Here is a 57,671-nt window from a genome sequence, read left to right on the forward strand (position 1 = left end):
GCGTGGGTACAATCTCATCGAATGCCAAACAAAATAAACAAGTGTTTATGGAGGATAACGGTAAGGTCTTTGGCGTAAATTATGCTCCTGACAAAGCCCCGGCAAGCGTGCAGAAGAAGGCTACTCAGGTCATATCCAATCTTACCAACGGAAAGATCAAGAAGGGGGAGAAGTTAGATCGTGTGTTTGTGGTCGATGGCAAACCAAACGTGTACAAATACAAGTATACATCGAAAACGATGACTGTAACCTTTGCAATTGAGGATGAAACGCTGGAACTGCTCCACACGGGTGCATTTGATAGTAGCGGTAAGAGCGTAGCTAGTTACGATGAATTCCAAAAGAAAGAAAAATCTAAAGATGAAAAGATCAAGAAACTGACATTGGATACGCTAACCAAGAATGCAACAAGAGATGCGAAAAAGATGCTAAATCTCGATCTGAAAGGGTATAAGGGAACAAGAGGCACAAATGCGTGGGATAATAACATACTGACGTTCACCAAAAAAGGTGCTCCTACAGTTACTGCCACAGTAGATTCAAACGGTTCATTTACTGAGTTTACCGTTGAGAAGTATGGTCTGCAACTCAGCTATGGCGGACTCGTGATCGTAGGGGCGCCAAATGAGGACCCAAAAATATTAATCAACTAATTCTCGATGAGTAAATAGAATATCCTAACAAGAAGCGGCTCTCCTAGTTCAGTCTATGGGGAGTCGCCTCTTTTTATATCATAGTCAATCACATTAATCCTTTGAATATTTAATTGTCGGGTATCAGTATCTTTTGCAGAAGCATCTCGTCCCTAATGGGGATACCTTGATCTGAAACGAGAGGGATGCTTGGTTTCACAGCTCTTGCTTTGGCTACTGCATCGGGATACACACGGATGATCTGGTACCCCCTTTTTTGATAAAAAAGAAGAGCGTGGAGGTTATCATTTGTGGTGATCACCTGAATGTTTCTCTGATTTGCTTGTCGTGCAGTGTCCTCTACTCTTCTCAAGAGAGCTGAACCGATTCCCTTATTTTCGTCCAGACTGTCCAACGAGATCACTTCGCATCCTGATTCATGCATAACGTATGTAATATACCCTCTAATTTCTCCATGTTCATTCAGTACTGCGTAACCTTCCAGCTTATCAACGGAATAGACGCCAGTTGAGATGACCATCTCCGGACTTCCCCAGTGCTCACTCCAAAAATCATTTCGTTGTGCAATCGGAATGAGCCGGCTCTCAATGATTTTCATATGCAACTCTCCTTTGATTCTAATGAAACTTGCTTCCTAATATAGATCACCATTTGTCGAAAAAGAATAGACTTGTTTACTAAAGGGCTAGTTCTTTAATATTATTTTTTTCCATTAGATTACTAAATTGTTCGTTTACTACCTACCTTTTCGGTGGTATACTCTCCTATATTCAAGAAGATATTAACGCTAATTTGCAACAAGTTTTTCAACAAAATATGTCGAATTGGGGCTCATTTCGGATGATTATAGCAAAAGCAAAGGAAGAAACAATCATCCTCATTCCTTCGCTGGAACCAGATGGTAGACTTTTATCCTATGTACGTCAGTTGCGAGAATACGGTTTTACGAAGTTGGTCATTGTAGATGATGGTTCTGGAGAAACATACCATCATTTTTTTGAAGAATTAGAAGATACTGGATGTATATTGTTGCGACACGCCGTGAATCAGGGAAAAGGTGAGGCGCTAAAGACAGGATTTCGTTACATAGCACAGCATTATGGAAAGGATCATTACGTCGTTACTGCGGATTCTGATGGTCAACATGCCGCTGAAGATGTGTATCGTATTGCACAGGAAGCCAAACGTCGTCCAAGTGAATTATTGCTCGGTGTGAGGGATTTCAGTGAGGGCGGTATTCCGCCGAAGTCTTTGTTTGGCAATCGCATGACATCATTTATTTTTGCCATGTTATATGGAAAGAAATTGTCCGATACTCAGACAGGACTGCGAGCCTTCAGCACAGAGTTATTGTCGTTTATGCTGGCCGTTCGCGGCAAGCGTTTTGAATACGAGCTACAGATGTTGATCTCCTGTATCCAATCGGGTATTGGCATACACACGGTACCTATTCAAGTCATCTATGAAAATGGCAATGCAGGCACGCATTTCAAAGCTTTTCAGGATAGTGCCCGAGTTATGGGAGTACTATTCTCGAATTTCTTTCGTTTTATCTCATCATCGGTTGCAAGCTCTGTAGTTGATTTGGGCATTGCCTGGTTTTTGATTGATTTTCTGCGCCCTATGATGGGGGATCAACATTATTTGAGAATTTTGCTCGCTACTGTGATTGCCCGAGTCATCTCTATCGTCGTTAATTATGCACTGAACAGAAATTTTGTGTTTCAAAAGGAAGACAGCCGGGGCAGCCTGTGGCGTTATTTAACGCTATGCGGTCTGATTATTTTACTGTCGAGTACAGGTGTCTATATATTCCATACCCTATTCATGGTGAACGAGAAGGCGGCGAAGTTTGTATGTGATGTCTTGTTGTTCTTGCTCAGCTTTCAGTTGCAGCGCAGATGGGTATTTGCAGCAAGGAGGAAGCGGTCGTAGTGCAAAACGAGAAAAGGCAAAATATATTTTTTATCATCACCATGATCCTCATGACGATCTATCTGATCTGGCGTACGTTCTTTACGCTGCCATGGGGAGAAGGTGTGTTGAATGTCATTTTTGGCATGCTGCTGATCATAGCTGAGACGGTCACTGTACTGACGACCTTTGAGTTATTCTTTCAAAAGATGCAGAAAAAACGGGCACAGCTTGATTTACCTGTAATCCCGGATGAATATTATCCGCATGTCGATGTGTTTATTGCTACACATAATGAACCGGTTGACCTTTTATATAAAACGGTGAATGCTTGTACGTTTATGGATTACCCGGACAAATCGAAGGTGCATATCTATCTATGTGATGATGGCGCAAGACCTGAAGTGGAGGAACTGGCTAATCAGTTCGGGATCGGGTATCTGGGATTCCCCGGTAACAAGGATGCCAAATCGGGTAACCTGAACAATGCACTTAGCAAGACGAATTCTCCACTAATCGCCACCTTTGATGCAGATATGATTCCGCAGCATACATTTCTAATGAAAACCGTTCCTTACTTCCTTCTCTCTACCTTTATTGAAGAAAATGGACAATGGCGGCTTCGCCGTGAGGATGAGATCGACCCAAGCTTCAAGCTGGGGCTGGTACAGACCCCGCAAAGCTTCTACAACCCGGATCTATTCCAGTTCAATCTCTATGCGGAGCAAGGTATTCCGAATGAACAGGACTTCTTTTCCCGCGAGGTGAACATTCTACGCAATGCGTCCAATGCAGTCGCGTATACGGGGAGTAACACAGTAATTTCCCGGCAAGGTATGGTGGATATCGGCGGATTCCCGCTGAACACCATCACGGAGGATTTTGAGACGAGCATCCGCTTGCAGCAGGAAGGGTATATCACGTATGCCACGCAGGAGGTTCAGGCTGCAGGGCAGACGACAACTACAATTCCGAGCATGATCAAACAGCGGATTCGCTGGGCAAGGGGGATTATCCAGAGTTTACAAAATACACGTGCACCGTTCTCCAGAAAATTACCCTTCTGGACCAGGGTGACCTATGTGAGCAGTTTTTTGTATTGGTGGTCTTTTTTCAACAGACTTATCTTTATCATGTCACCGATTTTGTTTGCTTTGTTTGACTTTCAGATCGTAAATACAACCTTCTGGCAGATTCTGATCTTCTGGTTGCCTTCGTATTTCTTCTACAGCCTGTCCATGAGGTATCTGTCCAGTAATATACGGAATCAGCGCTGGAGTCAGGTCATTGATACGATCTTCATGCCATATCTGATCTGGCCCGTCGTTCTGGAAACGGTGGGAATTCGTGAGCGTAAGTTCAAAGTGACTAACAAAAGTCGTTCTACGGGACGTGAGTGGATTGCTTCAATGAAATATGCGCTGCCTCATATTTTCCTACTCATCCTATCGATCGCCGCAATTATAAGGTACGTGAATGGCAAGTATGGTATCGCTCTGTTCTTCAGCAGCATTATCATCTTCTGGCTGGTTTACAATATGATTGCCTTGTTCTATGCCCTCTTCTTCATGATTGGGCGCCGGGCATACCGGGAGAATGAACGAATTCGTGCGCAGGAAGATGTCATCATCCGTTATCCGGACAACACCCTGAGTTACGAGGCCAAAACCGTGGATCTTTCGGAGAATGGCATTGCGTTTTACGTTCCGGTTCCGATTTATTTGCCAGAGCAGAAGACCATCTCTTTAGTGGTGAAATCGAGTCGATATGAAGCGAAACTTGATGCTGTTATCGTTTATGTCAAAGCAGATGGCGAAGGCTGGCGTTATTCAGCGACAGTTCAGCCGCTTAGTGAGACGGACAATCGTCAGTATATGCAGCTCATCTATGACCGGAAGCACTCGCTGCCAGAGCAGATGAATCTATGGGATACCGCGTACGATGACATGCTGCGTAATGTGAAAAAACGGATTGTTCAGCCCAAATCAGATCAGCGAAAGATGCCTAGGCTATCCCTTCATCTTCCCGTGACGTTCACGAATCATGCCAGCTGTACGCTGCTCAGCTTCAATTATCGTTTTTTCTCCGCGACTGATCTGCAAGGTAACATTGCAGAGGGGGCAGAGGTCACCTTTTATACCGAAAGCCATATTGAAGTGGTCTTGAAGCATACGGGAAAAACAACAGCGAACAGACGTGAAGTGCTTCTCTCCGTAGAGAATATCGATGAGATCTTAGGGCGTGGTTTGATCGATCAATTACTGAGTGATTTGGTCCATCCACAAGCTAAGCTGTTCACCAAAGAAGGTTAGGAGAGATCGACATGCTGTTTTTGCTTCAACTTGTGATGGGCATTTTACTCATCCTATCGATGGCTGGTTATATGCAGTTTGTTCGTAGAGTTCTGGCCATCCGGTGGGAGTTCATTCCGATATTTGTGTTCTCGGCAATCGCCTGTATCATCTATTTTGCTGGACTCGCAGGGCAACTCTTTATCGGCAGCATGGTTGTGCTAGTTGCAGGCTTACTGCTATTAAGAGGAAGAGTGGTACAAGCCCTGTACCAGAGCAAACGTGGTCCATGGTTCTTTCCATTCTCGCTATTTCAATGGAGCTTTCTGGGTGGAGTTTTCGTATTTCTGCTGATTCTGTTCCAGACGGAGCTAACACACTACGATAATTTCTCACATTGGGCCATTGTCGTCAAAGAAATGCTTAGTACCAATGCATTCCCAACACCGAATTCCGATCTGATTGAGTTTAAAAATTATCCACTCGGCACATCGTCGTTCATCTATTATATCTGCCGTTTTATGGGACATGCCCAATCGACAATGCTGCTGGCGCAGGGACTGCTGATCTTTTCCTGCTTTTATGCCATGTTCGGCATCGTGTCTGAGAAAAAGCGGTTCCTGCTGTATGCGTTTCTTGGGTTTGGCTTATCCACCTTGTCGTTCTTCAACTTGACGATTCGCATCACTAACCTGCTGGTAGACTTCCTGCTTCCAATCTACGCGTTAGCGATGGTGGCAGCGATATATCAGTATCGACACGACCTTAAACGAGCGTGTATCATTATTCTCCCGCTGGCTGGTCTGCTAACGATAATCAAAAGCACGGGCATTATATTTGCAGCCATCGGGCTAATCTTTCTCGTATACAACTGGCTTACGAATAAACAACGTGCCAGCTGGAAGATCGGACTCGCTGTGGTCGGTACGATTACAGGCGCACTGCTTCCCTATTTTAGCTGGAGCTGGCGTATGGCAACGGTATTTCACGGTGTCGACAACAAGTTCGAGGGAGCTGCGGCGGCACTGAAGGCGGGTAAAACTGCAGAGCAGAAGTGGCAGATCCTGGAGCTGTTCCTGAAATCAAGCATAGATATTACAACTAGACCAGTGCTAGGAATTGTGATTTTCCAGATAGCCGCTATTGCAGCTTCCATTGTCGCTTATGTGGTGCTGAAGAAGAAGTGGAACCTCTGGAAAGTGCTAATTGCACTTAATGTAGTTGTCCTACTGTACTATGTTGGTATTCTGGCTCTCTATCTGTACTCCATGCCGGTGGATGAGGCGATAAAGCTGGCAGGGTTTGAGCGTTATGCATCGAGTATCGTTGTGCTGTTTGCTGGTGGATTGGTGCTCTGTGCAGCCGTTGACATTGAACGTACGTTCCATTATCGCATTGGAGAAGTTCCTGATTACCAGGCTTTCAAAACGGTGCAGACCAAAAGGCACTATCAACAGGGGATCATCGCCTGTGTAGCGCTCGCAGTGACAATCCTATTATCCGAGTATAATGGCATGATGTCTATAACTAGCAGTTACAACAAGACGCTTCCCTACGAAGTCTATTCCGTTACAGGCGATCGGTGGTATACGGGTGGTCAGGAGGACACGAATAAGTATCTGTTCTATGGGTCTGACCGAGATCAACAGGTCACAAGCTATTATATGCAATATATAGGCAGGTATTTTCTGTATGCTCCCCATGTAGATGCCATCGTGCTGTTTTATGAAGATAATATGGACAATCTGCTCAGTAACTATGATTATCTTGTGGTGATCGAGACAGATTCCAATGCTGAGTGGCTATTGAAAAAACACTACGGTATTGATGTGCAAAAAGGGATCTACAAAATTACCCATTCCGGGGATCGGATTGTACTTACTTTGACATGATCTCTCAATCGACAAAAGATTGTTTCTATGATAGGCTTAAAGCATCCCATGGGCATTCTACTCTTCCGAGTAGAGTGCCTTACTGTATATTATGGGGAACTAACATTAAATGTATCTGAATGCGATGCAATGTGGAGGTGGTGATGCTATGTTTCTCTCTTTAGCCCCCGCAGGGGAAAGTTGGATGGTCAGGATATACAAAAAATCATTGAATGCAGAGGAGCGAACATAGCATGACTACTCAATTACAAGCGGAAACCCGCATTAGATTAAATACTTCCAAACTTCGTAACTTACGCCAATCTGGCCGCCTGCCAGGTATTGTTTTTGGCAAAAACACGGAGAATGAGATGATTCATATACCGAAGATTCCATTTCAAAAATGGCTGAAACAAGGAACTTCTGGCTTTATTGAACTGCAGTTTGAAGGGAAGCCTTCACTTACCGTGTTGCTAGAGGATCTGCAACGTGATCCGGTGACACATGATTTGATTCACGTCGATTTTCAACAGGTACAGAGCGGCGAAGTGCTGCGCACTAAAATTCCTGTCAAGTTCAACGGAACACCTGTAGGTACTAAAACCGGTGGTGTTGTTCAAGTTCAGTTAGCTGCTATTGAAGTGGAGGCTCTACCTCGTCATTTGCCAACTGTGGTAGAGTTTGATATCAGTGACATGGAGATTGGAGAAACCTTGCATGTCGAGGATGCCAAGTTTGCACCGGAAGTAACGGTTATTTCCGAAGGTAATGAGTCACTTATGTCCGTTATCAAACCTTAAGTATTTTCACCAATATTTAACAAGCTGCATGGACTATATGTCCATGCAGCCTATTTGGGTAGGGTGTAGAAATAAATATTCCTCATCCATAGAAGGTGAGGCGGGAAATGAGATACAATACTATATATGAAATTCCCGAACAAAGGTGATGAATGTATGAAGGAACTGCACAGTCCTGTCAATCGAAAGACCTATAACATATCTATGTGCTTAATGATTATTTTAATGGCAGCTGGATTAGTTGTCTCTACCGCAGAGCTTCAAACGGTCACTATGGGTTATCTAATCCATTTATTATGTGTTGTAATTATATCGGCCTGTTTACTAGTTTATCCCCGCTATGAAACGTTTGTGTTTCGACTCAGCATCATCTTGCTCGGCTTTGTTTATTTCTACACGCTTGCTTTGATCTATCCTCAGACGTGGACTACTTACATTATGATCTGTCTACTTCCTGCACTCGCCATTCTGTTCTATGATTTCAAATTATTTTATATCTCAATCAGTCTGAATGTGATTCTACTGGTCATCGTGACGACCTACATGCATAAGCAAGAGACGGAGTACACCTATATACATGCAGATATGACAGGTAATCTAATTAATATTATTGCTAGTCAGCTACTGTTGTTCCTTATTTTTTATCTGACCTTTGATCGTATACGCAAGCAGGAATTATATATGGAACAGGTGCAGCAATCCGAACGTCTCAAAATGGTATCACACCTAACGGCAGCCGTTGCTCATGAAATTCGTAATCCAGTCACGGTGGTACGGGGGTTTCTACAGTTGTATCAAGAAAATTCTAACTTTAACACTTCCGATAGATCGAAGTTTGCGCTAATGATTGATGAGCTGAACACGGTGGAACAGGTAACCTCTCAGTTTTTATCCATGGCCAAGCCAAGTAGAGAGATGGTAGTTGAAAAAGTAGATGTTAACGAAGTGCTTGAAGGAGTTGCTAGTCTGCTCGGCTCTTACGCGATGCTATCCAATAAACATATAGATATCCAGGTTAGAGAAGGATGCATCATTCTTATCAATCCCGTTGAATTCAAGCAAGTCATCATTAATCTGATCAAAAACGCTCTTGAAGCCTCAGATACAGGAGAGACGGTTCATGTAACGGCTAGGGTTGTGAGAGATACGGTTGAAATCAAAATTGTCGATCAAGGCTGCGGAATGGCGGAAGAGGAAATAAAAGCTCTGGGTACACCGTTTTATTCGCTCAAAACGAATGGTACGGGACTGGGCCTGATGATCTGTTTCAATATTGTGGAGAAGGTTGGCGGAACGATTAAATATCAGAGTAAGAAGGGAGAGGGAACAACGGTAATCCTTGCGTTTCCGGTTGCAGATCGCAACTAAGGGGACGGCGTGTGGGAGATTCCCTTCTCACTGGCAACGATTGAAGCCATGTTTAGGTTGAGCGACGGAGAATTGGTATAAGGTCGTGGAGTTCGGAGGAAAGGTCGATGTATTTGGCAACAAGGGGAAGATTGTTACAGCTAACCTTCTTTTAATTGAGATCGTTGAAGAGCATGACAGAGGAATAGAAGCAGAACGAGAATATATCAGGATACGAAAAATAATCTAGAGGAAGGCTGCCGAGAGGCAGCCTATTTCTGTTCTTCTGTGCTTGCGGTGAAAATTACTCACTCGATCTCCATCTCCTTCACGGTTTCTCCCTCTACCAGTTCAGGCGTATAGTAGGTTTGATTGGGAAGGTCTTTCTTCCCCTGCAGCTTACGAATGACCCAATCGGCAGCATCACGCCCCATCTGCTCTTGGGGATGAGTGAGTGTAGTGAGTTTGATGTTTGCATTTTTGGCGATGTATGAATTATCCTGACCAATTATCGACAGCTCATTCGGGATCGAAATACCAAGCTGGCGGCAAGCATGCACGACCTCCAATCCAACCTCGTCGTTGTAACAGACGATTGCGGTGAGCGCATCCCGATTTTCCTGAAGGTAAGCTGTCACGTTTGAGGACAGATCGGCTTTTGATGCGGTGTCAAACGAGAGCACATGCTCGGGATGAAACCTCAGTTTTGCCTCCCCCAGTGCCTTGATGTATCCCTTCATTCGGTACTTTCCTTGCAGGTCATCCATTTTGGCAATAATGCCTATCTGGGTATGGCCCTTGGAGATTAATTCCTTAGTGGCGAGATAACTGGACTGCACGTCATCCAGACAGAAGAAAGGCACCTCTAACTCTTCATAAAATGCATTGATCATCACAAACGGTACGTCCTGTTCCTTAAACGACAGGTAGTATGCAATATTCGGGTTATACAAGTTGCTTTTAGTTGGCTCCACAATCAAACCATCCACACCATACGACAGCATCATTTCAAGTGCTTTTTTCTCTTGGGCCACATCGTTGTTCGTACTGGCAAGCAGTAGGGAGTAGTTGTCCTCATTCAGACGACTTTCGATACCGCGAATAATGGAAGGGAAAATATAGTCCGAGATATAGGTGGTAATGACGCCGATTGTTTTCTTGGAGCTACTGCCACCCGCTCGCAAGCGATATTGCTGGCTGACATAGGTCCCCGACCCTTTTTCGCTGCGTAAAAATCCTTCGTTAGATAACTCCAAAATAGCCTTGCGTACCGTCTGACGGCTTACGTTGTAGCTGTCCTGCAATGCAGATTCCGTTGGAATCTGCTCGCCAATGCTGTACGCCCCCGACAGAATATGGCTCTTTATATCATCAATAATTACTTGGTATTTAGGTTTCATATGGTCCACTTCTTTCGTTGTAACATCAATATAGTATCATTATCGCTCAAGTTGTACGTACATATTCTAGCATGGTTTGCTTCACTTGCAAGTAAAACCGTACAATTTTTGGAGTTATGCGTACAAGTTAGATCGATTTTATCAAATTGAACCTTACAATTTTAGTAGACAATTGGATGAAAGTACGTTGTTGGAGTGAGATTTTTAGCAAATAAAGCTCTTTGTGAGTATAACTTTGATATCTCATTGACAAATGTACGTACAAAAAATATACTAAGGCTGTCAGAATAGGAAAGCGCATTCTTAGAATGCTGAAATAGATTATAGCCATTAACGGAAGTGGAACTGTACATGATTGAGTGTGCACCGGAATCGATGCCATTCCTCGGACGAAGATGGCAATGAGAGAGGGGAAATGCGGAAGTGACAAGTCATGTGGGTGTGAAAGAAGCCATTGCCAAGGGCACAACTTCACTTGGGATTGAGCTTGGATCAACGCGCATTAAAGCAGTTCTGATTGATGAGCATTTTGAGACGATTGCCTCCGGTAGTTATGAGTGGGAGAACCTGCTGAAAGATGGCTATTGGACGTACAATCAGGAGGATATTATCACGGGTTTGCAGACGGCGTACCGAGAATTGAAGCAGGATGTGCAGCAGACGTACGGTGTTGGGCTGACGACGGTTGGTTCAATCGGTTTCTCGGCGATGATGCATGGATATATCGCGCTGGATCAGACAGGAGAGATGCTCGTACCGTTCCGTACTTGGCGTAACTCAACGACAGGTGCGGCTGCACGTGAGCTGACCGAGCTGTTGCAATTCAATATCCCTGAGCGCTGGAGCATTGCCCACCTGTATCAAGCGATTCTGAACGGAGAACAACATGTACCTCAGATTGATTACCTGACCACGCTCGCTGGTTACATCCATTGGCTGCTAACGGGCAATAAGGCGATCGGGATCGGCGATGCATCGGGCATGTTCCCGATTGACGAGGCCACGCATAATTACCATCCGGCGATGATTGAGCAGTTTAATGAGCACATTGCTAGTAAAGGTTACCCTTGGAAGGTCGAAGATTTGCTACCGAAGGTTTATCTCGCAGGAGAACAGGCAGGGGCATTGACGGAAGCCGGGGCGAAGCTGCTTGATCCATCAGGAGAGCTGGCATCGGGCATTCCGCTGTGTGCACCGGAAGGTGATGCAGGAACCGGTATGGTCGCCACAAACAGTGTTCGTAAACGGACAGGTAATATTTCGGTGGGTACGTCGGTGTTTGCCATGATCGTATTGGAGAAGGAATTGTCTCGAGTATATCCCGAGATTGATATGGTGACGACACCAGATGGCAGTCCAGTCGGCATGGTGCATGCCAACAACTGCTCCAGTGATCTGAATGCATGGATCGGATTATTCCGCGAGTTCGCTCAAGCGATGGGCATGGAGGCTGATTCGGGCAAGCTGTTCAGTGTGTTGTTTAACAAGGCGCTTGAGGCTGACCCGGATGGTGGCGGATTGCTCAGCTACGGATATTACTCCGGAGAAAATATTACAGGGTTAGAACATGGACGTCCGTTGTTCGTCCGTTCACCGGAAAGCAAGTTTACCTTGGCGAATTTCATGCGTACGCATCTGTTCAGTGCCTTCGGCGCGCTCAAAATCGGTATGGACATTCTGACCGAGAAGGAGCAAGTTGCGATCGACAGCATCTTGGCACATGGAGGTCTGTTTAAGACACCAGTAGTGGGTCAGCGAATTGTGGCCGCGGCCATGAATGTTCCAGTATCCGTGATGTCTACCGCTGGTGAAGGCGGAGCATGGGGAATGGCTTTGCTGGCTTCATACCTGATCAATCAGGGTGAGCAAGAAACGCTGGACGTTTTCCTGGAGCAGAAGGTGTTCAAGGATGTTGAAGGAATGGAAGTGGCACCGGAAGCCGCGGATGTGAAAGGGTTTGAAGCTTTTATCGAACGCTACCGGAACGGACTTGCCATTGAGCACGCTGCTGTAGAGCATCTGGTTGAGAACGGAGGGAACTAAACATGTTGGAGCAACTGAAACAAGAGGTATTTGAGGCCAATCTGGAGCTGCCGAAGCACGGACTGGTGAAGTTCACTTGGGGCAATGTCAGTGCAATTGATCGGGAGAGCGGTCTGTTCGTCATTAAACCAAGCGGAGTCGATTATGAAAAAATGAAAGCCAGCGACATGGTTGTCGTCGATCTCGACGGTAACGTGGTTGAAGGGGAGATGAGACCTTCGTCGGATACCGCAACCCATGCCGTTTTATATAAACACTTCAAGGAAATTGGCGGTATCGTACACACGCACTCTACCTGGGCAACCATCTGGGCACAAGCAGGTCTGGACGTCCCTGTCATGGGGACAACACACGCCGATACGTTCTACGGTGCCGTGCCTTGTGCACGCTTCCTGAACCAGGATGAGATTGACCGTGGATACGAAGCGGAGACAGGCCGCGTGATTATTGAAACGTTTGAACAACGCGGACTGGATGTGATGGCGATTCCAGCAGTGTTGCTGCATGGTCATGCGCCGTTTACCTGGGGTAAGGACGCCAAGTCAGCCGTGGTCAACAGTGTAGTGCTAGAAGAAGTGTGCAAAATGAACCTGTATGCACGTCAGCTGAACAACTTTGCTAAAGAGCTACCACAAGGCATTCTGGATAAACACTACTTGCGCAAACACGGCAAAGATGCGTATTACGGCCAGAAGTAATCTGGATATTTAGGTGTTGGGACGCTGCAATCGCAGCGTCCCGGTGTAACCACTCTGCCCAACCCAAAGTTGAACAACCTTTTTTACACCACTAACGGAGCAGACAGAAAAAAGCTGTAGAAGCGAAGCGTTCACCTTTATCACCGGATTTCCCCTTATACATAAGGGGTTCAAAGAAATCTGGGGATAACAGTGATCGAAAGATTATTCTGTCTGCGCAGTGCCTAGGTGTAAAACCTACCTATTCAACTATAAAACCAACGAAATGAGGATGATTACATGTCAGTAACAGCAGCGAAAGAGTTTTGGTTTGTTGTCGGTTCACAGCATTTGTACGGAGAGGAAGCGCTCGGTGAGGTAAAAGCAAACGCACAGAAAATTACGGATGCCCTCAACGCTAGTGGCGTACTCCCTTACCCGCTCGTATTGCAAGACTTGGCTGTAAGCGCAGATAAAATCACCAGCATCATGAAAGAAGTGAACTACCGTGACGAAGTTGCAGGTGTGATCACGTGGATGCATACCTTCTCTCCAGCGAAAATGTGGATCCGCGGTACGAAGTTGCTGCAAAAGCCACTTCTTCACCTCGCAACGCAATATAACGAGAGCATTCCATGGGCAACCATCGACATGGACTTCATGAACCTGAACCAAGCAGCGCATGGTGACCGTGAATATGGTTTCATTAATGCTCGTTTGAGAAAGCAAAATAAGATCGTTGTCGGCTACTGGGAACGCCCGGAAGTGCAGCAGCAGGTTGCGGACTGGATGGACGTAGCGGTTGCATACAACGAGAGCTTTAACATCAAAGTTGCTCGTTTCGGCGATAACATGCGTAACGTAGGGGTAACGGAAGGTGATAAAGTAGAGGCTCAAATCCAGTTTGGCTGGACGGTAGACTACTACGGAATCGGTGATCTCGTAGAATACGTGAATGCGGTAACGGAACAAGAAATCGATGAGTTGATCTCGCAATATGCGGATCTGTACGAATTCGATTATGGCACAAACAGCAAAGAAGCATGGGAAGCCAGCGTACGTGTACAAGCAAGCTATGAAATTGCCATCAAACGTTTCCTGGATAACGGTGGTTACACGGCTTTCACAACGAACTTTGAAGACTTGCATGGCATGAAGCAGCTTCCGGGTCTGGCGGTACAACGCCTGATGGCTCAAGGTTACGGTTTTGCCGGTGAAGGGGACTGGAAAACAGCCGCGCTGGACCGTTTGTTGAAAATTATGGCTCATAACGAAAACACAGGCTTCATGGAAGATTACACGTATGAAATGGCATCCGGGCAAGAAGCGATCCTGCAATCGCACATGCTTGAGGTTGATCCGACCCTAGCCAGCACCAAACCAAGAATTATCGTTTCTCCACTGGGTATTGGTGATCGTGAAGACCCAGCTCGTCTTGTATTCGACGGTAAAGCGGGAGAGGGTGTTGTAGTATCTATGGCGGACTTCGGTACACACTACAAACTGTTGATCAATGAAGTATCTGCCTTCGAACCAACTGTACCAGCACCAAATCTGCCAGTTGCACGTGTACTGTGGACGGTAAAACCGAACTTCCAGGACGGAGTTAAAGCTTGGATCGAAAACGGCGGTGGACACCACACCGTAGTATCCCTGAACCTGACCACAGATCAGATCATCACTTATGCCAAGCTGGTGAACCTGGAGTACGTTGTGATTAAATAGGGTAAGCAAACATGGAATTATCATTCAATCATGTACTTCAACTTACAGCTAGTGAATTCAGGTTGTAATCCATGGATGTCTGAAGTATGATCAAATTATAAGATCAGGATTGCAAGTTATAACCAATTTCGTGCAAGCGCCTGCTCGCCGTATACAAGTGTATATCCAGAGACCGAGAGATAATCTCGGTCCTTTGTTTTATTTTTCGACACATCATTTTACGCTCAGGGAGGTTATTTCAATGAAACATACATATGACAGTCTAATCGCTCAGCTAGAGGCATTGGGCATAGATCGCCACGGCACATTGCTGATGCATTCTTCCATGAAGAGTATGGGGGAAGTGGAAGGTGGAGCTGATACCGTGCTGGATGCACTGAGTGATTATATGAAAGATGGATTGCTCGTTCTACCTACGCATACATGGGATACGATTAATAAAAGCAACCCATTGTTCCACGTGGAAACGTCCCCTTGCTGTGTGGGAATATTACCTGAACTTTTCCGTAAACGTGATAATGTAATCCGCTCCTGGCATCCTACACACTCTGTAGCAGCGTTAGGTAAAGACGCACGGGCGTTGACGCAGGACGATCATCTTTTCGATACGCCATGTGCAAGAGGTTCTGCATGGGGGAAGCTGCTTGACCGCAAAGCAACCATTTTGCTCGTAGGCGTCGATCTGAAACGGAATACGTTTATTCATGGCATTGAGGAATGGGTAGATATTCCAGGCCGGATGACCGATGATCATGAGATGCTGTATACCGTTTTGCCAGATGGAACTAAAATCTCGGTGCCTTCCCGCAGACATTGCGGATTATCGTGGTCGGAGCACTTCTGGAAGGTCGATGATGTACTGGTTCAAGAAGGGGCGATGCACAAAGGAAGCTTCGGGGATGCTGTTGCAAGTGTATGTGATGCGGCGAGAACAACCGAGGTGCTTACGGAGATGTTGAAAGAGAATCCAGATCTGTTTTCGGACAATGAGCCATTGGCAGATGGGAAGTAAGGGGAATTGAAGGAAGATGGATGGCGATAGAAATGTGCCTAACTCCATCAGTATATCGTATATTGTATGTCACCGTTATTTAAGCAGATGTATTGGATTAGATTACTTAATGTAGCAGAGACCTTGATGTCTATCCGAATGTGGGAATATTTGGTGAGGGGAACTGCTCAAGAAGCTTTTTGTTTTTTTAACTTAATCAATTTCATTACTCATTAAATTATAGTTTTGTAACTAGATTTAGACAAATTGGATCGTTTTGATCTATATCTAGCCTTGATTGAAGCTGCTGAAGGTATTATGAAATTGATTCAACTAGATTTCAAAAAAAGTCTATCCACAGTGATAGACTTTTTTTGGGTTTTACAGCAACAAAGTGGAATCTCCCGATGTTTATAGTATATACGCTAATGAGGAGATAAAAGATGAAAAAAGTAACCCTATATTCTTTGCTAGTTATATTGTCACTTGCGATCATAACTGCTTGTGTTAACAAAAAGGATTCTGAAATTCAGTTTAAAAATACCTCATCTAAGACAGAGCATACTGAAAATCAGGCGGAGAGTGCTTCAAGTATAAAGACGGGAGTATTTGTCAATTTAAACGCTATAGAAAATCCATTGTTTAATAAGGATATAAAAGATTTATTGGAGAGAACCTTAGATTCATTAGCCAATAAAAATCAAAAAGAATTTAGAAGCGTTTTTGCAGATGAGGAGTCTGCCAATGCGTACATGTACTTATATGGAAAAGATTATGCATTTGAAGAAATCGGGACTGTTGAAGAAGATCACGAAGGTAGAATTGTTATAGAAATTAGAGGCAGAGTTGTGTCTGATAACGTGGTAGCAACACCCAATTCGTTCTACTATTTTGTAAAGGGCAAACAAAATAAGTGGAGTTTAGGAGCTATTGACTAGGGCTGAATACAGCCCGTTCTGTGTTAGACTACTGGGCGCTCAGTTGAAGCTGGGCGTTTTTTGGCGTAAGTATTCAAAAGTTTTCACGATAGTATGTATGATGTGAGGGTGGGTAGATCAACCTTCATCTGGAGTCTTTCTTGCATTTTCAATAGAGATCAAAATTTCCCTGTTAATCTTGGTTAAAGATTTGATTTGTTCTGCATCTTGACCACCAATTAAAGTTATATGTTCATCCAAGGCTCTTCTGTACGCAGAGTCTTCTTCGAATTTAAAAAGTTCATCCGCAAGAACCTGCAAGCCAGTCATAATTTTCTCGAGCGTTTCCAAAGAAATATTGCGATCTCCTCGTTCTACTCCGCCAATATAACTATAATGAAGACCGGCTGCTTCAGCCAGTTGCTCCTGAGTCCAGCCTTTGGCCTTTCTTAATTCACGAATTCGATTACCAACAGCCTCTGGTAAGCTCATTTGATCACCTCCACTTAAGGTTAGAAGAGGATCTGGAATCGTAACAGACTAATGAATGCAAAATGAATTTAATAAATTTAGTACTTATTAGTACAATTTATATTGCTCTTCTTTTTACTTATCTATACAATACTTGTAGAATGACTACTAAAGGAGGCTTCCTGTTGCGATCATCTATCCTAAAATCCCTCAAACCAGACATTATTGTTGAAATGCTGGATATGGCTGTAGCTTTTGAAAATTGGAACAAGGTGCTGGAGACAGCGGATGTCTTGCACCAGTGTGCGCAGTGTATATATGAAGAACGGGTGGAGCATCAGGAGGAAGGTGGGTCTAAACTTCATATCCGTACGGAACGCACATTGGTTTATTACATGGGCTACAGTCAGATGATGCAAGGTATTGCATATCAGAAGATGGGGCAAGTCGATCAGGCGCGAGCTTGTATCCGTCAGTATGAAGCGCTGGGGTGTATGGAAGGACTGGATGAAGCAGAGCTGCAAGTTGTGCAGGATTTCAAACGGAAAGCCGAAATCCAACGGTATGCACTTGAGATTGAAGCAGGGCAGGTTGAGCTGCTGGAGGGGTATGCGAACCTGTTGCTGGAGTATCCGGAGGAACGATTGTCAGGGCTAAAGGTGATCACAGAGGCGGCGGTGCGGCATGGGTGGCGGGTTGATTTTGTCATACAGATGCTTGAGGAGAAGCTTGTTGGGTCGGTTGAAAATGATAATTCCTCAAACAACGAAAATTTGTACCACTATTGTTATCAAAGGGCTTTATATGAACAGTGGATGGGAAGGCCGCAGGAGGGTGTGGAGTTTATTTTGAAGGCGATGTGTGTAGCGGACAGACTGGGAATGGAGCGACATATGATCAGATGCACAGCAGTATTGGAGTCGTTGCGAGAAAAGGCGACGGAGGGGCAGATTGAGCGGTATCGAATATTTTTGGAGAGGATAAAGTAGGAAGCGGTCATTAGATTTACTGAAAATGGTAAGATTTGCTTGGATGTGGGTAAATGCATATAGGACTATAGCACCGATGAGTGTTGTGTCAGATATCGGGTTATGGGTCAAATCAGGATGTTAGCCGGATAGTCTCATACATCGGACTTCTGCTAACATAGGATAATCCTATTTCAGATGAGCGGAGAAAGCGTATGAGTACAATTAAAGTGACCCCTGAACAGCTACACCACGTATCGAAACAGGTGGATCAGGCAAGACAACAATTGGAGGTTATCCAACAAGATCTCACAAGACATATCATGTTCCTTCAGACCATGTGGTTGGGGGTGACGCAGGAGAACTTTTATAGACAATTCACACTGGCACGTCCTGTACTGCAGAAAGCACTGGAGAGCATGACGTATACCTCTCAGGACTTAAATGATATTGCTACCCGATTTGAGAATGCAGATGCGGAGACAGGCAGTATAGGTGGTGTTCTCGGTGTTGCTGTAGGCGCAGCAACGATGATGAAGAGCTCGGGGACAGATGGGGGTTCGGAAGATAAAGGCTATCGGATGGCCCAAGTCAATATCTATGGTAGGTATGTATGGTTACCCGTGAACGAGAATGGTGTTACGGATCAGGCAGCCTTGCAGGCTTACAAGAAAGATCATGGACATGTGGATTTTAATCGGATGCAAGCTGAAGCTGTGAAGCCCGAAGAGCCCGAAGAAGATATATATGCTTTGCAGATTAAAGCTTTTGAAAATCGAACCCATCCCTTCACAGGAGAGCCTGTATCGGATAGGTATGCTAAGATGATGATTACTTCCCTGAAGTATAGTCAGCTTCTTATGGCGTTTCAAATGGTTCGCGGAAGTATACCGGGTCGCAAAGGGCCGTTTCACTTCTCTGCTTCTGATCCAGCTGTGGCAAAGATTAAAGAGAATTTAAAGAAGGTTAATTCAAAATCGGAAAGAACAAATTCAAATGTAGGTGAAGAAGGACCTAAACCTAAATCTGAAATAACTAACACTGGACAATATTCCGGAGGATTAGTTAAAGTTCCAAAAGCGGATATAGCAGCTGATAATCTAGCTGACAGGCTAGGTGGTGAGTCGAGAGTTAAGTTTAAAAATGATCCGAAGGGTAGGGAATTTGATACAGTTAGTGATGAATATATAGCTCAAACTAAACCTCCTCTAAATAGCTTAGATAAGCAGTTCAGGAAACAGGCAAAAGCAACCATAGAGGCAGCTATTGAAACAGGGAAGAAGGCTTATTTTCATTTCGAAGGCAAACCTGACGATAGGGTATTGCGACAGTTAGATGAATATGCTAACAGATATAAAGTAGAAATAGTAATTGATACGAAACCTTTATAATCAGGAAGGATGAATCTTTATGTATGAATACCATGGATGGGCAACCATTAGGGAAAGCGCCTCGTTTGAAGAAGATGAGGATCAGCAAGATATAGCGATTCAGCAGTTGCGGGAATACATTGAGGAGTTGGATTGGTCTCCTGGTGTTTTAGATCTGAGAGCTGTTAACGGTGACTTTCAGCTTTGGGTCGCTGGGCTTGATAACCATAAGCCTGAAACCAAATATAATCCAATTGAAGTGTTCAGAAAGGCAGGCGAAATAGCCCCCGGTTCCTACGGCCTTCTTTACGTAAGGGATAGTGATGATATGGCTTCTTCCAATCAATTTAAAGTATACACGTTAGTACGCGGTGAGATTATGGAGCAAGCAGATCCGTTTCTTTCTCCTTTTGTACCTAAATTAGAGGATGAATTTTGAGTGTTGCTCTCTCTCCTGAGCATGTATGCCTAATTTTATAAAGATAGAGCTGTCATAAGGGATTTTAGGAGGAGAAGGGCAGAGATATGAAGCATTCACTAGATAAAGCAATTGAGCGTTTGTCTGCTATTTCGTTTCAGATTAACAGCTCCTCTCTCCAAAACTCACATCACACATTAATCTGTGAGTATCTAAGACGTGTGAATGTATTCCTGGGCAATTTGAACGTATCTCCAGATCGTTATCCCTTATTTAGTTTTGCCAAGATGCTGGGAAGAAAAATAGATCCTGATGTGTATCGCTCTTGTCCCCAGTTGAATACAATTAATAATCCCTATATGAAGGCCATTTGTTATAGCTATCTAGAGGTCTGCGACCTAATCGATCAAGGAGTAGATGATGCGATTCAATACGCTGATTTGTATGATCCAATGTTGAAGTTCTACGAACGAGGTGGGAGTTTTACTATACGAAAGGGTGAACTGGTCGTAGGTGATGCAGCATATCCACTCATGTATTGGAGAACTCTGGTGATCCCCGTACAAGATATTAGCGATATTTCCTTGGAACTCATAGATCGTGATGGACTGGAGGAGTAATCATGTCGGTGGGGTTGTACAGATACAGCGGTGATATATATGACCGGGACTCAGAGCTAACACTTAGTGAGAACATCTCCACTCAGGAGTTTTATGATGAGCACTGGGAGAGAGCTATTCATAAGCTAGGTATTTCTATTGTGCGAGATAGCTCAGAGATTGTTTTCCATCAACTTGAGGATGCCTTGGATGAATTGGATCGATTAAGAGAGTGGGCTATCCAGGAGTTGGATGGGACCAATTTGGAGTATATGCAAGGCAGAGTTGAGCAATTACAGCGGATTTTGCCGAATGCTTTTGTAAGTAAAGGAGATGTCTTGTACATATTCTAGCTAAAGATATGACGCTTCCCCGATCGAGGAGGTGTAGAACGGTTTGGATAGGCGTTTGAGAAGCTTATACAAAATGGCTAAGCCTCGTCAGTTTAACCTAATAAGATTGTTTGTAATACCTAAATATAAAAGAATACCTGCGGATATCAAAGTGACTGCAAGGAACAATCCACCAAAAACAATAATTTTATCAAACCTATTCCACTTTTTAACCATTGTCATCACTTCTTTTCTTCAATTTTCAGGAATATATAGGAGTAAATTATAACACATGTCATGCTGTTGTTCTTAATTATATGGTTAAGTTTAAAAGAACATCACTTGGATTCGGTAAACAGGATGGAAGGTAAGGTGGTGTGACCATGAATCGGCTCAAGACAGGTTTGGCAAATGCCGAGTATATGTCTAAACAGGCTCCAATTGATATAAGTGATGAGGGCCTGAAAGCATGGTCACATCAATAAACGTCCTACAATATATTCAATACATCTGGTTATTAGGAAAAAAGGTTACTACTGTGGAAATAGTAGAATACAAAGATGCTTACAAACTTAATATGAAACAAAAAACATACCCAATCCGCTCTCACTCGAGAGACGGATTTTTTTGCGTCCTTCAACTAAAATATTCTTGTCAAAACGTAATCATTACGATAAGATAATATTTGTCGATTAAATAGTAACTATTACGATTAAACTCAAGACTGATAATAATAACAATATGAATAGAGAGGGGCATGACCTTGTTTACGAAAAAGAAGCCTTTGCTGGCGCTAATCTCCTTGGTTCTGAGTGCGGCTGTGTTACTCACTGCTTGCGGAGCATCCACATCTAGTCCGGCGGTGCAAGGCGATACCAATACCCAAGAAAATAAAAACGTCCATTTCCTATACAACTTCTCTACCAGTTCTCTTGATCCCCATGTGGATTCAAGCTATGTGCCGCTGCGTGCAGGCATTACGGAAACATTGGTGCGTCTGGATGAGGATAATCTGACGGTTGCACCGTGGCTTGCGGAGAGTTGGGAGAGTAAAGATGGGCAGCACTGGACGATTAATCTGCGCGATAAGGTAACATTCCATAACGGCAAACCGATGACAGGGGATGCGGTTAAAGCATCGCTGGAGCGGGCATTGAAAGAGAACGTAGCCATCCAGAATACGCTGAAGATTGATACGATCAAGGCTGAGGGTAACAAGCTGGAGATCACAACGACCCAACCGTTCCCGGAGTTTGCCTCGGAACTGGTTAACCCGAATACGGCGATTATTGACGTCAGTCAGCCGGACATCGTGAACAAACCTGTCGGTACAGGACCGTTCAAGCTGACATCTTTTACACCAGGCAGTAAGTTGGAGCTGGAACGATACGATACATACTGGGACGGGGCTTCGCCACTGGATACGGTGACGTTTTCGTTTAATGAAGATGCTAACGCACGTTCACTTGCTCTGAAGTCAGGCCAAGTCGATATCGTATATCGCCCGGAAGTGGAGAGCTTAGAATCCCTTAAAGCTATCGACGGGTTGAAAGTCGAGTCCACCTCCACCTTCCGCGTACATCAGTTGACGATGAATATGCAGCGGGAGAGTATTCAAGACGTGAATGTCCGCCGTGCGCTGGATGCGCTGATTGACCGCAAAGGCATTGTCGATACGATCCTGCTTGGATACGGTGAGCCAGCCATTGGCCCGTTCTTGCCATCGCTTCCTTTTGCGCCTAAATACACACATACCACAACAGACACCGGCCCCGATGCAGCTGTAAAATATCTTAGCGAAGCTGGCTACATCCAGCAAAACGGCGTGATGACCAAGGACGGTGAGCCACTCAAGCTGACATTGCTCACCTATTCGTCACGTGCTGATCTGCCGCTGATTGCTCAAGTGTTCCAGTCGGATGCAAAAAAGATTGGGATCGATGTACAGATTCGTCAGATTGATACACCGGAAGAGTACATGGCTTCCAATCGGGACTGGGATATTGCCACGTACAGTAACCTGACCGCTCCACGCGGGGATGCTGGGTACTATCTGAATGCAACATACCACCCGAAGGGTGCGCTGAACTTCAGCGGATCGGAACATCCGGCACTGACCAAGATCATCGACGAACTCAACCTCGCCGTTGAACCGCAGAAACGCGCGAAACTGGCAGAGAAAGCAGCCAATTATGTACAGGATAACGTGCTGAACTCTTTTGTACTGCATCCATCAACGATCGTGGCCTACAACGGCAAAAAGGTGAAAAATTGGGTCACCACGCGCAGTGAATATTACATGATCACGAACAAGCTGGATGTGATGTAATGTTTCGCATTGTGCTTCGCAAGTTTCTGGAGGTATTTGTATTCCTGCTCTTCATTATGTTTGTAAGCTTCCTATTCATCCGGCTTGCTCCCGGCGATCCGGTGCTGACGATCCTGAACGTAGAGGAACTATCGGTCAGCAAGGAACAAGTTGAGGCATTGCGAGAGGAGATGGGCTTTAATGACTCTCTTCCCGTGCAGTTTGGCCGCTGGCTGCTTGATTTTGTACGAATGGATTTTGGTGTGTCCTACTCGACAGGCCAGCCGGTAATGCAGACATTGATGCGCGCACTTCCGGCAACAGCTGAGCTGACAGTAGGTTCACTGCTGGTCATGCTGATTGTGGCCATTCCGCTGGGCTCCTTGTCAGCCCTCTATCGGGGTAGCTGGATCGACCAAGGCAGCCGTATGCTGTCGATCCTGGGTGCAGCCGTACCCAGCTTCTGGCTGGGCCTCATTCTGATTGATCTGTTCGGTGTGCGATTCGGCAGTCTGCCAACGATGGGACGAGATGGATTCAGCTCACTGATTCTGCCGTCACTAACGCTGGGACTTGCCATCTCCAGCGTTTATGTGCGTCTTTTGCGCTCCAGCCTATTGGATTCGCTGAGTCAGGAGTTTGTGCGTTCTGCCCGGGCCAGAGGGCTTTCGGAGGGGCGTATTTTCTTCCTGCATGCGTTCAGGCACAGTCTGCCTCCGGTGATCACTGTATTTGGGGTTAGTATGGGTAGTCTGATTGGCGGTGTGGTAGTGATTGAAGTGCTATTCGCTTATCCAGGCATCGGCAAGCTGGTCGTGGATGCCATCCGGCAGCGCGATTACCCATTGATTCAGGGATACATCCTGATTATGGCGATTGTTGTTTTCCTGGTGAATACGGCGGTAGACCTGTCATACCGTTATTTGAATCCTGAGATGAAACTGAAGGAAAAGGAGGCCCTCCGATGAAAACTATACCCTTGCACATGCCGTCTGCCAAAACAAAAAAGCACAGCTGGCAAGCCATGATCGGCATGCTGTTTGCACTGCTGGCCATCGCGGCCTCCTTGTATGCCTTTTTATATTTAAACCATGACCACACCCTCACCGACCTGCGTGGTAGGTTGCAGGGAATGAGTGCGCTTCATCCGCTTGGCACCGACCACTTGGGCCGTGATGTGCTGACACGTTTGCTCCTCGGCGGCGGTCAGACGCTCGGTTACAGCATGCTTGCACTCGGCACGGCACTGCTCATCGGCATTCCGTTTGGCCTGATTGCAGGCTACAAACGCGGCTGGATCGACAAGCTATTCATGCGTATTGCAGATGCGTTTCTGGCTTTTCCGGACACCATTGTAGCGATTGTACTGAGCGGTCTGCTCGGTGCAGGCATTGGCAACCTGGTGCTGGCGATTGTCATTGTAAAATGGGTAAGCTACGCACGTCTGGTTCGAAGTACCGTTCTCTCCGAGTCGCAGAAGGATTATATCCGTGTGGCGCGCACCAACGGTCTGTCCGATGCACGAATCATGACCAAACATCTGCTGCCGCATATTGCAGGTCATGTGTTGGTGCTGGCGAGTCTGGATCTCGGCAAAATCATTCTGCTGATCTCATCCTTGTCCTACATCGGACTTGGCGCACAGCCACCGACACCGGAATGGGGAGCGATGCTGAACGACTCGCGTCCCTACTTCCAATCCAGACCTGAGTTAATGGTTTTCCCGGGTCTGGCCATCGTATCGGTCGTGCTGCTGGCGAACATGCTGGGAGACTACTTGAGAGACCGGTTTGATGTGAAAAAGGAGGTGCGGTCATGATCTTCTCCATCGAGGAGCTGAGCATCTTCAGCCGGGAGCGGACGATTGTGGACAGCGTATCCCTTGGCGTCCGCGAAGGGGAATTCATGGCGCTCGTAGGACAGAGCGGCAGCGGTAAAAGCCTGCTCTCGCAGGCCATTGGACAACTGCTGCCGCCGAATCTTCACGCGTCTGGACGCGTTCTGTTCGAAGGCAGCAATCTGCTTGAACGGAAACCGAAGGAGATGCGCGCACTGCGCGGACGCGATATCTCGTATATTTTTCAGGACTATCAAGGAGCGTTCACCCCTTTTCGCAGCATTGGCGGACACTTTGATGAATACCAGAAAGTGCACGGTGAGAAGTCCGATGTGATTCGTAAAAAGCGTGCTGCAGAAGCACTCGAGTCCGTTGGACTTAGCCCAGAGCTTCTTCGGCGCTATCCGTTTCAGTTGAGTGGTGGCCAGTTGCAACGTGCATCGATCGCCACATCGCTAATGCTATCCCCGCGGCTGCTCATCGCCGACGAAGCAACGACAGCGCTGGACAGCATGTCCGCACATCGCGTACTGGAACTGCTCGCACGCAAGCAGGCAGAGACCGGCTGTGCTATCCTGTTCATCACGCATGATTGGCGGCATGTGCGGAGGTATGCGAACCGTCTGGCTGTTATGAAGGAGGGGCAGATCGTGGAGTCGGGCGGCAAACACCGCATTCTAGATCATCCGCAGCATGAATATACACGTCAATTGATTGAAGCTGCTCCTGTGCTGAGTAGCAGATTGAAGTCTGGTTTGAAGGAGGTGGGTGCGGAATGAGTGGCACAGTAAATGAGAAGGATAAGCTATTAAGACCAATAGATTCATTAAATCCATTAAATCCATTACATCCTTTTGAGACGACTGACGTGCTGGTTGAAACGACGAATCAAGCAAATATAGCAACAGATACGAGTATTAATCCATCTAGAGATGAACAAGACCACCAAGTCGTGTTACGTGTCCAAAATCTCACCCGCACCTATGCTGGCACAGATCGTCCAGCCATCGAGGATATCTCGTTTAGCCTCAGCCGCGGTGAATGCCTCGGTCTTGTCGGCGAGAGCGGTTGTGGCAAAAGCACACTGGCCCGCTGTCTGCTACGCATTGAAGACGCTGATCAGGGCACAATCCAGCTTGACGGGCATGATATTGCCCGGCTGGAAGGACGCCGTTTACGTCCTTATCGTCGCAAGATTCAGATCGTTTTTCAGAATCCCTCCGCCGCATTGAACCCGAAGCTTACGATCGGTGCATCCTTAATCGACCCCTATGAGCAGCTAGGCCGGGATTCTAAACTCGCACACTTCACCTATACATCGAAGGAAAACTATATTCGCCAGTTACTGGAGGCAGTGGAGCTTCCAAGTGAACTGGCGAACCGATATCCACATGAGCTGAGCGGAGGACAGCGGCAGCGTGTGACCATAGCGCGAGCCATTGGCATTGAACCGGATGTTGTCGTGCTGGATGAGCCGACCGCCAGTCTGGACGTTATTTCACAGGGAGCCATCCTTCAGCTGCTCACCGATTTGCGAACATCGCTAGGATTGTCCTATCTATTCATCTCGCATGATCTGGCGGCGGTTCACCGGATGAGCCAGTGTATTATGGTGATGCAATCGGGTCAGATCGTAGACCGTTTCGGCTCTGAGGCGTTGTTCGCCGAGGAACGCCACCCGTATACCAAGGAACTGATCTCTATATTCTGAGACACAGTGCAGATGAGCCTGTGAGCAGACTTCTTTCTATAATAAGAGCCGTTATGCGTAAGTTGTTATGCATGCGGCTCTTTATGCACCCTTTTTCACAGAGAATCATAGGCTAATGAACAGGCTATTTTGCAGGCACATGTGCGAGTTCCTTTTTTTGTATTGAACAAATATATCTTTCAGGCCTATAACCGGGCTAACGATTCGCGGCAAACTATCGTATACTGAGGGAATAGCAAATATCTTGAAATTGCATATTTAAATTAATCCATATTATTGATACACTAGTTCAAGGTTATATTCATTCAGAGAAGGCGTGAACCCGTGCATAGTGGGTGTGCAGCCAATGCCAAATCGATAACGCTTACATCCTTTTGGCAAATATAGGATATAAGGACGGTAAACATGAGCCAGGGACAAACGAGTACAGATGTAATCTTGATTGGTGCCGGAATTATGAGCGCAACTTTGGGAACTTTGCTGAAAGAATTGGCACCAGACTGGAATATTAAGGTTTTTGAGAAGCTTGCCACTGCAGGAGAAGAAAGCTCAAATGAGTGGAACAATGCCGGAACGGGGCATGCTGCGCTGTGCGAACTTAACTATACTGTTGAACGACCCGACAAAACCGTAGATATTAGCAAAGCCATTAAGGTGAATGAGCAGTTCCAGGTTTCCAAGCAATTTTGGTCCTATCTGGTGAACAGTCGTCTGATTCGGAATCCGAGGGACTTCATTATGCCGATTCCTCATCTCAGTTATGTGCATGGCGAGAGCAATGTGCAGTTTCTGAAAAGACGATATGACACGTTATCCAATCATCCGCTGTTCGCAGGCATGGAGTACTCGGACAACCGGGAGGAACTGGCGAAGTGGATGCCGCTGATGATGAAAGACCGTACAAGCAGCGAGCCTATTGCAGCAACTAAGATTGACTCCGGTACGGATGTTAACTTTGGTGCTTTAACGCGCATGCTGCTGAAACATCTACAACAACAAAAGGTGGAAGTCCACTACAAACATAGCGTGAAGAATATCAAGCGCAAGAGCGATAAATCATGGGAATTGACCGTGAAAAATCTGACAAGCGGAGCCGTTGAACGTCATCGGGCGAACTTTGTCTTCATTGGCGCGGGCGGTGGAAGTCTGCATCTGCTCCAGAAGTCTGGCATTCCGGAAGGTAAACATATCGGGGGATTCCCGGTAAGTGGTATCTTCATGGTGTGCAAAAATCCAAAAGTCGTGGAACAGCATCATGCCAAGGTATATGGCAAAGCTTCAGTAGGGGCTCCGCCGATGTCCGTGCCTCACTTGGATACACGATACATCGATAGCCAAAAGTCATTGCTGTTCGGGCCGTTCGCCGGTTTCTCACCGAAGTTCCTGAAGACCGGATCGAATGCAGACCTTATTGCATCTGTGAAGCTGCATAATCTCTTAACGATGCTTGCAGCGGGTGTGAAGGAAATCTCGCTCACCAAATATCTCATTCAACAGCTTATGTTGACGAAGGAACAACGCATGAAAGAACTGCGTGATTTCGTACCGAGTGCGAAGAGTGAAGATTGGGACATGGTGCTGGCAGGTCAACGTGTGCAGGTGATCAAGGACACGGTGCATGGCGGCAAAGGTACACTGCAATTCGGAACCGAAGTCGTGACTGCCGCTGATGGCTCTATTGCAGCATTACTCGGTGCATCCCCAGGTGCTTCAACAGCGGTTCAAGTTATGCTTGAGATTTTGGAGCGTTGCTTCCCGCAGAATATGAAGGCATGGGAGCCAAAGATCAAAGAGATGATTCCTTCTTACGGCATCTCACTTGCGGAGAACGTGGAACTGCTGCGTGAGGTGAACCAGTCTACAGCGAAGGCGCTGGGATTGTCGGATGAGAAGCAGACGCTGCATGTGTAGTGTTATTCTAATAAGGCGAAGAGCCAGCCTGGAAAATATCCAGCCTGGCTCTTTGTTTTGCTTATCATTCTTTTATATGAAGCTGTCTTAATATTAGAGTGTACGAGAATACTCCACGAGGTGGTCGATATCTCCAAGGTATCCTCCATTCGTAATTCGCTCGCATGAATGCTATAAATACCACTGCATAGCCTTTTCGTTAAAGAACCGAGTAACCTCCGGGTACTGGGCAAGATCGATTTGCTGCTGCCTCATCATCTTCTGAAGGAAGATGGTGTCTGTGAACATTTTACTAATGATGAGACTGCATTTCTCCGGGGTATCTTGGAAAGCATCTAGAAGTACCCTAATCTCGTTAAAATCAAAGAACAGAATATATGAAGCATAATTTTGTAGTAGCACTGTAAAACAGTGATCACGGTATGATCTGGATTCCTCCGAAGTGTCCCCGGCAGCAACTCGAAGTTGATCCGCATTGGCAGAGGGATCACCATCAGCAATAGTACTCGTACCAGCCATTGCTTCAATAGTCACATCGCGAGTTGTATCGCCTAGCAAATCTCTAATAATTTGGAAAAAGGTTGCGGGTGTATCTGCATACATCTTCAGCATTCCATCCACGTCGTTGATGAGTTGAATCGCAGGCTCCAAGCCTTTTGCAGAAGGCATGATTAACTTGCTGGAACGGCCCTCGATGACATGTAACAGCGACAGAGTTAACTTCTTACAGGCTTGAATCTCCTCTGCTGAGATTACAATCTGTTCCGTGTAGTTGTCTCGATGTGTAGTGTAGTGATCATAATAAGCAGCGAAGTAATCTTCAAGTGAAATCCCCGTCTGTGTATGAATCAACCGTTGTTGATGGAAGGAGCAGGCGTATAATGTTTCCTCATTGACGGGATGTGCGTAAAGGTAGAAAAAGAAGAAAAAGTCGCGCAGCTGCTGTTTCTGATCATCGTTTAAACGAGATATGTCATGCAGATGAGACAGCTGAAGAAAGCTATATTTTTTCATCAGATCATTCATGTCGCTGTAGGTATTATATGTATTGATGGACAGCGTGCTATTTAAGGTAAACAGCAGATAGTACAGAATCATTTCATCATAAACATCAAGTTGCTTATAGGTCTCAGCTAAAATAGGCTTCCAGTCCGGCTTCGATCCGTAGTAGGGATCTTTCGGGCGTAGTTCGGCCATCAAGCCTGAGAACGTCTCCTCCGGGTGAGCAGTGAAAAACAAATCTGCACTGCCATCCTCATATCGACCATATGCCATCAGATCACTGTGCGCAGGTTGCATGGGGAGATTGAATTGAAAACGAATGTAATCATTATATAAAGTTTGGAGTTTCATTTTTTCGGTAACCTCATTTCAAAGATGCGTCTTGATTTCCTTCACTTCTGCCTCAAGCTTCATTTTGCTCTCGGGTTCTACTACCTAATTTTATTCTACACCTATTTGAGCGTTCCCTCTGTATAAAAACATGTCGTAATACTTTCACCCTGCTCAAGGATTCCAAAATCTGAGATGATGAGTTCGCCAAAGGTTCGAGTTACGAACCTCGGAACTTCGAACTTTTGGTCTTCAGGCTATGGCGGTCCTTCCTTCTACACATCATTGGAGATTCTAGGGTCGCCGCTCTCCTGAAGATTTCAATTTCAGAGAGGAGGCGTCCAGGCTATCATATTCCTTCCTTCTAAACCAACCAACTAATGTTATATAGGGATATGGCTCTCCTGGACTCTTTGATCATGAACAATAACCAAGTGAACAATTACAGCATTATGAAAATGAATAGCATCTACGTGCGTAGAGCCAATAAAATGATGATTCAACCGAACGAACAGCGACAGCAGCAGTTATCCAAAAAGGTTCTGGCGACTGCACTCAAAAATATAGAGTCCCTCGGATTCACCTTTTCCAATGATTTAATGCAAGCCATACGAACTCTTTCCGAGGAGCAATTCGAAGAGTTGATGCAACAATTGGTGAAAGACCTGCAAGTCATGGTCGGTGCCCATGTACAGTACAAACCCATGTACGCGGGATTCCCGCAACAGGTGATGGAAGAGGACGAAGCAGAGCTGTATTTGAACGCTATCTTCCACTATCTGACGCATCTAACACTGGACGATTTCGACTCCTCGGCTATGGCTGCTGGCGTGCGAGCTCCTCTACTGGAGCAGACAAAGCTCAAGGTCATTGACTTGGGCAACAAGTCAGCGTTCCAGAAGCTGATTCGTCAGTTGATTGAAGCGAAAGGCTCCATCTCCGATACGGACAAGAAGGATATCCAACAAGTATTGAAACATGCTGATCCGAGTGATGTCGAGGTGATGCTGCCTGAGGAAATTCCGTTTAAGGAGAATTTAGGCTTTGTCGTGGCGGTGTTATTGAAATATGAACTGGCAAGCATGGAGCGAATCGGGTCTTATTTTAAAACGGCAAGCGATGTGCTCCGTCTGGCGGTATCCTGGTCGGAGGGAGACGTCAGTCTGGCAACGGCCACGCCTTTTCGTAAGTTCAAACGCCGTGAGCGCCGCCTGCTCCTCAGCTTGCTGGAGCAATGCGGCTCCATCACAGAGGATATGCTCCGCTACAAGGATCGCTGGATTCGGCTGGGAGAGATTCTGCACCCATCCGAATACAAGCTTCGTTATCCGCGGAGCCAGGCAGCCTTTGATATTTTACGTAATAACAAGCCGTTCACGACCTTTAACGGCAGCGTAGAACTGGCATTTGAGTATCGCAATATCTGGAGCCTGATTGACCTGTTATCCCAGCGTCCAGGTGAGTTTGCGCGGAAGCTGGATCATATGCTGCGTATTACAGAAGATGAAGAATATGTACTATTAGCCTTCGGTGAGGTAGCTGCACAGGTATCCACGCCGGTGTTATTACAGGTAAGACAGCATTTTGCACAGCGGAATGAGGCGCCAGATTTACGGGTCTTTTTCCCGAAAGGCAATGTGGCGAAAGCTTATGGGATTCCGAATGAGCTACCGGAGCTTAACGAGGCGGTCTGCCAGGAAGTGGTGCAATTGTGTGAGCAGGCTTTAATTACACGATTCTCGGACTTTCCTGCGCTTGGAAAGACGTATGTGGATGAGCGGCTACAGCATTATCTGGTTCCCTTTTCACAACGATCTGCGAGCAAGGCCTTGCGAACCATTGTACGGGGAAGCCGTATCCCGATGGGGGAAGGGGATACGATTCGTTTCTTCAGTTGGTGGAAAGAGGGCGAGGTGGATGGTACATCTACGGGACGTGTAGATATTGACCTGTCGGCAGTGATGTATGACGAGAATTGGAATTACGTTGAACATATCTCGTATACGAATCTGCGGTCTGTTAAATATAAGGCTGTCCATAGCGGAGATATTGTGACTGCGCCCTATGGTGCAAGTGAATTTATTGATCTGCATATACCTTCCATTGTGAATTATGGCGGGCGTTACGTGGTCACCACACTGCATTCCTTCACCAGTCATCCCTATTGTAACTTGCCGGAGTGTTTTGCGGGTTGGATGATGCGGAAGAAGCCGGGGTCGGGTGAAATCTATGAGCCATCCACAGTAGAAAACAAGATCGATATTACGGCAGATACACAGATTGCCATTCCCGTTATTCTGGATCTGGTCGAGCGTACGATCATCTGGACGGATCTCGCACTGACGAGATATCCGGACTACTACAATAACGTAGAGGGGAATCAGAAAGGGATGGTGTTGATGGGGAAAGCGATGACCTCATTACGCAAACCTGATCTGTATGACTTGTTTATGTTACATGCGAAGGCGAGAGGTGAACTGGTAGATACGAAGGACGGGGCTGACACCATCTATGCAGTCGATGAAGGCATAACACCCTATGATATGGAGCACATTATGGCGGAGTACCTGGCCTGAGTCCAAGTAGATATGAATAGAGTTGAGGATAGAGAAGAGCAGCATAGCTGCTCTTTTTTGTGATCTAATCTGCTGGATAACAATGATTTTTTTTGTTTTTAGCCTGGCCTTTACCATGCTGGTGGAGAAAAGAGATACATGAAGAAGACAATGTTATATGTAGGAAAGAAATGCAAATGTATGGACATACTTGAATAGAGTCAGTACTTATGATAGTATTTAGTCATAAAAATATTAGATATCTAAATATTATATAAAGTTATTAGATAACTAACTATTTTGGTTTATCTATGAAAGGAGCTCGAGTGTCATGCTAAGAAAGAAAGACCCAGTAGCTCTCGTTACTGGTGGCGCTTCTGGAATAGGATTGTCCGCAGCTCAATGGATAGCTCATGAAGGAGCTTATTGCTAATTTTAACACATTACAATTGACTCAGATTCATCCAAATCAAATGAAGATAGGAGTATCTCATATGGGTAAATTAGAGAATAAAGTAGCTATAATTACTGGGGGAGCCTCGGGAATTGGCGAAGGCATGGTGGATCTTTTTGCACAGGAAGGTGCCCTTGTTATTGCTGCAGACATTAATGAGGAAGCACTGGAGAAAGCAAGCCAGAAAGCGAATGTGCACGGAATGAAGCTGGATGTTTCTTCGGATGAGGATTGGATGAAATTAGCGAAGGAAGTTAGCGAACGTTTTGGTAAAATAGACATCTTGGTTAACAATGCAGGTATATCTTCAGAGAAGCCATTTGAGGAAATCAATGCGCAGGATTGGCAGAAGATGCTCTCCATTAACGGCTTCGGCCCATTCGCTGGCATGAAACATGTTGCACCTTATATGGCAGCGCAGAAGAAAGGTTCGATCGTCAACATCTCTTCATACACCGCTTTGATCGGACAAGGATTTAATCATTACTCTGCATCCAAGGGCGCGGTACGTGCAATATCCAAAGCAGCTGCCACTACCTTTGGACGTCAAGGTATTCGGGTGAATGCTCTATTCCCAGGGATCATCGAAACACCAATGACTCAATCTCTAACCGCATCTAAGGAACTGCTTGAACGATTAATTCAGGCAACGCCACTGCAGCGTCTTGGTCAGGCTACCGATATTGCCAAAGCCGCGCTGTTCCTAGCTTCGGATGATTCATCGTACATTACAGGAGCTGAATTGGTTATCGATGGTGGCTACTCCGCCCAATAGGATGTAAAATGATAACAGCCCTTAAGTTGAATAAGGGCTGTTGTTTATTTTTACGAGGAGGATCTTATGGAAGAACAGAATATTTTTGAACTCATACACAACATGGATAATTTCACGAATAAATTGATTATACAATGGAACAAATCATTCAATGAGGACCTCGGCATCTCTCATGTCCTTGTACTCAGCCATCTCCACCATAATGGAAAAAGCCGACCTTCGGATATTGCAAAGATCTTGGGATTATCTCCGCCTACGCTCAGTTATTTAGCTGACAAAATGGTAGCCAAGGAGTTAGTCGTCAGAACGGTAGATGAAGTTGACCGTCGTATTATCTATTTGAACATTACCGATAAAGGGACTGAAATCCTCGAAAGAGCAATAGTGGAAGGTCAGAAGCTACGTAAAAATTTATTCCAGAAATTAAATGAAGAGGATCGTGCCCAATTACTACGTATTTTTGAGAAGATGAGTCAGGAAGACTGAGCTATAATAGCCTGCCATGCAATTTAAAATGCATAGAAAGGAAGGAGCAGCCGCAAGGTTGTTCCTTTTTTACGTTGTGGAGATATACAGAGCGGTTAATGATAACAGGTGTAACTAAGAAGTGCATTTGGCTACTTTGGTGAACGTTACTTTCTAGTCAGAGGTAATTTAGCAGTATGTTTATAGTGCTCTGTTCTTAAATTACTTCTCGTTTTAAAATAGGTAAATTTAGGATATTAGAATCATGATTTATATTTTTCCATTTGATACAGTGTTAAATGTCGTTTTAAAAACAGGTGGGAAATTATTTCCGTAAAAGGCTTGCTGTAACTGACCCTGAATTCACGTTTTCTAAAAAGCCTTCATTTTCTATAGGCATAGGATCTAATTATGATGAAGCAAGACCTACTTCGTACACATGGACATGGACACAGTCTGATTTTCTAAAATGAGAGGATTTGGAATATGACAGTCACACCTTTGATTCTAACTATAGTTGCTGTATTTAGTTATTTATTTATTCATAATTTCTCGAAAGTTATTAATCCCCAGGCTTCAGCCAAAAATATAATTTGGGCTAGTATCAGTTTTACAATTGTTGTTGTTCTGATATTTTATATAAATATACTTCTTCGAACATAACACATTAAAGCTATTAATATTGATTCGTATGCTTAAAATATAACGATCCTATGACGCGCTATATACGCGTTTTTGGCGTTTCGGTAGTATTAGTATAACTGTGGAACGTTTAAATTTTGACTGTGCTACTGCTCCCAAGCATTTGCTTCTTTCACCACTTGTGCACCGCCTGCGGACATGAACTCCTGTACGAATTCATCGAATTCACTAAGTGGTCGCTCACCTGTAATAAACGCAATATAGGCTTTGTTTTTTAACCGGATCAACGAATCACCGTATTTGGCCAAAGCAGGAGTGGCAACCTCCAGTGCATTATAGATGCCATCTTGATCGAGGTGAAGTGTGGCTGCCCATTGTTCACGTTCTCCAGTCTCCTTCAGCGGAACAGTCATGCCGATATTGGCACCAATCGTATTCTGGTACCCGAACATAGTGTCATACGGCGGCATGATGACGACATTCCCAGGCTCCGTGGGTGTCCACGTCCAATGTTTATTTTGCATACCATAGGTCATGCTTGCTGCCTTGTCTGGATCAGGGCTGGCACTAACCTCGTCCAAAATGCGCAGGATCATCTCCAGCTTGCCCGGCTCCTTGACCGCATCCGCTCCAATCGCGGTGAAGCTCATTAACATGTCGTTCCCTTTGGAGCCACGTTGTCCGTGAGGACCCATGAAAGGTCTGCCTAATGAGACCTGAGCGTCGGGGAACTTGGCTGTTAATTCTTTCACATTAAATGTAGCTTGGACAGGACTCTTCACCACGTTTCCGTCACGTTCAACACGCCAATCCTCATAATCACCATCTTGAATCCAGTGGTAGTAATTGCCCATCGAGGTCATGCCGATTTTACCGTTGATGAACGCATGGGACAGATGTTTATAGCCGCCTTTATTCTCACCCGTCACAAACTCAGGATCAATTACGCCATCCTTGTACCATCTCCGCAGATAGATCAGTGCCTCCTTCATCTCAGGTTCCAGCGCACCGATAACCTTCTTCCCATCTTTTGTACCAAAGTATAGCTGATCTGCAAAAACAATCTGACCGAAGGCTCCGAATACGATATTCATGCCTTCACTGGACAAACCATACGTATCCTGAATACCGTTACCATCCGGATCATTGAAGGTGAATGCATAGATCACTTTCTCGAATTCTGCCAGTGTCTGCGGAACGGACAAATCCAGCTTGTCCAGCCAATCCTGGCGGTATACCACCGGTGTACGGTAGATGTTGGTTGGATTGATGACAGGGATGCCATAATACTTGCCGTCGATGACTCCTGCGTTCTCATAAGCAGGGGCTTGTTCATGAATGATCCGCATCAGATTCGGGGCATATTGATTCAGTGTCTCTACCGGAATCTCGGCAAGCACCCCTTGCTGCTGATACTTCAACAGATCCTGCGGCTGCCGGATACGAAACAGGTCAGGAATGTTACCTTGAGCCAGCTTCATGTCGAGAAGTGACTCGTATTTATTGTTTTCCATATTCCAGACGTCCAGATCTACACCAAAACGTTGTTCGACTTGTTCCAACATCTCGGCATTCTGGGGAACTGGCAGATTCTGATGCATCGTCCACGAGATATGGAATTTGGCTTTGTCCGAAAGAGGGGAGGCTGTGCTGCCCGGCTCCGATTCAACCATGGCGCTTGGCCCGCTCAGTAGATTGCAGCCACCAAGAATAGCGCCCATCATCGTCAGCAGAGCTGTAGTCAGGAATATCCGATAGCGATAAGAGACCTTCGTCCCCCACTTCGGTTCCTTCATCTTCATCTGGCTCATCCTCCTCATCCTTATGATCCGGCCTCTGTCATGGCTGCCGAAGATAGACTGCGTACATAATTGCCAGGCGTGCAGCCGTACATTTCCTTGAATCGTTTAATAAAATAAGCTGTTGTGCCGTAACCCACCGAGCTTGCCACTCGGTCAATGGTCATGTTGTTGTTTTCAATCAATACTTTGGCCTGCTCCATCCGGCGGGAGGTTACATAATCGGTGTAGGTTACCCCCATCTCTTCCTTAAAGAGCTTGCTCAAATACTTGGGACTGAGAAATACTTTGGCTCCAACCGCTTCGAGCGAGAGGTCTTCCGATAGATTAGCTTCAATATATTGCTTCGCCAGTTCAATGGTTGATACAGCTCGTTCACTGTTGCGATTCTCGGTTTCTTCCATAAAAGTACTGATCGATGCTGTAAGCCAGTTGCGATATGCCACAATATCACGCTGATGCGTATATTCGTGATACAGGTCGGGGTGTCCGAACTGCAACGGGTGTTTGTAACGCACGTTTTTGGCTGCATCGGAGTAGTTAAATACCATATTCGATAGGATAAAATGACAATAATCCGCAGGGTACTGTCCTTCCCGCATATGTTCAACCACCTGTTCGATAGTACCTACAGCTTCAGCCAGCTGTCTGCTCTGAAGTTTATCTCTGAACTTGCCGAGCAGGTTCTGCGGAATTTCATCCAGACTGTGCTCTCGCTGAAGCAGAGCAGGATCGTTCAGAATGGGCAGCTCTGGCAAAAAATAAGCATATTTCATCAGTACCTGGGCTTCATAGAAGCTTTTATGAATATCTCTGAGATCGCTGACCCAGCAGCCTGTAGACAGCTGAATATCGGGTTGTAGCTGCTGACGTGTCTCGGCGAGCAGCAGCTCGGCGAACTTGTTCAATAATGCTTCTGAAGCCACATCCGTACATAGAATGACGGCAAGTCTCTTATCCGGCAGTTCTTCTGCAATGAGTCGGCTGTCTTGCAGGGACAAGCATTCAAGTCCATGCATTAGTCTGGCAATGACCTCAGGTTGTGTTGCAGCGTCATATCCAGCGAGTGTAACCCCGGCTCCGGTATTCATCAGCATGCAGCAATATTCCTTGTATTGCTTGGCGATCCCGAGTGCAGCACGTTCCTCTTTCCAAGGCTTATGTTCCGGGTTACCCTGCAAAAGGTTAAGTACCGCTTTATGCCGCACGGCTGCGCTATTTGCATTCACAGTCTCTTCGAGATGGCTCACTTGTTCTTTGAGGTGAAGAAAAGCATTGTCTATTAAGCGAAATTCGTTGGTTATCTGATTCGGCGAAGTTCCTGACCAATCCTTGATACGGGCTACCAGATGTTTGATCGGACTATAGTTAGCATGGAGAAGCACGGCAGATAAGATCAGCCCGATTAACAGTGCGATCAGACAGATCCCGAGAATCAGCTTCTGGATCATGATGGATTGTTCATAATAATAGCTGGATGGCGTTGCACTATATATTTTCCATTGGGTAGATGGCAGTGTCTGATAGGAAACGACATGAGGTGCATCTCCAATGTTCTCGTCGAAGTTACCTTTTACCTGGCCCAGTGAAAGAACTTTCTTCAGGCTGGGTGTGTACACATCCATTTGCCCAGAGCTATGCTCTTGCAGACGACTCACTGCATCTCCGGCAGCGTTGATGATCACGGTGTGTTGATACTGGGAAGGCATCATATTCTCGATGATGGTATTCACGGCTTCTTCTTTTACATCGATGGCAATGATGACTTCACTGGTCTCTCCGGTTGAACGAAAAGGATAGCTGTGTGCATATGTAAACAAGCCATGGGTATCCCCGTTCGTCTCGGAAGAGAAAATATCCTTTGGAATATGGCGTGTCGGTGTCCAGAGACTGCTATGCTTACTGATACGCATCTCCTGAAGCCAGTCCGCATAATACCCCGATCCTTCGCTCTGGTCCGCATTATAGCGCAGTCCATAGAGGGAAGAGAGCATTATATTACGTGCAGGATAATAGAGATGAATGCCTTGAACGATATCGGTATTGGCGGCCACCTTGGCTTTGAGCAGTTCTTGCAGGTCCACCACCTGATTTAATCCATTTCGATCTTCCTGATCAGCAAAGAGACGAAGGTTAGCTGATTTATCGAGCGCTAGATCGACATACATCTGCTGCACTCGCTTGAGTACCGTCCCTTCAATGGTACGTGCTGTATTTTCAAGAATCAGCTGATTCTTGTTTCTTAATTCTTCATTGTAACTGCGCGAGAAATAGATATAGAAAAATGAACAGATCAACAGCACAACGATGACCACGATTGAACCATAGGAAAGGGCTAGTCCGGCCCATGCAGATCTCCATTTTTTCATCAAACATTCCTCCCGGCCACATTATACACTACTCGATTTCTGCAAGGTTCACGATTTATATTAACTTCATGTAAAATGTTGAAGATTTATGATTTTGCGTCAAAAGTAATACAAAGACGAAATTGTTTTATTGCTGGTTTTGCGGCCCGAATGCTACATTGAGACCGAACCGAGACCAACTATTAAACGATGGGAGTCGACGAATTTGAAAACGAAAGTGATCAAAAGCAACAAGAAGAGATTGTTCGCCGCAGCGATGGGAGTCGTTCTTTTATCCAATACCTTTGCCGCAAGTAACGTGCTCGCTGCATCGGATGAGACGACCATTCCCTTACCGACTCAACCAACATGGGGATATTTTGTAGACACGTACAAAAATAATACGGGAACAGGTATGACGATTGATGGTAATCCGGCAATAGGTACTCTCTCGGAGTTTCTGAAACTATGGACACCAGGGCAATCCTGGGATAACGGGACCAAGCTGAATGAACAGGTGCTGGACTATAACATTGATTATGTAGAAGAGCGTTCGAAAACGCGCACTGCAAAAGATGAAGAAGATGCATACTATACAGATCGCAGAAATCAGACGTATGGAGCAGTAGAAGGTTTGGGTGCTTTGACGGATGTATATCGTGATATGTCCAAAACAGTTACTTCGATTACGTATATTCCACAAGAAGCACTGACGACCAAGTTTACAGACACGAATAATTCCAACAAAGGGGGAGACTCGAGCTCTGAGCTTGGCAAAATGGTAGATTTGGTTGGTAAAGTACGGGGTGACTATGCCTCAACACAACAAGCGAAGAAATTTTACCAATATATGAGACCATTCCGTTGGAAAAATGATTTATCCATTATTGTACCTACACTTAAAGAGGTGAGAAGCAGCACTCCAGAATCCGACGGTGGATTCCCAAGTGGACACACGAATGCTTCTTATCTTGCAGCAATAGCGTTGGCCTATTCCGTTCCAGAGCGTTTTCAAGAGCTGCTGACACGTGCATCTGAAATGGGAGATGACCGGATTGTAGCTGGTATGCACTCACCGCTGGATGTTATGGGAGGTCGTGTACTGGCGACAGCATTCGCAGCTTCCGCTTTGAATGATCCGGATAATCAACAGTTGAAACAAGATGCATACAAGCAAGCACATGATATCCTGTTGCAGCAAAATGGAACAGCAGAAGACCGGTTCACGGATTACCAAAAGAATAAAGAAGAGTACACACAACGTTTAACGTATGGATTCCCGCAGATCGATTCAACGAGCAAACCGGTTGCTGTACCTAAAGGCGCAGAAGTACTGCTTGAGACGAGACAGCCATATCTGTCGGATGAGCAACGCCGTGCTGTACTGGCAACAACGGCCATTGCTTCCGGTTATCCGGTACTGGATGATTCAGAGGGCTGGGGACGTCTTAACTTGTTTGCTGCTGCAGATGGATATGGTGCATTCAATCATGATGTGAAAATCACGATGGACGCGGCCAAAGGCGGATTCCATGCTCAGGATATCTGGAGAAATGATATTTCTGGCACGGGTAAGCTGACGAAAGAGGGCAGCGGCACCCTGAAATTAAGAGGGAATAACACGTATTCCGGTGGTACGGAAGTGAATGGAGGGACATTGGAAGGAGATACCGCGTCTGCGTTTGGGACAGGCAATGTTACAAACAACAGCGGTACAGTTACCGAAAGTGTATATGGTAAGTGGAACATTGAAGGAAACTTCACTCAAGGATCAACAGGGGTACTGGAACTGAATGTAGCAACAGCATCAGATGTACTTGATGTAAAAGGTGCGGTTCAAGTTGCCGGGGCATTGCATGTGAACTTCGGTAATGGGTACGTACCGGGTACGGGCACGTTCTCACTGGTAACTCATGATGCTAATCAACGAAGTGGTCAGTTTGCTTCCGTTCATGTCGAAGGGTTACCAGCGAAATACAGCACACGAGTTGTATATGAAAACAACCGCATTGCTCTAGTAATTACAGATCCAACGGATTCAGGCACTACGCCTACAACACCAGGAACAGGTGGCGGCGGTTCTTCAACTGCACCATCGACGCCTGCAACACCATCCGTACCTTCCACAGGAACACCGGGTACAGAAACGCCATCAACAAGTCAACCAACTACACCGCCAGCAACGGTGACGGATTCATTCAAATCAGGTGTTGTAAGCAAGGAAGATGTATTGAAGACGATTAATGAGTCGATTGCTGCAACGAAAAATCAACAATTCCCTATCCGTGATATCACGAGTCACTGGGCTAATGAACATATTAACATTGCTCTGAAGCTGCGTGTCGTGAACGGCTATGAGAACGGCTCGTTCAAGCCGAATGCTCCTGTAACACGGGCTGAATTTACAGCGATGATTGCTCGTGCTTTCGGAATGACTGAGAATAAAGCAGCACACAGCTTCAAAGATGTAGATTCTAACTGGGCTGCAGGGTATATTGGTGCTCTGGCGGATAAAGGCGTAATTAATGGTTACGCAGACGGTTCGTTCAAGCCGAATGCAACCATCACTCGTGCAGAGATGATCGCTATCATTGCTCGTGTCCTTGATCTGAATGCGTTGGCAATCGATGCTCCAACGAAATTCAGCGATGTGAAATCCGGTAACTGGGCCGCTGAAGCGATTGAACTGGCATCGTCCGCGAAATTAGTGAATGGATTAACGGCTTCCACGTTCGCTCCTAACGGCAAATCTACTCGCGCTGAAGCGGTAACGATCATTATCCGAGCATTGGAAAGCGATAGTGAGATCAAGTCATTGATTGCAGGATTGTAATTATGGTTTTCATCGGATTTGTAGATAAACTTTCATAACGTCTCTATTTAACTTGATCTGATCTCAAAATTACCCGGACGGTTCGCATATGCGAGCCGTTTTGGTTTTTTAATAACATAGTGCAGCACATGAAAAAATAATAAATAAGATGTAATCATTGTAATAATATGTAATTTAATAGTATTATATTAATGTAATTGTAAGTAGAGAACCAATCAACGATTAAAAAGTATGGGGAAAAGGGGGCTGTAGCAGGTCGCTATATCGAATTAGCTTCATAAAAAAAGTGTGCGCATATTACATAACGATTTTGATTAGGAGAGATATTGACGTGACTAGACATTGGGCTAAAAAGGGATTGAGTATGCTGCTGCTGATCGTCATGGCAGCTTCTGTTTTTGCTTTTCCTACTTCTACTAGCAATGCTGCGGCCATTCAGGTCATTGACAGTGGCTCCAGAATTGAAGTAAATACTGGATCTGGACTTGTGTATATCGTGAATAAAGCCAATGGAGACATCATATCGGCCAAGCTGAACGGAACTGAGCTGAACAGCAGCAGGGGGTCCCATATTAGCTCGGGATTGGGTTCATCGGCCAATGTGACATGGAGCAAATCTTCCTCTGGTTCAACGGTGTTAATCACGGTCTCTACGACTACATTGACTCATTACTACGCTTCGCGTAGTGGTGAGAACATGATTTATATGGCGACTCACATTACAGCACAGCCATCTATTGGAGAACTTCGATACATATTTCGTGGCAATGGGAGTGTGCTTACAGGCGTACCTGTGAACTCTAACCTTCGTGGTAATACAGGATTCATCGAGAGCGAGGATGTATTCGGGTTTGCCAATGGGCAGTCAGCTTCCAAATACTATGGGAATGATCAGGCGAAAGATCTGTCTGTTCGAGGTGTAACCGGCAACGGAGTAGGTGTATTCATGGCATATGGTAGCCGCGAGAAAAGCTCGGGCGGGCCTTTCTTCCGTGATATTCAATTTCAAAGCGGATCTGAAACAGAAGTCTACAATTATATGAACTCAAGGCATGCCCAAACGGAGAATTGGCGTCTGGGTCTGCATGGGCCGTACGCACTTATTTTTACAACAGGTGGAACGCCACCGGTGCCTGATTTCGGCTGGATGTCGGAATTAAATCTGAAAGGATGGGTTGCTAGTCGGGGCAATGTGGTATTGAACGGACTTTCGGGAATGGAGACAGGATTTGAATATACCATTGGGTTCGCGAATAGTAACGCTCAGTATTGGGTTAATGCATCTTCCAGCGGTGCAGCCACCAAGAATGATATGATACCGGGAACATACACCATGACCGTATATAAAGGTGAACTTGCTGTATATACGGAAAATGTGAATGTTAATGCAGCACAGACAACAACCGTGAACACCCGCGCCATTACCAATGATCCAGGCAAAGCCTCCAGCATCTGGCGAATCGGCAACTGGGATGGGACACCGCGAGAGTTCCTGAACGGGCAGACGATTCCTGTTCGACACCCTTCGGATAGCCGCAATCCAAGCTGGGGACCGGTCACATATGTCCCAGGCAGTGCAACGAACCGTTTTCCCGCCATTCAGTTCCGTGGTGAGAACTCACCTACGACCGTGAATTTTAACCTGAATGCAACACAGTCAGCTTCCTCGCACGTACTGAACATTGGTATTACGGCTGCTTACAATAATGGTAGACCAAGTGTAGCGATTAATGGGCGTACACTAAGCAATCCGGCGCCTTCTTCGCAGCCAGATTCACGCAGCCTCACAATCGGTACGTACCGTGGAAATAATACCACCTTTAGTTGGAATATTCCCGCATCTTATTTCGTTAATGGAGCGAACACCATTACGATCACGCCAATCAGTGGCTCCAGTGATCTGGGGAACTGGTTAAGTGCAGGCTGGGTATATGATTGCGTGGAGCTGTTGAATTAACCAAGAATTATTGAAGTAAGCTATCAATAGAGTGGCCCGACTGAATGGATAACATGAGGTTGGGCCACTTTGATATGTTGTTCAGGTTACCTCCGTTATGTGCCTTACTTGGTTGAGTGAAATTATGATATATCTTCAATATTTATGAGTGAATAGGATAATGATCGTTGTTCTCTATGCTGGAGAAGCGGCTCTGTATAGTGGTATAATTTTCAATACATAATGATGAGATGAAGGAACGGAGGCAGGACAGATGAGAGAAGAGCTGTTGGAAAGACTGGAAACGTGGCACGAGCAAGATGAGTATGAGAATATTGTGAATGCTGTGCGGGAGATTCCTGTAGAAGAGAGAGATTATGAATTGGTGAATCACCTGGGCCGCGCGCTGAGCAATCTGGAACGATATGAAGAAGCAGTGGAACAGTTTCTGACCGTAGCCCAAGAAGGTGCGGATGATCCGCTATGGCATTACCGGATTGGACTAGCCTATTATTATTTGGAGCAATACGACAAGGCAGAGCAAGCATTTGAGCGATCTGATGAGCTGGAGCCGGGGGATGAGGATACACTTGAATTTCTGGAGTGGATTCGAAACAGGGACGAGGAAGATGAGGACGAAGAATATGATGAGGACGTAGCTGGTGAAGAGCATGGGGACAGCGAATCGGAAAAGGCAGCAGCCGAAGAAGCATCAGCAGTGATCACCTCTGTACCTGTAGTGCATGTTGATCCGCCAGTACCTGTATCTGGTGAGTTCTGGAATGACAGTGAGCTGGCTCTGGAGCAGTATGTGTCCGATCAACCAAGTGATGGTTTGATCGAATCGGTGGAGGAGCAGCTGGTATTCCGCTTGCCGGCCTCTTACATTGAGATGATGAAGGAACATAATGGCGGCATTCCATATAACCGCTTTTTCCCTGTAACGAACGCAGAGTCGGGAGAAACCGGCTATGTCGAGATTGAGGGGATATTAGGCATCGGCCGCGATAAGAGCAAATCCCTGTGCGGTGATGAAGGGAGCTGGGCCATCATTGAGCGTGATGGTTATCCCGAGATTGGTGTGGTCATAGCAACAACACCTTCGAGGGCGGGGGTTGTCATGCTGGACTATCGTTCCTTCGGTAATGATGGGGAGCCCGAGGTAGTTTACGTAGATAAGGAAGATCGTAAGATTACAACGCTCGCGCCAAACTTTGAAGCTTTTGTTCAAGGGTTGATGCGACCAGAAGTTTAAGATCATACTTAATTTCGAGATGAGTCATCGTGTCACTTCACTCGACTTGCTGAGAATGAAAAAGCAGACATGATCAGATATGATGTAAACCAACCCAACCAACCAACCAACCAACCAACTAATAACAAGCCGCAGGGGCAGACCCTTGCGGCTTGTTGTTATCAGTTCGAGTGCGCCATGTACATGTTGCCCGTATGCTTAAGACATTGTTCCATGGCTGATGTCTTCTAACTTTCCAACTCCAAACTTAAGCCCGCAGCCTCGGGCGGTTATCATTCTGTCCGTTATTATGTAGGATATCCGCCACCAGGTGGCGGCCATGCGCCATAGAAACGGCGGAGCAGTACAATCTCGCCTAGATGATACGAGTTGTGTGAAGCAATATTACGAAGTAATCCCCCTATAGTTTCCCCCGGAAAATAGAGCAGTGGATCATGTAATGGTGCAGTCTCTGCATTGGATATGGCCTGATCAATACCGCTCAAAAAGGCCTGAATATCCTGTTGCCAAGAAGCTTCATCCTTAGGCCCTGTCTCTACGGGCCAGCTTTCACTCACATGAGCTGGCATCTGTGGCTTACGTCCTTCCACGTGATCCAGCATGAACTGCTGCCAGTAGTGCATATGTTTCACCAATTGATAGATGGTGTAGGGCATAGCTTCATGTGTGCGTCCCGCAAGCTCCAGATCAATATCCGGAAGAGCTTTGGCGATCGGAATATGCCCACGCTCTCCTACCAGGGATTTTACTAGAGTTTGTGCAAAACTTTGGTTTACATCTAGCATGTGGAATCGTCCTCTCTTTGGAAACAGTTCTTAGCCTGTCATCTTATCCAATATACAATTACTATTATACAATTTAATTGCAGGAAATTTAAAATGAGGATCGCCAGATGTCCTTCTCTTTCTCAAACGTGTATGGGTGCTGGATATACTGGATCATTAATAGGGGATGTTTCACGTATGATCCCATGGGTGGACGGATACCCTGAGGATATAAAATGACGTGGATAAAGGTAAGTAATGAAGCCACTGGCTATCCTTTTTCAGGCTATCTGGCATACAAGAAAGTCTACTCTTTCGATATTCATCATTTCTAATGTTAATCGCATATGTTAGTATATTTAACATTATAAGCACAAGTACTGACTGATCATGGAACGTGTAAAGTTGTTATAGTAGGTGGAGTGAGATGCTTAATTGGGTCAAAAACGAGAATGTACAAATGATAGCAGTGGCCCTGGCTACGGCTGTAGGAGCACAGTTCAAGATTAATCCCTTTCGGGAGGATTATTTTCGGATCGGACTCGGGGTCAGCATTTTTTTATTTTTGCTGATGATTATGCCTCATTTGTCATATTTGAAAACAGGGATTCTGACGGGACTTGCGAGCTTTGCGTTCCAGTCCACTGATCTGATTTATCATGTACATAGCTTGTCTGTGCTGGAGAGCATGCGGGATAACCTCGGAGCGGGCTTGTACTACGTGGTGTTTGCCTATGGACTAAGCAAGATTAAACAACGTTTTCACGAAATACCTCCGCTCCTGCTCGGCGGCATTATTACGGGTATTGATTTTTCCTCCAATCTGGTGGAGTTGCTGGTACGAGGTTTGCTCATTGGAACTAACATCTTTTATATGCGCGAATGGTTGTATCTGTTTGTTGCGGGAGGTCTGCGCAGTTATTTTGTGATTGGGCTGTATAACAGTTTTGCAGTCAGACAGATCCGGCTCTTACATGCAGAACAGGAAAAGCGGATGGAGCAAATGTTAAATGTGAATTCGGGACTGTATGGTGAAGTCTTTTATCTCAAGAAAGCCATGAATACGATTGAAGGAATTACGGCCAATAGTTATGAATTGTACCGCGATCTGCGCAAGCAGGACATGAACGAATACAGTCAGCGAACGCTGGGGATTGCTCAGCAGATTCATGAAGTGAAGAAAGATTCTCAGCGTATTTTAGCGGGGTTATTGAAGCTGTATGACAATGAGAATACCGTTAACATGAGCTTATCTGAAGTCGTAGATTTTGCGAGTAAAACGAATCGGAAATACAGTGAGATGCTACACAAACAGGTCAGGATTGAGGTCGAACAGCAGTATGAAGGAGAGTCGCCTTACTACATCCCACTGCTGACCGTCTTGAATAACTTGCTGGCTAACGCGGTGGAGGCGATTGAGCAGGAGGGCGTAATTCAAGTGAGGGTGTTTGAGCAGGATGCCCATGTGAATTTTGTTGTAACAGATTCGGGAAAAGGTGTACCTGGTGCGAAGCGCGGAGTGATCTTCGAGCCCGGTTATACAACCAAGTTCGACGAAGTCGGCATTGCTGCCACAGGTATTGGCCTATCACATGTACGTGATATTGTTCAGTCGCTGGAAGGGCGGATTCAGGTAGAAGCGGCTCCATCAGGACAGGGGGCTGTATTTCGTGTCATGATTCCCAAGTTCAATCTGATGAAAAAAACGGCTGCCGATGACACGATCGATCGTGATCTCGGATGATAAGGTTAGCCGCAGCATGGTGCAGATGATATCGTTATATCCCGATAATCCCGTATTGAATTCATCCAAAAACTGGACAGTTTAATGGATTCAAGGGATAATTTATAGTAATTAGGATATATAAGGGGGGTATCATGCGGAATTTAGGTTCCATGATTGTTGTGCTGATCTTGTCGATCCTCATGACTAGCTGCACTTCAACCGAAACAGCCGATCCGTCCAAACCAACCAATCCGCTGGCAACGGAGAAATCGAATGAAGTAGTCAAGGACGAAGCTGGAGAAGAGGATCAGCGGCAGGCACTCGAAATGTCGATTGATTTCAAGACCAAAGATTTCACGGCGGATGGCAAAGATTACGAAGCCACACTGACACAAGCAGGGTTGTCAGCTATAAGAGAAGAGACGAAGCCTTTTCTGACCTCCAGTTATTATGAGGTATACTTCATCGACCGTTATATGACTTTGCCAATTCAGGTTGCACATATTGAAAAAGCGAAGCTACATCCCGAAAATATACAGGCCAAAATCAGAGATCACAAAAGTGATTGGATTGTAGTAGAGTATACACTCGATCTGAAATTCACAGATCAGGGTGGCAAAGAGTATAAATCCATTCCGCTTTGGGGCGATATCACCTTCCTCCAGGAGGAGGGGGAATGGCGTATTCAGGATGATACGTACGATATGAAGCCATTCACTGAGATCATAAATAATGCATCATAATTCAAGCTGCAAGCCTCTAATCTGGTCAATAAGACCGGGTTGGAGGCTTTTTACAATGGTCTATTTGATCTGAATAAGAGAGCAAGATTCTGCAGTTCATCTCATGATATAACTGTCCTGTAGCTTATAACAAGGGACTTAGTGTCCGTAAAAGGGAGATGGCAGAATGAACATGGCAAGCCGAAGACTGGAAGGACGATTAGCATTAGTCACCGGAGCGAGCAGGGGAATTGGTCGCAGCATTGCGATTCGTCTGGCTAAAGAGGGAGCATACGTCCTGGTGCACTATGGACAGCGGCAGGAGGAAGCGGATCAAGTTGTACAATATATTACGAGTCATGGCGGGCAAGCACAGGCGATCCGAGCTGATCTGAGCACGCTGGATGGGATTCATGTCCTATTCGCCAAGGTGGATGAGATTGTGCAGGAGTATGGACGAGAAGGCAGGTTAGATATTTTAGTTAATAACGCCGGCATTGGACAGATTCTGGGCCTGGAAGAGATGACAGAAGAATCCTTCGAGGAAGTGATGAACATTAATGTGAAGGCTCCGCTATTTGTGACGCAACAGGCCGTTCCGCGGCTTCGGGATGGAGGGTGTATCATTAATATTTCTTCTTTTGTCACAAGAGTAGCTTCCCCTGGGGTGTTTGCCTATAGCATGACCAAAGGGGCAATGGATACCTTCACGAAGATGCTAGCCAAAGAGCTGGGAAGCCGCCAGATCAGAGTGAACGCAATACAACCAGGGATCATTCATACCGAAATGAATGCAGGGACTTTCTCCAACCCGCAAGGTCAGGCTTATGCAGCAGGCCTGTCTGTCTTCAACCGCTGGGGAGAGCCGGAGGATGTGGCGGACATCGCTGCATTTCTGGCTTCACCCGATAGTCGCTGGGTCACAGGACAATGTCTAGATGCCAGCGGTGGCTCGCATTTGTAAAGCAGGAACGTGTATCCATCAATTGAAGGGGCATTGGGACTGTTACAGCGTAAAAAATGAGATAGCTCCGGCTTACTTACGAGTGAGATCTGAACGTGGGGCAAGTGAAATCTGGAATGGGTGGATTACGGGATGCGGTATTACTCGCATACTACAATAAATAAAACCAGGGGCAGACTTTCAACAAGTCTCGGTCCCTGGTTTTGCTTCTGGTCCAAGTGTGGTCCGGTTCAACGTTCAACATAGACGTGAATTTAACTTCTTTCGTCGCTCTGTTGTTAACTTTTACGGCCCTTGCGCACTTTGAGCTGTTTGCCCTTCACCGTTGTATGTTGCATCACTTCTAGTACGAGAGGGCCCTTACCATTCAAAATCTCCACATCGGTGACGTTATCTAGTATCGTAATAATCCCGATATCATCTGCGCTAACGCCTTCGATCTTGGCAATGGTTCCTACGAAATCGACTGCACGAAGCTTCTTCTTCTTACCTCCGTTGAAGTTCAGCTTCATAATCTGCTGGTTCAACTGTTCGCGCTTGTCCTTTTTGCGTTCTGGCACGATCTTGAGTCGCTTCTCAAAAGCTTCACGGCAGCGATCCACCTCTTCCTCGGAAGGAGCTTTCACAACAGGAATTTCGAATCCGATATAGGATTCAATCTCTGCAAGGCGTCTGCCATCCTTTGGCGTCACCAAAGTGAAGGCTCTGCCTGTTAGACCGGCGCGGCCCGTGCGACCTGTACGGTGTACATAGCTTTCTTTTTCAAGAGGGATATCATAGTTGAACACATGTGTAATATTGGTGATATCAATCCCGCGCGCTGCAACGTCCGTGGCGACCAGATAGCGGAATTGTCCGCGCCGGAAGGCGTTCATCACTTCAATGCGTTCATCCTGCTCCATGCCCCCATGAATGCGATCTGCTGGATAATCCAGGTCAGCCAACACTCGAAACAGCTTATCTACATTCTCCTGCGTGCGGCAAAATACAATACAACTGTCCGGGTTCTCGGTAATAAACAAGTCCTGTAGCACTGCAGTTTTGTTCACTTCCGAAGTGTGAATTACTGCATGTTCAATGGTAGCTGTAGTTAGCCCACTAGCCTTGATCTCAATCTCTACAGGGCTGTTCATGTATTGCCGCGAGAGCTTCGCGACATCTTCAGGATACGTTGCGGAGAACAGCATCGTTGTCCGGTTCTGCGGCAGTGCCTGAATAATCGCTTGTACTGTCTCGATAAAGCCCATGTTCAGCATCTCATCCGCTTCGTCAATAACGAGATATGCGATGCGGTCCAGCGGCAGCGTACCCCGTTCAATATGATCCAGAACCCGGCCTGGTGTACCTACTGCGACGTGGGTTCGTTGTTTCAGCTCTGCTTTTTGAATGTGAAAAGGAGACTGTCCGTACAGTGCGGTTGCTTTAATACGCTTAAAACGACCAATGTTCGTGATGTCTTCGTTGACTTGCAAGGCCAGTTCACGGGTAGGTGTCAGAATCAGAGCCTGTGGTTTATTCTCATTCCAATCGACCAGCTCACAGATCGGAATGCCATATGCAGCCGTTTTGCCGCTACCAGTCTGGGATTTGACCACCAGATCCTGGTTTTCCAGTGCAACAGGGATGACACGGGTCTGAACTTCGGTGGGGTTTTCGTATCCCAGGCTGTCCAGTGCTCTGACGATCTCTTCCCCTAGGCCATAATCTTTAAAGTGTTGCTTATTCATCGTTTACCTCTTTTACGTTTTAGTTTGGATTGTATTGTGCTCACATGATGTGTGTCTCTGCAATGATGCAACAGGCCCATGATCTTACTTATAAGCATTACACCGTACTAGCATCCTATACTTGTCCTATTATACTCGATGTCTGAGAGGGGAGTGAGGTAAATAAATAGGCATTCAATCGTATCGAGGAAAAGAAGGACATAGACATACCGTCTAACGTTCCACGTGAAACGGTTAAGAGAGAAGCAATCGCTATTTTAGATGCTGGAACTATCTCATATATAAATTTTTACACAATCTCAAATCTACATACAGTTACACTTCGTAATTTTAATCGTGAGTCATCTTAGAGGGGAGTCTAACATAAAGTATACTTTTCAAAGGAAATAGTATGATTTATATGTGTATAAAACCAAAATTATCCATTATGATATCTTATGTAAGCGCTTAATAAAATAACCTAACCAAGGAGGAATATTATGTTGAAGTCCAAATGGTTTAAGACGGTAGGTACACTTGCTCTGGCAGGTGTGCTGGCTGCGTCAGTCGCGGTGGGCAGTGTTAGTGCCGGATTGGCTAAAGGCAGTAAATTCTTGGGGAATATTATAGCTGGCCAGGTACCAAACAATTTCAGTCCGTACTGGAATCAGGTAACGCCAGAGAACTCCACCAAATGGGGAGCTGTAGAAGGCACGCGTAATGTGATGAACTGGGGCCAGGCAGATATGGCTTACAACTATGCGAAAAACAATAAAATGCCTTTCAAATTCCACACCCTTGTTTGGGGAAGTCAGGCACCTAACTGGATTAATGGCCTTTCTGCAACAGATCAGAGAAACGAAGTGCTTCAATGGATCAAAGCAGCAGGACAACGTTACTCCCAATCAGAATTCGTGGATGTAGTCAATGAGCCGTTGCATGCGAAGCCAGCCTTCCGCAATGCCATTGGTGGAGATGGACAGACCGGCTGGGATTGGGTAATCTGGTCATTCGAGCAAGCGAGACAAGCCTTCCCGAATTCCAAATTGTTGATCAATGAATACGGCATTATCGGTGATCCAGCCAAAGCAGATCAATATATTCAAATCATCAACCTTCTGAAGGCCAGAGGGCTAGTCGATGGCATCGGTATTCAAGCGCACCACTTCAATATGGACAATGTATCTGTGAACACGATGAACACCGTTCTGAACAAATTGCAAGCAACAGGTCTTCCAGTGTATGTATCCGAGCTGGATATGACTGGCGATGACAATACCCAGTTGCAACGTTATCAACAAAAATTCCCGGTACTCTGGAAACACCCGGCTGTTAAAGGTGTTACGCTGTGGGGTTACAATGAAAACCAAACTTGGGTTAGTGGCTCTCATCTGGTAAGAAGCAATGGTACAGAGCGTCCTGCTATGCAATGGTTGAAAAGCTACATGGCAAACAATCCTTAAGCCCAGGTAGAGACCTTATAGTCGGTATTTGTATAAACTTCAGTACAAGCACAAGCAGAATGGATTCACTCTATCTGTTAAAAATCAGTTAATCTGCATTATCCCCCTCAAAAAAAGAGTCTGTCCGCTATGGTATGGGACAGGCTCTTTTAGTATATATCAGGACTTTACTTCCGGTTCTCACTGTTCTGAATTGCCGCTCTAATTGGCTGTAATCACTATACTGTTGAATGAATCGGCTTCCAGCTTCACCTGAACCGTTTGTCCCTCTGCGACATTCAGGTATAGATCACGGGCGTCCGGGAACGGATTGTTAACGATAATAACGAGGCTATTGTCCGGGTTACGGAAAGCAACTGATTTGCCACTCCAGGCTCCAGAGAGACCCAGCCGACGAGCGCCATTCACTACATGATGCGCAAAATGCTTCATTACATAGTATTCAGGATTGCGAGTCACATCCTTGCTTGCAGGATCAACGGTGATCATGGAGTTTTGCTCCCAACCCCATGTACTGCGCCCTTTAGGCTCCAACACCATATTCCAGTAGATATAGGCATTGACACCGTTGCTGAAATAATGCTGATAGAGATTATATACATGTTTGGCATAATTCCAGGAGTTGTTACCGTCACCGCATTCATTCTCCGTTTGCATATAACGCAGTTCCGGGTAACTTGCGACGGTACGCTGAATGGCATGTTTGCCTGCCCATTGATACCCGACACCCTTAATGTAAGAGTAAGCTTTGGGGTCACTAAGTACCAGTCCGGCGTATTCGTCAAAGCCGGTTGTTTTCTTTTTCATGAGCTCTTCCCAAGGATCTGGGGCATTGATCGTTCCGAGCCAAATCTCTGTGTCCAGACCATGTTTATCGAAAGCAGGTCCCAGGTAATCGGCGATAAATTCGCGTAGCTGCTCACCTGTCCACATGCAGGAAGGGAATTTCTGATCTGCAATCACTTCATTTTGAACATGTACCTGATGAATCGTAATACCTGCCTCGCGGTAGGCCTCAACAAACTTCACAAAATATAGCGCGTAAGCCTCCAGAATTTCTTTCTCCCAACGCAGTGTTCCGTAGTTGTACGCCTTGGGTGACTTCATCCAGGTCGGTGGACTCCACGGTGATGCAAATAATTTCAGTTCCGGGTTATACGTTAAGGCTTCCTTGATGTAAGGAATCAGATATTTGAAATCTCGTTCAATGGAAAAATGGTTCATAGACACATCGCCGTCAACCTCGTTATGGCTATACCACTGCTCTGCATAATCACTTGCCCCAATGGGCAGGCGGCAGATCGTAAACCGATGTTCTCCCTGCGGATGGAAAAGGGAATGAAATACTTCGTGTCGTTGCTCTTCACTTAAGTGAGCCAGAGCCAGATATCCAAGCTCGTTGAAGCAGCCGCCGAATCCTTCGACAAGCTGATGCTGCTCACCTGTCAGTTTTAGGTTAGCGCTTTCATTTGTTGGTGAAGCGGTGATCGTATTCCATGGCTCTGTAGGTGTGGTGGAAAATCCATTAAATGTGAATGACATATGATGTCCTCCTCGTCGGTTGCTGAGTTAATCCGGTTAGTACGTCCAGTATACCAACTTCGCCGACAAAAACAGATATGCTAATCCGTGTAATATTTACCCTTATCCAAGATGCCCTATCGTGGTGGGGAAAGAAAATCCCCGCCAAAGATTCAGACGGGGATGAGTCAAACATTAGATACTTTTAAAATCATGGGGACGAGATCGTAAACTTCTCATATTGCGGTTTATTTTCAAAGATCAGAATCGTTTTACTACGTGCTATATATCCTACTGTTGCATGAAGCTGCTCTGAGATGAACCGAATCGGGACATAGGCAATCCCTTCTCTCATCAACAGCGGAGCATCATTCATCGTGATTTCACCGTTAACCGTTACTTGTTTGTTACCCACACCCCACTGAATCGTTTTGCCTTCTTGTGTAATGGTAGCTTCCTGCGTGTCGTTGTCCCAATTCACACGAGCATTCAATTGCTCGGAGACAAAACGTAGAGGCACATATGTCCGGCCTTCATCAATAAAAGGAACCGAATCAAGTACGTAGGCTCGATCACCTACATATGCCGTGCTAGAGCCTTCGATCAAGCGCTGAAAACGGCCCTGAGGTGTGCGTTTCTGCTCCCTCACATTCATCTGGTTGAGCAGATGCATCGTATGACTGCCGTTTGACACATCCAGGTAGTTATTGTGTACGGTAAGACCGGCGGGTTCTGTGTCCGTTACAGTCTCTTGCACACCTGTTGCCAAGGTAGTGGATGCAGAGATGTTGTCTGGGCCCAATCCATTGCCAAGGGTGAACGATAGGTCGGAGATCGGGGTTAGATCCCATATCCGGTTATTGGACAGCTTTAGGCTGTTCAGTTGGGTTAACTCACGCAGAGGCTCCAGATCGTATATATGATTGGATTCTGCATTCAATTCGGTCAAATCCGTCAGTGCCGCCAGGCTACTAAGCTGCTGGATGTGGTTGCTTGAGATATCCAGTGTGCGGAGTTGTGTCATGTGACTCAAAGGTGTAATGCTGGCGATCTGATTACCTGCAACATTCAGCTCTCGTAGTGTGTTTGGTAGATCCGTGAGCACATCAAGGGCAGAAATCTGATTATTCGCTACATTGAGCTGCTCCAGTTGTGTGTGTTCCGCAAGGGGAGTAAGATCCTTAATCTCGTTATTGGCGAGTTCGATCCATTTCAGCGAATGCAGTTCCTTCAATGCCTCAAGACTTGAAATCTGGTTGCCGCTCGCATGCAAGGTATGTAATCTGTGGAACTTTCGAACCGCCTCAATGGATTGGATTGAATTGTTACTAATATACAGGCGACCCAGTTGATGCAATGCAGCAAGAGGTTGGATGGAAGTCACATAATTGTTTCGAACGTCAATTTCACGAAGCTGAGTCAACTGTTTTAAAGGAGTAAGGTCCGTAATTTCATTGCCATACAGTCGCAAATGAGTCAAGTTAGTAGCGTGTTCCAGTCCCGACAGATCCTGAATGCCTGCATTGCTCAGATCCACCACACGAAGAGGCTTCAGGTCAGCCGAAGTCAGGGATTGATCGACAGGGATGTTCAAAATCAACTTCAGTCCTTCTTCCAGTGCCGGATCCTTGATGAGGTGTTCTTCCGTTTCGGTAGTCATATGAGCCATCGCTTGACCCGCAGTGCCTAGACTTAGAATACATATCAATAAAATTAGCGTGATTCTCTTCATTACATGCCTTCCCTCCAGATCACAATGATTAATATAAGATCATATCTCTAACCCGGTAACCTCCGAGTTCAATTGGAATTCGTCATTTGGTTATGCAGAGCACAATGCACTTCTAGTTATTAACCCATCTTGGAAAAATAGGAACAATGATTTTGTAACATATCTATGTATACTTTTATTCTATACGATAATGGCTCTACCTTGTACATTTTCAATATATCATTTTGTCCAAATTCAAGCTATTTCCAATCCGGCATATTCAATCCCTTTGGGAAAGGGTTAAAGATGTAGAGATGCTAATTGTGGAGGAGATGTGCCGATGAGGAAGGCAATGATCATTAGCAACCCGTCGTCAGGCAAGGAGAGAGCGAAGCAATACGTATCGAAAGTCCAGGCTATTCTGGAATCCAAGCAGTACGGGGTGGTCGTTAATGAAACGGCTGGGGAAGGGGATGCTGCGCATTACGGCCTGAGTGCCTGCAAGGATGGATGTGATCTGGTAGTCTCCATCGGGGGAGATGGTACGTTGCATGAAACGATTAACGGTATGTTGGATCAGGAACATCGGCCCCTTCTGGGTATCGTTCCCCTCGGAACGGTGAATGATTTTGCGCGGGCCTTACATATCTCTCTTGACCCTGATGAAGCGATTGAACAGCTTCGCTCGGAACAGACCCGATGGGTTGATCTCGGTGCGGTGAATGGACAGCTTTTTGCTAATGTAGTGGCTGCTGGTTCGCTGGCAGAAGCCCTGTTCTCGGTATCGTCAGAGGAAAAGTCGAAGCTTGGGGCTTTCGCTTACATGAAGGAAGGGTTGAAGGATCTTGTGAGTACACCCGACAATATGCTGAGAATTGAATATGACGGACAGTCGTGGGAAGGGGAATCTCCCCTTTTCCTGGCGGCACTTACTAACTCGGTCGGAGGATTCGAGAAACTGTCACCGGATGCGGAGGTCGACGACGGGCTGATTCACTGCTTTGTGATCCGGAACATTGGTGTCCTCAACAGCTTGACCCTGGGTACTTCACTATTCTTTGGCAATTTGAAAGAGCATAAGGACGTGGACTATTTTACAGCTAAAGAAGTACATGTTCACTCGGATAAACCAATTCGCACGAATGTAGATGGAGAGGAAGGGCCAGCTCTCCCCATTGATATTCGTGTTCTGCCAAGCTATATGAAGGTTATCGTACCGGAAAAATCCTAGCTGATTCTGCTAATACAGGATGTCTGGATCAAAAACGGATCATTTCTCCATATAAATCTGGGGAAAGTCTATTGAAACCGATTGCAGGTATGTGTCACAATCATAGACGAAAGGCAGGCATGGACATACTAGTGTGTATGTGCTAGAGTTACAAGCCAATTCACTTTATTTTTGATTATGGAGGGGAAACATCTTGAGAACCATTAAACTGGGCAGCAGTGCACTCGATGTGCCTGTAATTGCTGTAGGTTGTATGCGAATCAATTCATTGGACAGTAAGGAGGCGGAGCATTTCGTACGCTCTGCTATGGAAGTGGGAGCGAATTTCTTCGATCACGCCGATATTTACGGCACAGGAGCATGTGAGGAGATTTTTGCCGATGCTGTGCAGATGAATCCCCAAGTCCGTGAAAATTTGATTCTTCAATCCAAATGCGGTATACGCAAAGGGATGTTTGATTTCTCAAAAGAACATATCCTGAATTCTGTCGATGGCATTCTGCAACGGTTGAGAACAGAATATTTGGATGTGTTGCTCCTGCACCGTCCGGATGCGCTAGTTGAGCCGGAAGAAGTAGCTGAAGCATTCGATCAATTGGAACGTGAGGGTAAAGTGCGTCACTTCGGCGTATCGAACCAGAATCCGAATCAGATTGAACTATTAAAAAAATACGTCAAACAGCCGCTGGTAGCTAATCAGCTGCAGATGAGTATTACGAATACAACGATGATCGATAGCGGCATCAACGTGAATATGGAGAATGATGCTGCGGTGAATAGAGATGGCAGTATCTTGGACTATTGCCGTCTGCATGACATGACCATTCAGCCGTGGTCTCCATTCCAATACGGATTCTTCGAAGGTGTCTTCCTGGACAATGAGAAGTTTCCGGAATTGAATGCTAAGATCAATGA

At 45.7% G+C, this 57,671-nt stretch carries 44 protein-coding genes (2 of these 44 cut by a window edge); 34 read left to right on the forward strand and 10 right to left on the reverse strand.

Features of this window, described 5'->3' with window-relative positions; translation table 11 throughout:
* On the forward strand, positions 1–653 hold the 3' portion of the coding sequence (locus tag PQG66_RS13620) for a hypothetical protein (RefSeq protein WP_272038263.1). 424 nt of this gene lie to the left of the window's left edge; the window shows 653 of its 1,077 coding nt (coding positions 425–1,077); its start codon lies off the left edge, out of view; it ends in the stop codon at positions 651–653.
* A gap of 109 nt (positions 654–762) precedes the next feature.
* On the opposite strand, the gene PQG66_RS13625 is transcribed toward PQG66_RS13620, so the two are convergent.
* A complete protein-coding gene (locus tag PQG66_RS13625; RefSeq protein WP_272038264.1) occupies positions 763–1,251 on the reverse strand; it encodes a GNAT family N-acetyltransferase in 489 nt (162 codons plus the stop codon).
* A 242-nt stretch (positions 1,252–1,493) separates the two neighbouring features.
* Between PQG66_RS13625 and PQG66_RS13630 the strand changes: the two genes are divergently transcribed.
* From PQG66_RS13630 to PQG66_RS13650, 5 genes are all read left to right on the forward strand, one after another.
* On the forward strand, positions 1,494–2,588 hold the full coding sequence (locus PQG66_RS13630) for a bifunctional glycosyltransferase family 2/GtrA family protein (protein WP_272038265.1): 1,095 nt from the start codon (positions 1,494–1,496) through the stop codon (positions 2,586–2,588).
* A complete protein-coding gene (locus PQG66_RS13635; RefSeq protein ID WP_272038266.1) occupies positions 2,588–4,879 on the forward strand; it encodes a glycosyltransferase family 2 protein in 2,292 nt (763 codons plus the stop codon). The genes PQG66_RS13630 and PQG66_RS13635 overlap by 1 nt, the downstream gene beginning before the upstream one ends.
* Before the next feature lie 11 nt (positions 4,880–4,890).
* The gene (locus tag PQG66_RS13640) at positions 4,891–6,750 is read left to right on the forward strand and encodes a hypothetical protein (RefSeq protein ID WP_272038267.1); all 1,860 of its coding nucleotides are present in this window, start codon (positions 4,891–4,893) and stop codon (positions 6,748–6,750) included.
* A gap of 233 nt (positions 6,751–6,983) precedes the next feature.
* On the forward strand, positions 6,984–7,529 hold the full coding sequence (locus PQG66_RS13645; RefSeq protein ID WP_272038268.1) for a 50S ribosomal protein L25: 546 nt from the start codon (positions 6,984–6,986) through the stop codon (positions 7,527–7,529).
* Positions 7,530–7,685: 156 nt separating this feature from the next.
* Entirely contained in the window at positions 7,686–8,897 is a 1,212-nt protein-coding gene (locus tag PQG66_RS13650; protein ID WP_272038269.1) for a sensor histidine kinase, read from the forward strand.
* Positions 8,898–9,184: 287 nt separating this feature from the next.
* Here PQG66_RS13650 and PQG66_RS13655 read toward each other — a convergent pair whose 3' ends face one another.
* Positions 9,185–10,276 (reverse strand): GntR family transcriptional regulator, encoded by a 1,092-nt coding sequence (locus PQG66_RS13655; protein WP_272038270.1) that lies wholly within the window; start codon positions 10,274–10,276, stop codon positions 9,185–9,187.
* Between the two features lie 423 nt (positions 10,277–10,699).
* On the opposite strand from PQG66_RS13655, the gene PQG66_RS13660 reads away from it, so the two are divergent.
* From PQG66_RS13660 to PQG66_RS13680, 5 genes are all read left to right on the forward strand, one after another.
* Complete coding sequence (locus tag PQG66_RS13660; protein ID WP_272038271.1) at positions 10,700–12,319, forward strand: xylulokinase; 1,620 nt, start codon at positions 10,700–10,702, stop codon at positions 12,317–12,319.
* Between the two features lie 2 nt (positions 12,320–12,321).
* Entirely contained in the window at positions 12,322–13,017 is a 696-nt protein-coding gene (locus PQG66_RS13665) for an L-ribulose-5-phosphate 4-epimerase (RefSeq protein ID WP_272038272.1), read from the forward strand.
* A 279-nt stretch (positions 13,018–13,296) separates the two neighbouring features.
* A complete protein-coding gene (gene araA, locus PQG66_RS13670; RefSeq protein ID WP_272038273.1) occupies positions 13,297–14,721 on the forward strand; it encodes an L-arabinose isomerase in 1,425 nt (474 codons plus the stop codon).
* Between the two features lie 241 nt (positions 14,722–14,962).
* Positions 14,963–15,733 carry an AAC(3) family N-acetyltransferase gene (locus tag PQG66_RS13675; protein WP_272038274.1) on the forward strand — a complete coding sequence of 257 codons (771 nt, stop codon included), beginning with the start codon at positions 14,963–14,965 and terminating at the stop codon, positions 15,731–15,733.
* Positions 15,734–16,155: 422 nt separating this feature from the next.
* The gene (locus PQG66_RS13680) at positions 16,156–16,650 is read left to right on the forward strand and encodes a hypothetical protein (RefSeq protein ID WP_272038275.1); all 495 of its coding nucleotides are present in this window, start codon (positions 16,156–16,158) and stop codon (positions 16,648–16,650) included.
* A gap of 117 nt (positions 16,651–16,767) precedes the next feature.
* Here the strand turns inward: PQG66_RS13680 and PQG66_RS13685 are convergent, their stop codons facing one another.
* Positions 16,768–17,121: a helix-turn-helix domain-containing protein gene (locus tag PQG66_RS13685; RefSeq protein WP_272038276.1), complete on the reverse strand. Its 354-nt coding sequence runs from the start codon at positions 17,119–17,121 to the stop codon at positions 16,768–16,770.
* A 164-nt stretch (positions 17,122–17,285) separates the two neighbouring features.
* Between PQG66_RS13685 and PQG66_RS13690 the strand changes: the two genes are divergently transcribed.
* From PQG66_RS13690 to PQG66_RS13740, 11 genes are all read left to right on the forward strand, one after another.
* Positions 17,286–18,089, forward strand: a complete 804-nt coding sequence (locus PQG66_RS13690; protein ID WP_272038277.1) for a DNA-binding protein — start codon at positions 17,286–17,288, stop codon at positions 18,087–18,089.
* A 194-nt stretch (positions 18,090–18,283) separates the two neighbouring features.
* Positions 18,284–19,459 (forward strand): WXG100 family type VII secretion target, encoded by a 1,176-nt coding sequence (locus PQG66_RS13695; RefSeq protein WP_272038278.1) that lies wholly within the window; start codon positions 18,284–18,286, stop codon positions 19,457–19,459.
* 19 nt (positions 19,460–19,478) lie between these two features.
* On the forward strand, positions 19,479–19,877 hold the full coding sequence (locus PQG66_RS13700) for an Imm7 family immunity protein (RefSeq protein ID WP_272038279.1): 399 nt from the start codon (positions 19,479–19,481) through the stop codon (positions 19,875–19,877).
* Between the two features lie 86 nt (positions 19,878–19,963).
* Complete coding sequence (locus PQG66_RS13705; protein WP_272038280.1) at positions 19,964–20,476, forward strand: hypothetical protein; 513 nt, start codon at positions 19,964–19,966, stop codon at positions 20,474–20,476.
* A 2-nt stretch (positions 20,477–20,478) separates the two neighbouring features.
* Positions 20,479–20,808: a hypothetical protein gene (locus PQG66_RS13710; protein WP_272038281.1), complete on the forward strand. Its 330-nt coding sequence runs from the start codon at positions 20,479–20,481 to the stop codon at positions 20,806–20,808.
* Between the two features lie 736 nt (positions 20,809–21,544).
* Positions 21,545–23,116: a nickel ABC transporter substrate-binding protein gene (nikA, locus tag PQG66_RS13715; RefSeq protein ID WP_442955098.1), complete on the forward strand. Its 1,572-nt coding sequence runs from the start codon at positions 21,545–21,547 to the stop codon at positions 23,114–23,116.
* Complete coding sequence (gene nikB / locus PQG66_RS13720; protein WP_272038283.1) at positions 23,116–24,063, forward strand: nickel ABC transporter permease; 948 nt, start codon at positions 23,116–23,118, stop codon at positions 24,061–24,063. The genes nikA and nikB overlap by 1 nt, the downstream gene beginning before the upstream one ends.
* A complete protein-coding gene (gene nikC / locus PQG66_RS13725) occupies positions 24,060–24,914 on the forward strand; it encodes a nickel transporter permease (protein ID WP_272038284.1) in 855 nt (284 codons plus the stop codon). The genes nikB and nikC overlap by 4 nt, the downstream gene beginning before the upstream one ends.
* Positions 24,911–25,711, forward strand: coding sequence for an ABC transporter ATP-binding protein (locus PQG66_RS13730; RefSeq protein WP_272038285.1), 801 nt, complete (start codon positions 24,911–24,913; stop codon positions 25,709–25,711). The genes nikC and PQG66_RS13730 overlap by 4 nt, the downstream gene beginning before the upstream one ends.
* The gene (locus PQG66_RS13735; protein ID WP_272038286.1) at positions 25,708–26,643 is read left to right on the forward strand and encodes an ABC transporter ATP-binding protein; all 936 of its coding nucleotides are present in this window, start codon (positions 25,708–25,710) and stop codon (positions 26,641–26,643) included. Before PQG66_RS13730 ends, PQG66_RS13735 begins: the two co-directional genes overlap by 4 nt.
* A gap of 405 nt (positions 26,644–27,048) precedes the next feature.
* Positions 27,049–28,554 carry a malate:quinone oxidoreductase gene (locus PQG66_RS13740; RefSeq protein WP_272038287.1) on the forward strand — a complete coding sequence of 502 codons (1,506 nt, stop codon included), beginning with the start codon at positions 27,049–27,051 and terminating at the stop codon, positions 28,552–28,554.
* A 171-nt stretch (positions 28,555–28,725) separates the two neighbouring features.
* Here the strand turns inward: PQG66_RS13740 and PQG66_RS13745 are convergent, their stop codons facing one another.
* Positions 28,726–29,907: a hypothetical protein gene (locus PQG66_RS13745; RefSeq protein ID WP_272038288.1), complete on the reverse strand. Its 1,182-nt coding sequence runs from the start codon at positions 29,905–29,907 to the stop codon at positions 28,726–28,728.
* 431 nt (positions 29,908–30,338) lie between these two features.
* Between PQG66_RS13745 and PQG66_RS13750 the strand changes: the two genes are divergently transcribed.
* The 3 genes from PQG66_RS13750 to PQG66_RS13765 all read left to right on the forward strand — a co-directional run bounded on the left by PQG66_RS13750 (position 30,339) and on the right by PQG66_RS13765 (position 34,156).
* Positions 30,339–32,462: a TerD family protein gene (locus PQG66_RS13750; protein WP_272038711.1), complete on the forward strand. Its 2,124-nt coding sequence runs from the start codon at positions 30,339–30,341 to the stop codon at positions 32,460–32,462.
* Between the two features lie 473 nt (positions 32,463–32,935).
* The gene (locus PQG66_RS13760) at positions 32,936–33,670 is read left to right on the forward strand and encodes an SDR family NAD(P)-dependent oxidoreductase (protein WP_272038289.1); all 735 of its coding nucleotides are present in this window, start codon (positions 32,936–32,938) and stop codon (positions 33,668–33,670) included.
* Between the two features lie 66 nt (positions 33,671–33,736).
* Positions 33,737–34,156: a MarR family winged helix-turn-helix transcriptional regulator gene (locus PQG66_RS13765; protein WP_272038290.1), complete on the forward strand. Its 420-nt coding sequence runs from the start codon at positions 33,737–33,739 to the stop codon at positions 34,154–34,156.
* A 767-nt stretch (positions 34,157–34,923) separates the two neighbouring features.
* Here the strand turns inward: PQG66_RS13765 and PQG66_RS13770 are convergent.
* Together PQG66_RS13770 and PQG66_RS13775 are read right to left on the reverse strand one after the other, a co-directional pair.
* Complete coding sequence (locus PQG66_RS13770; RefSeq protein WP_272038291.1) at positions 34,924–36,579, reverse strand: extracellular solute-binding protein; 1,656 nt, start codon at positions 36,577–36,579, stop codon at positions 34,924–34,926.
* A 20-nt stretch (positions 36,580–36,599) separates the two neighbouring features.
* Positions 36,600–38,945: an AraC family transcriptional regulator gene (locus PQG66_RS13775; RefSeq protein WP_272038292.1), complete on the reverse strand. Its 2,346-nt coding sequence runs from the start codon at positions 38,943–38,945 to the stop codon at positions 36,600–36,602.
* A 220-nt stretch (positions 38,946–39,165) separates the two neighbouring features.
* Here PQG66_RS13775 and PQG66_RS13780 point away from each other — a divergent pair, with 220 nt between their 5' ends.
* The 3 genes from PQG66_RS13780 (at position 39,166) to PQG66_RS13790 (ending at position 44,948) form a co-directional block, all read left to right on the forward strand.
* Positions 39,166–41,757: an S-layer homology domain-containing protein gene (locus tag PQG66_RS13780; RefSeq protein ID WP_442955106.1), complete on the forward strand. Its 2,592-nt coding sequence runs from the start codon at positions 39,166–39,168 to the stop codon at positions 41,755–41,757.
* Between the two features lie 331 nt (positions 41,758–42,088).
* Positions 42,089–43,714 (forward strand): rhamnogalacturonan lyase B N-terminal domain-containing protein, encoded by a 1,626-nt coding sequence (locus PQG66_RS13785; RefSeq protein WP_272038293.1) that lies wholly within the window; start codon positions 42,089–42,091, stop codon positions 43,712–43,714.
* Between the two features lie 253 nt (positions 43,715–43,967).
* The gene (locus PQG66_RS13790; RefSeq protein WP_272038294.1) at positions 43,968–44,948 is read left to right on the forward strand and encodes an SMI1/KNR4 family protein; all 981 of its coding nucleotides are present in this window, start codon (positions 43,968–43,970) and stop codon (positions 44,946–44,948) included.
* A gap of 287 nt (positions 44,949–45,235) precedes the next feature.
* Here PQG66_RS13790 and PQG66_RS13795 read toward each other — a convergent pair whose 3' ends face one another.
* Positions 45,236–45,733 (reverse strand): DinB family protein, encoded by a 498-nt coding sequence (locus PQG66_RS13795; protein WP_272038295.1) that lies wholly within the window; start codon positions 45,731–45,733, stop codon positions 45,236–45,238.
* Positions 45,734–46,139: 406 nt separating this feature from the next.
* On the opposite strand from PQG66_RS13795, the gene PQG66_RS13800 reads away from it, so the two are divergent.
* The 3 genes from PQG66_RS13800 (at position 46,140) to PQG66_RS13810 (ending at position 49,124) form a co-directional block, all read left to right on the forward strand.
* Positions 46,140–47,456, forward strand: a complete 1,317-nt coding sequence (locus PQG66_RS13800; protein ID WP_272038296.1) for a sensor histidine kinase — start codon at positions 46,140–46,142, stop codon at positions 47,454–47,456.
* 134 nt (positions 47,457–47,590) lie between these two features.
* Positions 47,591–48,181 carry a hypothetical protein gene (locus tag PQG66_RS13805; protein ID WP_272038297.1) on the forward strand — a complete coding sequence of 197 codons (591 nt, stop codon included), beginning with the start codon at positions 47,591–47,593 and terminating at the stop codon, positions 48,179–48,181.
* 166 nt (positions 48,182–48,347) lie between these two features.
* Entirely contained in the window at positions 48,348–49,124 is a 777-nt protein-coding gene (locus PQG66_RS13810) for an SDR family NAD(P)-dependent oxidoreductase (protein ID WP_272038298.1), read from the forward strand.
* A 278-nt stretch (positions 49,125–49,402) separates the two neighbouring features.
* Here the strand turns inward: PQG66_RS13810 and PQG66_RS13815 are convergent, their stop codons facing one another.
* Entirely contained in the window at positions 49,403–50,851 is a 1,449-nt protein-coding gene (locus PQG66_RS13815; RefSeq protein WP_272038299.1) for a DEAD/DEAH box helicase, read from the reverse strand.
* Between the two features lie 479 nt (positions 50,852–51,330).
* Here PQG66_RS13815 and PQG66_RS13820 point away from each other — a divergent pair, with 479 nt between their 5' ends.
* Positions 51,331–52,293: an endo-1,4-beta-xylanase gene (locus tag PQG66_RS13820; protein WP_272038300.1), complete on the forward strand. Its 963-nt coding sequence runs from the start codon at positions 51,331–51,333 to the stop codon at positions 52,291–52,293.
* 201 nt (positions 52,294–52,494) lie between these two features.
* Here PQG66_RS13820 and PQG66_RS13825 read toward each other — a convergent pair whose 3' ends face one another.
* Together PQG66_RS13825 and PQG66_RS13830 are read right to left on the reverse strand one after the other, a co-directional pair.
* Positions 52,495–53,835, reverse strand: a complete 1,341-nt coding sequence (locus tag PQG66_RS13825; protein ID WP_272038301.1) for a glycoside hydrolase family 30 protein — start codon at positions 53,833–53,835, stop codon at positions 52,495–52,497.
* Between the two features lie 190 nt (positions 53,836–54,025).
* Entirely contained in the window at positions 54,026–55,546 is a 1,521-nt protein-coding gene (locus PQG66_RS13830) for a leucine-rich repeat domain-containing protein (protein WP_272038302.1), read from the reverse strand.
* A gap of 319 nt (positions 55,547–55,865) precedes the next feature.
* Here PQG66_RS13830 and PQG66_RS13835 point away from each other — a divergent pair, with 319 nt between their 5' ends.
* Positions 55,866–56,756, forward strand: coding sequence for a diacylglycerol/lipid kinase family protein (locus PQG66_RS13835; protein WP_272038303.1), 891 nt, complete (start codon positions 55,866–55,868; stop codon positions 56,754–56,756).
* Positions 56,757–56,949: 193 nt separating this feature from the next.
* Positions 56,950–57,671 carry the 5' portion of an aldo/keto reductase gene (locus PQG66_RS13840; protein ID WP_272038304.1) on the forward strand. Its footprint extends 196 nt past the window's final position, so 722 of the gene's 918 nt are visible here — the first part of the coding sequence; its start codon is at positions 56,950–56,952; its stop codon lies beyond the right edge, outside the window.

Origin of the sequence: Paenibacillus sp. JJ-100 (assembly GCF_948329825.1) — a bacterium.
In the GTDB taxonomy this organism is placed as follows: Bacteria; Bacillota; Bacilli; order Paenibacillales; family Paenibacillaceae; genus Paenibacillus.

Excerpts from the sequence above, each read along its gene's own strand:
- PQG66_RS13625 (WP_272038264.1), bottom strand. The coding sequence starts at position 1,251 with ATGAAAATCATTGAGAGCCGGCTCATTCCGATTGCACAACGAAATGAT.
- PQG66_RS13630 (WP_272038265.1), top strand. The coding sequence starts at position 1,494 with ATGATTATAGCAAAAGCAAAGGAAGAAACAATCATCCTCATTCCTTCG.
- PQG66_RS13640 (WP_272038267.1), top strand. The coding sequence starts at position 4,891 with ATGCTGTTTTTGCTTCAACTTGTGATGGGCATTTTACTCATCCTATCG.
- PQG66_RS13645 (WP_272038268.1), top strand. The coding sequence starts at position 6,984 with ATGACTACTCAATTACAAGCGGAAACCCGCATTAGATTAAATACTTCC.
- PQG66_RS13650 (WP_272038269.1), top strand. The coding sequence starts at position 7,686 with ATGAAGGAACTGCACAGTCCTGTCAATCGAAAGACCTATAACATATCT.
- PQG66_RS13655 (WP_272038270.1), bottom strand. The coding sequence starts at position 10,276 with ATGAAACCTAAATACCAAGTAATTATTGATGATATAAAGAGCCATATT.
- PQG66_RS13665 (WP_272038272.1), top strand. The coding sequence starts at position 12,322 with ATGTTGGAGCAACTGAAACAAGAGGTATTTGAGGCCAATCTGGAGCTG.
- araA (WP_272038273.1), top strand. The coding sequence starts at position 13,297 with ATGTCAGTAACAGCAGCGAAAGAGTTTTGGTTTGTTGTCGGTTCACAG.
- PQG66_RS13675 (WP_272038274.1), top strand. The coding sequence starts at position 14,963 with ATGAAACATACATATGACAGTCTAATCGCTCAGCTAGAGGCATTGGGC.
- PQG66_RS13680 (WP_272038275.1), top strand. The coding sequence starts at position 16,156 with ATGAAAAAAGTAACCCTATATTCTTTGCTAGTTATATTGTCACTTGCG.
- PQG66_RS13685 (WP_272038276.1), bottom strand. The coding sequence starts at position 17,121 with ATGAGCTTACCAGAGGCTGTTGGTAATCGAATTCGTGAATTAAGAAAG.
- PQG66_RS13695 (WP_272038278.1), top strand. The coding sequence starts at position 18,284 with ATGAGTACAATTAAAGTGACCCCTGAACAGCTACACCACGTATCGAAA.
- PQG66_RS13700 (WP_272038279.1), top strand. The coding sequence starts at position 19,479 with ATGTATGAATACCATGGATGGGCAACCATTAGGGAAAGCGCCTCGTTT.
- PQG66_RS13705 (WP_272038280.1), top strand. The coding sequence starts at position 19,964 with ATGAAGCATTCACTAGATAAAGCAATTGAGCGTTTGTCTGCTATTTCG.
- PQG66_RS13710 (WP_272038281.1), top strand. The coding sequence starts at position 20,479 with ATGTCGGTGGGGTTGTACAGATACAGCGGTGATATATATGACCGGGAC.
- nikA (WP_442955098.1), top strand. The coding sequence starts at position 21,545 with ATGACCTTGTTTACGAAAAAGAAGCCTTTGCTGGCGCTAATCTCCTTG.
- nikB (WP_272038283.1), top strand. The coding sequence starts at position 23,116 with ATGTTTCGCATTGTGCTTCGCAAGTTTCTGGAGGTATTTGTATTCCTG.
- nikC (WP_272038284.1), top strand. The coding sequence starts at position 24,060 with ATGAAAACTATACCCTTGCACATGCCGTCTGCCAAAACAAAAAAGCAC.
- PQG66_RS13730 (WP_272038285.1), top strand. The coding sequence starts at position 24,911 with ATGATCTTCTCCATCGAGGAGCTGAGCATCTTCAGCCGGGAGCGGACG.
- PQG66_RS13735 (WP_272038286.1), top strand. The coding sequence starts at position 25,708 with ATGAGTGGCACAGTAAATGAGAAGGATAAGCTATTAAGACCAATAGAT.
- PQG66_RS13740 (WP_272038287.1), top strand. The coding sequence starts at position 27,049 with ATGAGCCAGGGACAAACGAGTACAGATGTAATCTTGATTGGTGCCGGA.
- PQG66_RS13745 (WP_272038288.1), bottom strand. The coding sequence starts at position 29,907 with ATGAAACTCCAAACTTTATATAATGATTACATTCGTTTTCAATTCAAT.
- PQG66_RS13750 (WP_272038711.1), top strand. The coding sequence starts at position 30,339 with ATGAAAATGAATAGCATCTACGTGCGTAGAGCCAATAAAATGATGATT.
- PQG66_RS13760 (WP_272038289.1), top strand. The coding sequence starts at position 32,936 with ATGGGTAAATTAGAGAATAAAGTAGCTATAATTACTGGGGGAGCCTCG.
- PQG66_RS13765 (WP_272038290.1), top strand. The coding sequence starts at position 33,737 with ATGGAAGAACAGAATATTTTTGAACTCATACACAACATGGATAATTTC.
- PQG66_RS13770 (WP_272038291.1), bottom strand. The coding sequence starts at position 36,579 with ATGAAGATGAAGGAACCGAAGTGGGGGACGAAGGTCTCTTATCGCTAT.
- PQG66_RS13775 (WP_272038292.1), bottom strand. The coding sequence starts at position 38,945 with ATGAAAAAATGGAGATCTGCATGGGCCGGACTAGCCCTTTCCTATGGT.
- PQG66_RS13790 (WP_272038294.1), top strand. The coding sequence starts at position 43,968 with ATGAGAGAAGAGCTGTTGGAAAGACTGGAAACGTGGCACGAGCAAGAT.
- PQG66_RS13795 (WP_272038295.1), bottom strand. The coding sequence starts at position 45,733 with ATGCTAGATGTAAACCAAAGTTTTGCACAAACTCTAGTAAAATCCCTG.
- PQG66_RS13800 (WP_272038296.1), top strand. The coding sequence starts at position 46,140 with ATGCTTAATTGGGTCAAAAACGAGAATGTACAAATGATAGCAGTGGCC.
- PQG66_RS13805 (WP_272038297.1), top strand. The coding sequence starts at position 47,591 with ATGCGGAATTTAGGTTCCATGATTGTTGTGCTGATCTTGTCGATCCTC.
- PQG66_RS13810 (WP_272038298.1), top strand. The coding sequence starts at position 48,348 with ATGAACATGGCAAGCCGAAGACTGGAAGGACGATTAGCATTAGTCACC.
- PQG66_RS13815 (WP_272038299.1), bottom strand. The coding sequence starts at position 50,851 with ATGAATAAGCAACACTTTAAAGATTATGGCCTAGGGGAAGAGATCGTC.
- PQG66_RS13820 (WP_272038300.1), top strand. The coding sequence starts at position 51,331 with ATGTTGAAGTCCAAATGGTTTAAGACGGTAGGTACACTTGCTCTGGCA.
- PQG66_RS13825 (WP_272038301.1), bottom strand. The coding sequence starts at position 53,835 with ATGTCATTCACATTTAATGGATTTTCCACCACACCTACAGAGCCATGG.
- PQG66_RS13830 (WP_272038302.1), bottom strand. The coding sequence starts at position 55,546 with ATGAAGAGAATCACGCTAATTTTATTGATATGTATTCTAAGTCTAGGC.
- PQG66_RS13835 (WP_272038303.1), top strand. The coding sequence starts at position 55,866 with ATGAGGAAGGCAATGATCATTAGCAACCCGTCGTCAGGCAAGGAGAGA.